Annotated in this window: 53 protein-coding genes, 1 tRNA gene and 2 pseudogenes (1 of these 56 only partly in view); 35 read left to right on the forward strand and 21 right to left on the reverse strand. The window is 70.3% G+C overall.

Features of this window, described 5'->3' with window-relative positions; translation table 11 throughout:
* The 6 genes from ABD811_RS20165 to ABD811_RS20190 form a co-directional block, all read right to left on the reverse strand.
* On the reverse strand, positions 1-623 hold the 5' portion of the coding sequence (locus ABD811_RS20165) for a CU044_5270 family protein (RefSeq protein WP_344949696.1). The gene continues 541 nt to the left of window position 1, outside the view; the window shows 623 of its 1,164 coding nt (coding positions 1-623); the start codon lies at positions 621-623; the stop codon falls past the left edge of the window.
* Positions 620-1,231 carry an RNA polymerase sigma factor gene (locus ABD811_RS20170; RefSeq protein ID WP_344949700.1) on the reverse strand — a complete coding sequence of 204 codons (612 nt, stop codon included), beginning with the start codon at positions 1,229-1,231 and terminating at the stop codon, positions 620-622. The genes ABD811_RS20165 and ABD811_RS20170 overlap by 4 nt, the downstream gene beginning before the upstream one ends.
* An 87-nt stretch (positions 1,232-1,318) precedes the next feature.
* Positions 1,319-1,711: an ATP-binding protein gene (locus tag ABD811_RS20175; protein ID WP_344949703.1), complete on the reverse strand. Its 393-nt coding sequence runs from the start codon at positions 1,709-1,711 to the stop codon at positions 1,319-1,321.
* 263 nt (positions 1,712-1,974) lie between these two features.
* On the reverse strand, positions 1,975-2,490 hold the full coding sequence (locus ABD811_RS20180) for a protein-tyrosine phosphatase family protein (protein WP_344949706.1): 516 nt from the start codon (positions 2,488-2,490) through the stop codon (positions 1,975-1,977).
* A 71-nt stretch (positions 2,491-2,561) separates the two neighbouring features.
* On the reverse strand, positions 2,562-3,041 hold the full coding sequence (locus ABD811_RS20185; RefSeq protein ID WP_344949709.1) for a nucleoside deaminase: 480 nt from the start codon (positions 3,039-3,041) through the stop codon (positions 2,562-2,564).
* A gap of 66 nt (positions 3,042-3,107) precedes the next feature.
* Positions 3,108-3,725 carry a TetR/AcrR family transcriptional regulator gene (locus ABD811_RS20190; protein WP_344949712.1) on the reverse strand — a complete coding sequence of 206 codons (618 nt, stop codon included), beginning with the start codon at positions 3,723-3,725 and terminating at the stop codon, positions 3,108-3,110.
* An 83-nt stretch (positions 3,726-3,808) separates the two neighbouring features.
* On the opposite strand from ABD811_RS20190, the gene ABD811_RS20195 reads away from it, so the two are divergent.
* The 4 genes from ABD811_RS20195 (at position 3,809) to ABD811_RS20210 (ending at position 6,371) form a co-directional block, all read left to right on the forward strand.
* Positions 3,809-4,861 (forward strand): aldo/keto reductase, encoded by a 1,053-nt coding sequence (locus ABD811_RS20195; protein ID WP_344949716.1) that lies wholly within the window; start codon positions 3,809-3,811, stop codon positions 4,859-4,861.
* 95 nt (positions 4,862-4,956) lie between these two features.
* Positions 4,957-5,358: a DUF5959 family protein gene (locus ABD811_RS20200; RefSeq protein ID WP_344949719.1), complete on the forward strand. Its 402-nt coding sequence runs from the start codon at positions 4,957-4,959 to the stop codon at positions 5,356-5,358.
* Positions 5,359-5,446: 88 nt separating this feature from the next.
* A complete protein-coding gene (locus ABD811_RS20205) occupies positions 5,447-5,695 on the forward strand; it encodes a hypothetical protein (RefSeq protein ID WP_344949722.1) in 249 nt (82 codons plus the stop codon).
* Between the two features lie 187 nt (positions 5,696-5,882).
* Positions 5,883-6,371 (forward strand): hypothetical protein, encoded by a 489-nt coding sequence (locus tag ABD811_RS20210; protein ID WP_344949725.1) that lies wholly within the window; start codon positions 5,883-5,885, stop codon positions 6,369-6,371.
* Between the two features lie 108 nt (positions 6,372-6,479).
* On the opposite strand, the gene ABD811_RS20215 is transcribed toward ABD811_RS20210, so the two are convergent.
* The 3 genes from ABD811_RS20215 to ABD811_RS20225 all read right to left on the reverse strand — a co-directional run bounded on the left by ABD811_RS20215 (position 6,480) and on the right by ABD811_RS20225 (position 9,197).
* The gene (locus ABD811_RS20215) at positions 6,480-6,953 is read right to left on the reverse strand and encodes a carboxymuconolactone decarboxylase family protein (protein WP_344949728.1); all 474 of its coding nucleotides are present in this window, start codon (positions 6,951-6,953) and stop codon (positions 6,480-6,482) included.
* Between the two features lie 25 nt (positions 6,954-6,978).
* On the reverse strand, positions 6,979-7,422 hold the full coding sequence (locus ABD811_RS20220) for a helix-turn-helix domain-containing protein (protein WP_344949731.1): 444 nt from the start codon (positions 7,420-7,422) through the stop codon (positions 6,979-6,981).
* 563 nt (positions 7,423-7,985) lie between these two features.
* Positions 7,986-9,197 (reverse strand): hypothetical protein, encoded by a 1,212-nt coding sequence (locus tag ABD811_RS20225; protein WP_344949734.1) that lies wholly within the window; start codon positions 9,195-9,197, stop codon positions 7,986-7,988.
* Positions 9,198-9,914: 717 nt separating this feature from the next.
* Here ABD811_RS20225 and ABD811_RS20230 point away from each other — a divergent pair.
* From ABD811_RS20230 to ABD811_RS20245, 4 genes and pseudogenes are all read left to right on the forward strand, one after another.
* Positions 9,915-10,043, forward strand: coding sequence for a hypothetical protein (locus ABD811_RS20230; protein ID WP_344949737.1), 129 nt, complete (start codon positions 9,915-9,917; stop codon positions 10,041-10,043).
* A gap of 1,429 nt (positions 10,044-11,472) precedes the next feature.
* Entirely contained in the window at positions 11,473-12,060 is a 588-nt protein-coding gene (locus ABD811_RS20235) for a hypothetical protein (RefSeq protein WP_344949740.1), read from the forward strand.
* 104 nt (positions 12,061-12,164) lie between these two features.
* A pseudogene (locus ABD811_RS20240) lies at positions 12,165-13,283 on the forward strand (IS630 family transposase).
* 44 nt (positions 13,284-13,327) lie between these two features.
* Positions 13,328-13,753 carry a hypothetical protein gene (locus tag ABD811_RS20245; RefSeq protein ID WP_344949742.1) on the forward strand — a complete coding sequence of 142 codons (426 nt, stop codon included), beginning with the start codon at positions 13,328-13,330 and terminating at the stop codon, positions 13,751-13,753.
* On the opposite strand, the gene ABD811_RS20250 is transcribed toward ABD811_RS20245, so the two are convergent.
* A complete protein-coding gene (locus tag ABD811_RS20250) occupies positions 13,754-14,089 on the reverse strand; it encodes a GntR family transcriptional regulator (protein WP_344949875.1) in 336 nt (111 codons plus the stop codon).
* Positions 14,090-14,091: 2 nt separating this feature from the next.
* On the opposite strand from ABD811_RS20250, the gene ABD811_RS20255 reads away from it, so the two are divergent.
* From ABD811_RS20255 to ABD811_RS20340, 18 genes are all read left to right on the forward strand, one after another.
* A complete protein-coding gene (locus ABD811_RS20255) occupies positions 14,092-14,460 on the forward strand; it encodes an SCO3933 family regulatory protein (protein ID WP_344949745.1) in 369 nt (122 codons plus the stop codon).
* Positions 14,461-14,492: 32 nt separating this feature from the next.
* Positions 14,493-15,017, forward strand: a complete 525-nt coding sequence (locus ABD811_RS20260) for a hypothetical protein (RefSeq protein WP_344949748.1) — start codon at positions 14,493-14,495, stop codon at positions 15,015-15,017.
* Positions 15,014-15,511 (forward strand): FtsK/SpoIIIE domain-containing protein, encoded by a 498-nt coding sequence (locus tag ABD811_RS20265; protein WP_344949751.1) that lies wholly within the window; start codon positions 15,014-15,016, stop codon positions 15,509-15,511. Before ABD811_RS20260 ends, ABD811_RS20265 begins: the two co-directional genes overlap by 4 nt.
* Before the next feature lie 445 nt (positions 15,512-15,956).
* On the forward strand, positions 15,957-16,871 hold the full coding sequence (locus ABD811_RS20270) for a hypothetical protein (RefSeq protein ID WP_344949754.1): 915 nt from the start codon (positions 15,957-15,959) through the stop codon (positions 16,869-16,871).
* Between the two features lie 1,173 nt (positions 16,872-18,044).
* Positions 18,045-18,701, forward strand: coding sequence for a DUF4145 domain-containing protein (locus tag ABD811_RS20275; RefSeq protein WP_344949757.1), 657 nt, complete (start codon positions 18,045-18,047; stop codon positions 18,699-18,701).
* A gap of 1,056 nt (positions 18,702-19,757) precedes the next feature.
* Complete coding sequence (locus ABD811_RS20280; protein WP_344949760.1) at positions 19,758-20,567, forward strand: Scr1 family TA system antitoxin-like transcriptional regulator; 810 nt, start codon at positions 19,758-19,760, stop codon at positions 20,565-20,567.
* A gap of 75 nt (positions 20,568-20,642) precedes the next feature.
* Positions 20,643-21,053, forward strand: a complete 411-nt coding sequence (locus ABD811_RS20285) for an ATP-binding protein (protein WP_344949763.1) — start codon at positions 20,643-20,645, stop codon at positions 21,051-21,053.
* A gap of 122 nt (positions 21,054-21,175) precedes the next feature.
* Complete coding sequence (locus tag ABD811_RS20290) at positions 21,176-22,018, forward strand: sigma-70 RNA polymerase sigma factor region 4 domain-containing protein (protein ID WP_344949766.1); 843 nt, start codon at positions 21,176-21,178, stop codon at positions 22,016-22,018.
* Positions 22,019-22,029: 11 nt separating this feature from the next.
* A complete protein-coding gene (locus ABD811_RS20295) occupies positions 22,030-22,854 on the forward strand; it encodes a protein phosphatase 2C domain-containing protein (RefSeq protein WP_344949769.1) in 825 nt (274 codons plus the stop codon).
* Between the two features lie 132 nt (positions 22,855-22,986).
* Positions 22,987-23,361, forward strand: a complete 375-nt coding sequence (locus tag ABD811_RS20300; RefSeq protein ID WP_344949772.1) for an SCO3933 family regulatory protein — start codon at positions 22,987-22,989, stop codon at positions 23,359-23,361.
* Positions 23,362-23,390: 29 nt separating this feature from the next.
* The gene (locus tag ABD811_RS20305) at positions 23,391-24,731 is read left to right on the forward strand and encodes an FtsK/SpoIIIE domain-containing protein (RefSeq protein WP_344949877.1); all 1,341 of its coding nucleotides are present in this window, start codon (positions 23,391-23,393) and stop codon (positions 24,729-24,731) included.
* Between the two features lie 98 nt (positions 24,732-24,829).
* Positions 24,830-25,153 carry a hypothetical protein gene (locus ABD811_RS20310; RefSeq protein WP_344949775.1) on the forward strand — a complete coding sequence of 108 codons (324 nt, stop codon included), beginning with the start codon at positions 24,830-24,832 and terminating at the stop codon, positions 25,151-25,153.
* Positions 25,150-26,034, forward strand: a complete 885-nt coding sequence (locus ABD811_RS20315; protein ID WP_344949778.1) for a DUF2637 domain-containing protein — start codon at positions 25,150-25,152, stop codon at positions 26,032-26,034. The genes ABD811_RS20310 and ABD811_RS20315 overlap by 4 nt, the downstream gene beginning before the upstream one ends.
* On the forward strand, positions 26,031-26,213 hold the full coding sequence (locus ABD811_RS20320) for a hypothetical protein (protein ID WP_344949781.1): 183 nt from the start codon (positions 26,031-26,033) through the stop codon (positions 26,211-26,213). Before ABD811_RS20315 ends, ABD811_RS20320 begins: the two co-directional genes overlap by 4 nt.
* Before the next feature lie 14 nt (positions 26,214-26,227).
* Positions 26,228-26,383: a hypothetical protein gene (locus ABD811_RS20325; RefSeq protein ID WP_344949784.1), complete on the forward strand. Its 156-nt coding sequence runs from the start codon at positions 26,228-26,230 to the stop codon at positions 26,381-26,383.
* A 158-nt stretch (positions 26,384-26,541) separates the two neighbouring features.
* Positions 26,542-27,900, forward strand: coding sequence for a replication initiator (locus ABD811_RS20330; protein WP_425549439.1), 1,359 nt, complete (start codon positions 26,542-26,544; stop codon positions 27,898-27,900).
* Positions 27,897-28,154, forward strand: a complete 258-nt coding sequence (locus ABD811_RS20335) for an excisionase family DNA-binding protein (protein WP_344949789.1) — start codon at positions 27,897-27,899, stop codon at positions 28,152-28,154. Before ABD811_RS20330 ends, ABD811_RS20335 begins: the two co-directional genes overlap by 4 nt.
* Entirely contained in the window at positions 28,154-29,512 is a 1,359-nt protein-coding gene (locus ABD811_RS20340) for a tyrosine-type recombinase/integrase (RefSeq protein WP_344949792.1), read from the forward strand. The genes ABD811_RS20335 and ABD811_RS20340 overlap by 1 nt, the downstream gene beginning before the upstream one ends.
* A gap of 88 nt (positions 29,513-29,600) precedes the next feature.
* Here ABD811_RS20340 and ABD811_RS20345 read toward each other — a convergent pair.
* Positions 29,601-29,674: transfer RNA gene (locus tag ABD811_RS20345), tRNA-Gly, on the reverse strand.
* Positions 29,675-29,778: 104 nt separating this feature from the next.
* Between ABD811_RS20345 and dcd the strand changes: the two genes are divergently transcribed.
* Positions 29,779-30,354, forward strand: a complete 576-nt coding sequence (dcd, locus tag ABD811_RS20350) for a dCTP deaminase (RefSeq protein ID WP_344949795.1) — start codon at positions 29,779-29,781, stop codon at positions 30,352-30,354.
* Between the two features lie 10 nt (positions 30,355-30,364).
* Here the strand turns inward: dcd and ABD811_RS20355 are convergent, their stop codons facing one another.
* Positions 30,365-31,333 carry a helix-turn-helix transcriptional regulator gene (locus ABD811_RS20355; protein WP_344949798.1) on the reverse strand — a complete coding sequence of 323 codons (969 nt, stop codon included), beginning with the start codon at positions 31,331-31,333 and terminating at the stop codon, positions 30,365-30,367.
* Between the two features lie 91 nt (positions 31,334-31,424).
* On the opposite strand from ABD811_RS20355, the gene ABD811_RS20360 reads away from it, so the two are divergent.
* From ABD811_RS20360 to ABD811_RS20380, 5 genes and pseudogenes are all read left to right on the forward strand, one after another.
* Entirely contained in the window at positions 31,425-31,955 is a 531-nt protein-coding gene (locus ABD811_RS20360) for a DinB family protein (RefSeq protein ID WP_344949801.1), read from the forward strand.
* Between the two features lie 2,039 nt (positions 31,956-33,994).
* Positions 33,995-35,875 carry a multicopper oxidase family protein gene (locus ABD811_RS20365; protein ID WP_344949804.1) on the forward strand — a complete coding sequence of 627 codons (1,881 nt, stop codon included), beginning with the start codon at positions 33,995-33,997 and terminating at the stop codon, positions 35,873-35,875.
* A gap of 2,326 nt (positions 35,876-38,201) precedes the next feature.
* Positions 38,202-39,476: a quaternary amine ABC transporter ATP-binding protein gene (locus ABD811_RS20370; RefSeq protein WP_344949807.1), complete on the forward strand. Its 1,275-nt coding sequence runs from the start codon at positions 38,202-38,204 to the stop codon at positions 39,474-39,476.
* Between the two features lie 136 nt (positions 39,477-39,612).
* Positions 39,613-40,353 (forward strand): annotated as a pseudogene (locus tag ABD811_RS20375) (ABC transporter permease); the annotation flags it as partial.
* Positions 40,354-40,522: 169 nt separating this feature from the next.
* Positions 40,523-41,404: a glycine betaine ABC transporter substrate-binding protein gene (locus ABD811_RS20380; RefSeq protein ID WP_344949809.1), complete on the forward strand. Its 882-nt coding sequence runs from the start codon at positions 40,523-40,525 to the stop codon at positions 41,402-41,404.
* A 121-nt stretch (positions 41,405-41,525) separates the two neighbouring features.
* Here the strand turns inward: ABD811_RS20380 and ABD811_RS20385 are convergent, their stop codons facing one another.
* From ABD811_RS20385 to ABD811_RS20400, 4 genes are all read right to left on the reverse strand, one after another.
* Positions 41,526-43,676, reverse strand: a complete 2,151-nt coding sequence (locus ABD811_RS20385; protein ID WP_344949812.1) for a (Fe-S)-binding protein — start codon at positions 43,674-43,676, stop codon at positions 41,526-41,528.
* Between the two features lie 241 nt (positions 43,677-43,917).
* Positions 43,918-44,316 (reverse strand): hypothetical protein, encoded by a 399-nt coding sequence (locus ABD811_RS20390; RefSeq protein WP_344949816.1) that lies wholly within the window; start codon positions 44,314-44,316, stop codon positions 43,918-43,920.
* Between the two features lie 372 nt (positions 44,317-44,688).
* Entirely contained in the window at positions 44,689-45,285 is a 597-nt protein-coding gene (locus ABD811_RS20395; protein WP_344949819.1) for a DUF7691 family protein, read from the reverse strand.
* 108 nt (positions 45,286-45,393) lie between these two features.
* Positions 45,394-46,602: an acetyl-CoA C-acetyltransferase gene (locus ABD811_RS20400; RefSeq protein ID WP_344949822.1), complete on the reverse strand. Its 1,209-nt coding sequence runs from the start codon at positions 46,600-46,602 to the stop codon at positions 45,394-45,396.
* Between the two features lie 159 nt (positions 46,603-46,761).
* Between ABD811_RS20400 and ABD811_RS20405 the strand changes: the two genes are divergently transcribed.
* Positions 46,762-48,297 carry a 3-hydroxyacyl-CoA dehydrogenase gene (locus ABD811_RS20405; protein WP_344949825.1) on the forward strand — a complete coding sequence of 512 codons (1,536 nt, stop codon included), beginning with the start codon at positions 46,762-46,764 and terminating at the stop codon, positions 48,295-48,297.
* A 102-nt stretch (positions 48,298-48,399) separates the two neighbouring features.
* Positions 48,400-49,554, forward strand: coding sequence for a S1 family peptidase (locus ABD811_RS20410; protein WP_344949828.1), 1,155 nt, complete (start codon positions 48,400-48,402; stop codon positions 49,552-49,554).
* On the opposite strand, the gene ABD811_RS20415 is transcribed toward ABD811_RS20410, so the two are convergent.
* The gene (locus ABD811_RS20415; RefSeq protein ID WP_344949831.1) at positions 49,496-51,028 is read right to left on the reverse strand and encodes an MFS transporter; all 1,533 of its coding nucleotides are present in this window, start codon (positions 51,026-51,028) and stop codon (positions 49,496-49,498) included. The genes ABD811_RS20410 and ABD811_RS20415 overlap by 59 nt on opposite strands.
* A 102-nt stretch (positions 51,029-51,130) precedes the next feature.
* Between ABD811_RS20415 and ABD811_RS20420 the strand changes: the two genes are divergently transcribed.
* The gene (locus ABD811_RS20420) at positions 51,131-51,877 is read left to right on the forward strand and encodes a TetR/AcrR family transcriptional regulator (RefSeq protein WP_344949834.1); all 747 of its coding nucleotides are present in this window, start codon (positions 51,131-51,133) and stop codon (positions 51,875-51,877) included.
* Here ABD811_RS20420 and ABD811_RS20425 read toward each other — a convergent pair.
* From ABD811_RS20425 to ABD811_RS20440, 4 genes are all read right to left on the reverse strand, one after another.
* Entirely contained in the window at positions 51,850-52,026 is a 177-nt protein-coding gene (locus ABD811_RS20425; RefSeq protein ID WP_344949837.1) for a hypothetical protein, read from the reverse strand. The two genes, ABD811_RS20420 and ABD811_RS20425, sit on opposite strands and share 28 nt — an antisense overlap.
* Complete coding sequence (locus ABD811_RS20430; protein WP_344949840.1) at positions 52,026-53,000, reverse strand: glycoside hydrolase family 5 protein; 975 nt, start codon at positions 52,998-53,000, stop codon at positions 52,026-52,028. The genes ABD811_RS20425 and ABD811_RS20430 overlap by 1 nt, the downstream gene beginning before the upstream one ends.
* Positions 53,001-53,201: 201 nt before the next feature.
* Positions 53,202-54,431, reverse strand: a complete 1,230-nt coding sequence (locus ABD811_RS20435) for a CU044_5270 family protein (RefSeq protein WP_344949843.1) — start codon at positions 54,429-54,431, stop codon at positions 53,202-53,204.
* On the reverse strand, positions 54,424-55,020 hold the full coding sequence (locus tag ABD811_RS20440; RefSeq protein WP_344949846.1) for an RNA polymerase sigma factor: 597 nt from the start codon (positions 55,018-55,020) through the stop codon (positions 54,424-54,426). The genes ABD811_RS20435 and ABD811_RS20440 overlap by 8 nt, the downstream gene beginning before the upstream one ends.
* Between the last annotated feature and the right edge of the window lie 242 nt (positions 55,021-55,262).

Here is a 55,262-nt window from a genome sequence, read left to right on the forward strand (position 1 = left end):
AGTTCCGCGTTCTTGTACCGGGAGGCGGCGCGTCCCTTCGGCGCGACGGGTGTCTTCACCTGGAAGGTCGACGGCGACCCCGCGCGCTGCCAGGCGGCCTGGTCGGCCTTGGTGGCGGGACGAACCCCGAGGGACTGCTGCCGGCCCCACTGCCTGCCGCCGGGGGCGCTGGGCGTCCAGCCCTCGCTGCGCTCCTCGGACACGACCGTGTAGTCCCCCTGGGGCGACGTCGCCCGGAGGTAGTTGCGCGCCACGGTCGCCTGGTACCAGTAGGCGCGGACGTCCTCGGTCTGCTTGTCCGCCTGGTCGGCGGCCGCGAGCAGGACGGTGCGGGCGTCCATCGCGCGGGGGGCGCCCGACGCGCCCGGCCGCACGGTCGTCGGGGAGTCGGTGCCGGTGCCGGTGAGCGTGGTCGCGGCGACCAGGGCGGCCGTGGCGGCGCCGACCAGTCCCAGCCCCCACATGGGACGGACGCGGCGTCGCGGGACGACCCGTTCGGCACGGGAGTGGCCCGTCCTCGCGCGCGCCAGTTCGGCGGCGCGGGTGGCGGGGTCGACCGGCGCGTCCGGGTCCAGCTCGGCGGGACGGGCGGCGGCCAGCGTGCGCAGCACGTCGCGGCTCATGACAACTCCTCACTGATCATCTGCACGGGGGGACGCGCGGCGCGGTCGCGCTGGGGCGGCACCCGCCCCGCCGGCGGCGGGACCGGCACCCGTTCGGGCGGGATCTCCTCCGCGGCGCGCCGCAGCCGGCGACGCGCCCGGTGCAGCCGGACGCGCAGCGTGGCGGACGAGCAGCCGACGACACGGGCGGCGTCGCGCGGCGTCAGTCCCTGCCAGGCCACGAGGATCAGCACCTCGCGGTCGGTCTCGGGCAGGGCGGCCAGGGCGCGCAGCACGGCGTGCCGTTCGGTCACGTCGTCGGCGATGTCGCCCGCGGACGTCACCGTCCAGTGCCGCAGTTCCTGGGCGAACTCCTCGCGTCGCCGTTCCGCGCGGTGGTTGTCGCGCAGCACGTTGCGGGCCACGCCCAGCAGCCACGGCAGCGGCGGGTCGGGCACATCGCGCAGCCGCCGCCAGGCCACCGCGAAGGTCTCGCTCACCACCTCGTCGGCGATCTGCCGTCCGGCGCGCGCGGCCGCGTACGCCCACACCCGTTGTCGGCAGTCGTCGTAGATCGCGGTGAAGCGCCGCTCGTCGTCGGGCGCTTCGCCCGGCGCGTCATGGGGCACCGCCCGCACCTCCGTCCATCCCGGTGTGTTCCGTCACCAGGAAGTGGTCCGGGCGGTGCCATCGTTACCGGACGGACGGAGAAAGTTCTAGGAGACCGTGAGCGACTTCTCGAAGTGCACGACCGACCCGGGAGCGTGCGGGCGGGGCGCGATGCGCAGATCCTCGGTGAAGGCGCGGATGAGCTGCAGCCCGCGGCCGTGCTCGGCGCCGAGCGGGGCGGGACCTCGGTCCCAGCTCGACGGGTCGGCGGCGCGCCGGCCGCCGTCGATCACCTCGATGACGCACACCGTGTCGTCCAGGTGCGCGCGGACCTCGTACTCCTCCCCCGCGTTGGCGTGCCGGATGACGTTGGCGCACGCCTCGCCCAGCGCGAGCGCGATGTCGGCGCGGATCTCGCCGGTGACGCCGAGCCCGCTCAGCGACGCGTCGAGTGTGCGCCGGGCGAGCGGGGCGCTGCGCGCGTTCCTCGGGAGGGTCATTTCTATTACGACCTCCATGCCGGACGCCCTCCATTCCCCTCGTTGCAGGGTGTCTGCCCGGATGGTGATTTCGAAAACGCTCGGCGTCCCGTATGGGCGGATTATCATGATCATTTCACGTCGACGACCCGCCCGTATCCGGGCCAAACGGGCGGCCAAGGTCATCGCACAACCGAGCCGCCCCCGAGGTCAGGAAGATATTCGCGCCCGGCCCTTGGCCACCCGGCTCCGGGCCGCGCGGACCGCCGCGCCGGGCGCCGGGCTCAGCCGGGAAGGCCGTCCGGTTCCAGGCCGGCGAGCAGGCGGGCGACGTCGAGCCCCGTCGTCAGGTAGTCGACGAAAAGCCGGTTGTTGAGCGCCCACGGGGACCGCTGCCGGCGGAGGAGGAAGATCGCGTCCTCGGTCGTGAAACCCAGCGTGACCAGCGCGTGCGCGACGACCAGCCCCGACCGGTTGTAGCCGGAATGGCACCGCACCAGCACCCGGCGGCCCGAGCGCACCGCCGCCGCGGCCAGGTCGGCCAGCAGGCACACGGCCTCCAGCTGGTCGGCGCTCAGCGGCCCGTCGGGCAGGTCGACGTGGTGGTGGTCGATCCACGCGGCGGGCCCGTGCCCCTCCCGCCGGTAGAGGCTGATCACGACGTCGAACTGGGCGTCCACCACCGCGGGCGCGAGCTGCCCGCCCGCGTCGCGGTACTGGTGCCCGCCCATCCACAGGCCCGGAACGATCTCGTTCCACGGGGCGTCGGCATCGGGTGCCCGCCGGCCCTCGGTCCGCATCACGCACTCCCAGTCGCCTCACCGGACATCCGTGGTACGGACGCCGAGCCCCATTCAGTTCGATCTTGCCCCTAGCCGGCCCCGTGGAAACGGCGGTGCAGCGCGCGCACCTGTTCGTCCAGACCGGACACCGGCCCCTCCACGACGACGTCCGGCGCCACCTCGTTCACCCGCAGCGTCCGCACCGGAGGCCGCGGCACGCCCAGCTCGTCCAGCCAGGACGCCAGCTGCTGCGACGACGCCACGTACACGATGCGCCCCAGCCCCACCCATGCGTGCGCGGCCGCGCACATGGGACAGTGCTCGCCGGAGGTGTAGACGGTGGCCCGCGCGCGCTCCTCCGGGGTCATGTTGGCGGCCGCCCACCGGGCCAGCGCGAACTCCGGATGCTGGGTCTGGTCACCCCCGGCGACGCGGTTGCGGTCCTCGCCCCGGACGGTGCCCTCCCCGTCGACCAGCACCGACCCGAACGGCTCGTCCCCCGCCTCCAGCGCCTCTGCCGCCAGCTCGACACAACGGCGCAGGTACCGGAGCTCCCCTTCGTCCACCATGGCGCGCATGGTAGCGGCTCAGGCCGACATTCCACGCGCCGCGGGCACGCCGCGAGGGGCCGCGGCTCACCCCCGCACGACGTAGACGCCGGCCCGTGCCGCCGCGACGACGGCCTCGGCGGCCCGGTCGGCGGCGGCCTCGTCGAGCGGGTCGCCGCTGGCCAGCAGGCGGTAGTAGAGAGGCGCGGACACGGCACGGACGACCTCACGGGCGTCCGTGCCCTCGGGCAGTTCCCCCCGTTCGACGGCCTCCTCCACGCACGGCGCCCACTCCGCGATGCGGGTGTCGTAGAAGCGGTGCAGGGCCTCGGCCGTCCGGGCGTCGCAGACCGCCGCCGCGATCACGGCCTTGAAGAGCGCGCCCTGGCGCGGGTCGGTCAGGGTCCGCTGGACGAGCCGGGCGTTGGCCCTGAGGTCCTCGGCGACCGATCCGGTCCTGGCGCGCGGCAGCGACTGCTCGGCCATGTCGGTCAGCAGGTCGGCCACCAGCCCGGCCACCGACCCCCAGCGGCGGTAGACGGTGGTCTTGCCCACGCCCGCCCGCCGCGCGATCTCGGCCAGGTCGAGGTGGTCGAAGCCCTGCTCGGCCAGGGCGTCCCCGGCCGCCCGCAGCACGGTGGCGCGCACCCGTGCCGTCCGCCCGCCCGGCCGGACCGTCCCCGGCCGTCCCTCATCCGGTTCCAAATGGGCCTCCAGTTCCGTTAGCACCCGGATGCATGCTACCGTCCTCGCTAACGGAACTCCCGTCCCATTAACGGAGGTTGACCATGGAGTACCGACGGCTGGGCGCGTCCGGCCTCAAGGTCCCCGCGCTGAGCTTCGGCGCCGGAACGTTCGGCGGCCGCGGCGAACTGTTCGGCGCGTGGGGCGACACCGACGCGCAGGAGGCGCGCCGTCTGGTAGACATCTGCCTGGACGCCGGCGTCACGATGTTCGACACCGCCGACGTCTACTCCGCGGGCGCGTCCGAAGAGGTGCTCGGCCAGGCCATCAAGGGCCGCCGCGACCGGGTGCTGATCTCCACCAAGGCCGGCCTTCCGATGGGCGACGGCCCCGACGACGCCGGCACGTCACGTTCCCGCCTGATCAAAGCCGCCGAGGACGCCCTGCGCCGCCTCGGCACCGACCACATCGACCTGCTCCAGCTGCACGCCTTCGACGCCGGAACGCCCGTCGAGGAGGTCCTGTCCGCCCTCGACGACCTGGTCCGTGCCGGAAAGGTCCGCTACGTGGGCGTCTCGAACTTCTCCGGCTGGCAGCTGATGAAGTCACTGGCCGCCGCCGACCGCGACCACCGCCCCCGCTACGTCGCCCACCAGGTCTACTACTCGCTCGTCGGCCGCGACTACGAGTGGGACCTGATGCCCCTCGGCCTCGACCAGGGCGTCGGCGCCCTCGTCTGGAGCCCGCTCGGCTGGGGACGCCTCACCGGCAAGATCCGCCGCGACCGGCCGCTGCCGCCCCAGAGCCGCCTGCACCGCACCGCCGACTACGGCCCCCCGGTGGACGACGACCTCCTGTACACCGTGGTCGACGCCCTGGACGAGATCGCCGCCGAGACCGGGAAGTCCATCCCGCAGATCGCCATCAACTGGCTCCTCCAGCGCCCCACCGTCTCGTCGGTCATCATCGGCGCCCGCAACGAACAACAACTCCGCGACAACCTGGGCGCCATCGGCTGGACCCTCACGCCCGACCAGATCGCCAAACTCGACGCCGCCAGCGCCACCACCGCCCCCTACCCCCAGTTCCCCTACCACCGCCAAGAAGGCTTCGCCCGCCTCAACCCGCCTTTGCTCACCTCTCCCGGGAACAGGTAACGAGAACCTGAATCGAAAATGACACTTTCGAACGCCCCTCCCGCCCGTTCTCCCGGCGCCCTTCGGGCCCGGCTCCGGCGGCTAATCTGGGCCGGGTGACACACGCCGATCTGCCTGATCTGATCCACCTGGCCGACGACATCGGCAACAGCCTCGTCCTCCGGGTGACGGAACTGGATCCGGAAGGCCTGACGGGGGAGATCGAACTGGCCAGCCCCTTCGTCAACGGCCGAATCAGAACCCGGGTGTCCCCGGAGGACCTGGCGGAATGGGAAACGGTCCTGGGCGACCTCGAACGAGGCGACAACACGGCCTGGCGCGAGGGCGGACGCGCCATCGAACTCTGGCTCGAATGGGACGACCACGACCGCCTGGTCGTCTCGACGATCGACGACGACTCCCGGGTGACCGTGGAACTGACAATAGACGTGGACGAATCCTGGCTGGACGACCACTACAAACGCCTCGACACCCTCCAGAAACTCCAGTCCGCCTGACTCGCCCCTCGGCCCGTTCGTCACCCCGGAAGATCCGTCCCACGCCACCCTGCAGACAGTGGACGGCCCGACAAGCCAGAATGGCCCCGTGGCCACCCCTCAACTCTCCCCAGAAGAAGTAGCCTCGCTCCTTTACGACCTGTGCGTCGAACTCGGCTTCTGCCTGTCCCCAGAGGATCAGGCCGCACTTCGCACCTCGCCTCCGACGGACGTGGATTCCTTCGCGGAGGCGGTCTTCCAAGCCGAGGGCATGAACCCGTCAGCCAACGAACACCTGTGGCACCAGGTCAGGCACATGGTGGCACGAGCCTTCACAAAAGCCACCCCCAATCCCTGACACCCCACCCCCCTAAAACCACACCCCCACAAAAGCACCTGCCGACACACACCTACGCCCCCAGGACTGCCCCCGCACCGCACTGTGTAGCGACAGACACGCCCCCCCGACACAAGCCTTCGAATCCTGGGGGGTCACCTCCCTTGACCTCCCGGCGTACGCGCGTTCCTCCGCCCCATCTCTGACGGTGCGTCGACTGCAGACCGTCACCTCGCTGGTCGAGACGGGACGCATGAGTGCTGAAATCCGCGTCCCCAGCGCCGGCGGTCCCGTCCTCATCGAGGCCGACCTGCGTACCGGACAGATCGAGACCACCACCGAGATACCCGCCGCCGAACGAGCCCGGCCGCTCACTCGCGTGCAGTGGCTGCTCAGGCAGTTGGTCGAGGCACCTCCGGAACGGCGGATCGAAGCCCTGAGCCCGCGCCGGACGGCGGGGCCGTGTGATCTCCTCAAGAATCTCCAGGCTGAGCCCGGCCTCCTCGTCCCGGAGGACGGAGCGCAGATCACCTCCTTCCGCCTGACGCTGCCCACCGGCATGGGCACCAAGCGAGGCGTCGAGGAGACCGGCTTCGTCCGCAGTGTGGACATCGCCATGGACCGGTTCCACCGTGAGGTGCTTCGGGTGCTCAGGGTGGATGCTTCGCCGTCTCCCGAGGCGTCGCCAAGCCGCTGATCCGATTGGCGGCCCGTGCTCGGGGGGCGTCCGCCCTCGCCGTGGGGTGCTCGGTTTGAGCGGCCCCACGGTGAGGGGGCGGGCTGCTCTTTGGTCGGGGGCTGTCGGTCAGCCCCACTGGCCGGGCTGGTATTCGCCGGCGGGCTGCTGGGTGATGACGTTCATGCGGTTCCAGGTGTTGATGAGGGCGATGAGGGACACCAGGGCGGCCAGTTGCTCCTCGTCGTAGTGCTTGGCGGCGTTCGCCCAGGCCTCGTCGGTGACGCCGCCGGCGGCGTCGGCGATGCGGGTGCCCTGTTCGGTCAGTTCCAGGGCGGCCCGCTCGGCCTCGGTGAAGACCGTGGCCTCCCGCCAGGCGGCGATCATGTTGAGGCGCACCGAGGTCTCCCCCGCGTGCGCGGCGTCTTTGGTGTGCATGTCGAGGCAGACTCCGCAGCCGTTGATCTGGCTGGCGCGAATCTTCACCAGCTCCATCGTCGCCGCCGGCAGCGTCGAGTCCGCCACGACCTTGCCCGCCGACTGGAGGTACTTCATGTACTTGGCCGCGACCGAGGTGCCGTAGTAGTTGAAACGGGCGTCCATGGGGTTCTCCTTGCCGTGTTGGCTGCTACACCTCTTTGACGGAGCAGCCCAGCGAGATGTGACGCCCAGACGGATGTGCTGTGCGTCTCCCCGTCCCCGCCGACCGGGCGGCTCGGGCTTCGAGCCGGTGGCCGCGGCGGGCCGGGACGCGCGCTACCGGGGGCGGTGGCCGGTCGTGCTCGTCGGGTCCGCGGGCAGGTGCGGTTTCAGGTCCGGCAACTGCCTGAGGGAGGTACAGGCCGAGCTTCCGGAAGATGTTGCGCAGGTGCGCGTCCACGGTGCGGGGGCTGAGGAACAGCCGTCCGGCGGCCTCCTTCGACGTGGCGCCCTCGGCGACGAGCAGGGCGATCCGGACCCACTGGGGGGTGAGCCGTTCCAGCGGCGTCGTGCCTGGTTTGGGCGGACGGTCGCCGCAGGCGGCGAGCTCGCGGGCGGCCCGGGTCGCGAGCCCAGCGGCGCCAATCGACACCAGGGTCTCGTAGGCGCGGCGGAGCTGGATGCGCGCGTCGCCGCGCCTGGCCTCGCGTGCGGAACCATTCCCCGTAAAGCATCCGCGTCCGGACGAGCTCCGGCACGGCGCGGGTGCGTTCCCTCTGGCGGATCGCCTCGCGGTGGACGTTCCTCGGCGCCGGGTCCGGTGGTCAGCAGGGCGCACGACCGGAGCCCGATGCCGGCGGGCCCAGTCGGTGTCGCACGTGCGTCGGTGAGCCGCACCATGACGAGTTCGGCCAGCTCGAGGCAGCCGCTGCGGACGGCGGCCTCCACCACCTCAGACGGGACGAACGCGTGCAACCCCAGGTCGCCGTGCCCCGCGGCCCGCTGGCCGGCCCGCAGCGGCCTCCACCACCTCAGACGAACGAACGCGTGCAACCCCGAGGCGTCGTGCGCCGCGGCCCAGCGGCCGACACGCAGCGCGGTCTCGTACCGGCCCGCGCAACGGCGGAGCGGATCGGCGGGCACGCGGCGCCGTCCCCGCCACGGCGCCGTCGACGCCGTCGTGCCGGCGATGTCACCAGCGGCGGCCGGGACCGCTCACCAGATCGGCCCGGCGTCCTCCGGCCAGTCCTCCGGTTCGGCGACCCAGCCGGCGAGCAGGACGAGTCCGGTGGGGCGGTGCCGGGCGAGGAACCCGAACGGGCGGTCGAACTGCGCGTCCAGCACGAGGGTCTGACCCTGCGGCGGCGCGGAGCCGGCGGCGACGCTGAGGGCGGTGACCGCCGCGGCCTTGAACCCTTCCGCGGTGAAGGTGGCGTTGACGTCCTGGACGCCCTGGTCGACCTTCAGCGGCACCCGGCTGATGCGGGGGAAGTGGCCGTGCGGGTCCGCCTGGGAGACCGTGCCCAGCCCGAACAGACCGGGCTGGGCGAGGAGGTCGTGCTGGTCGGTGAGGTCGAACCGCACGGTCATCACGCGCAGGTGGGGCGTGGGATCGTACGACGGGACCGTGATCAACTCGACCCCCGGAGCCCTGCGGGCGAGCGGTTCCGCGAGGAGCGCGGCCCCCGACTGGATCGGGTGGCGGCCGGCGAGCGCCTCCACGGCCCCGGCGAGGACCTCGCCCGGCGCGCACTCCTGCTCGCCCAGGCACAGGTACACGTCGACGTCGTCCTGGCCCAACACCGCGAACATGGTGAGCGGCCCGGCGGGCGTCTCCGCGAGTCCGAGCGGACTGAGATCGGTCCCGCCCCTGCTGAGCCCTGCCGCGGGCCGGGGTCGTCCAGCCCAGGGGCCCCGCTGCGGCCGCAGCGGGACGTCGCGGAACGGCTCCCGCCAGCTCGTGTCAATGCTCAGCGCGGTCGCGAGCACGAGCAGCGTGTCCGGACGCAGCGCCACCGGCATCCGCGTCAGCCGTCCGCGCGTGTGCCGCTCGACCCACCCGTCCAGGCGCGCCCTGTCCACGGCGGGATCACCGGTCAGTTCCCCGCGCGCCCCGCCCGGCGCGGCGTCCCGCCACCAGGGATCCAGAGGAAGCCCGGCCAGGTTCCACAGCCCCAACGCTCCGCCGACCCCGGTGCCGCGCGCCAGGACCTCCAGCAGTTCACGCGCGCCCCGGTCGGCGACGGCGGGGTCGAGCCCCACGGCCGCCTGCAGCTCGCTCCGTCCCGGCCCCTCGGCCGCGGCCTCCAGCAGCGCGAGCAGCGGCCAGACCCCGGCCCCCGACAGCGCCCTGGACCCGCCCGTGCACGCATACCGCACCCACCGCGCCGTCAGCGCGTTGGACACCCCCACCACGTCGTCGATCACGGCGCAGATGCTAGCTCTGGTTGCACAAAAACCAGCTCTCGGCGCTCCCGGACACGATCGGGCAGCTCGGCAGCGCCGTACAGGTGGAGCACCTGGACGGCGCTCGCGCGATGCTCAATCGGATCGACAGGCTCCGAAGCGAGGTCACATCGTACGAGGGGTGATGAGCGCCGTCGAGCCGGGGCGTAGAGGGCGATGGCCCCTTCGCGGCTGGTGTGGCAGGCGTAGGTGAAGATGTGGGACGGGGCCGGTTTCGGCGGCCGTGCAGACGACGAGGTCTCACGGGTCCTGGGTGTGTCCTCCGCAGAGGGGCACTCGGCGCGGCCGCAGTGCCGGTGCCGGTCGCCTAATCGCACGCCACTTGCACGACGGCCCCTGCGGGCGCGCAGAAAAGATCAAGACCCGGATCGAGACGTGCTCCTGACCTGGGCCTTTGGTGTGGAGCGGGTGACGGGAATCGAACCCGCGCTGTCAGCTTGGGAAGTCTCATCCTTGATCAGCGGCACCAGCGGTGCCGCTGACCTGGCCCTACGCGCGAACCGCCCCGCTGACGACCGTAGCCGACCATGATCGTCCGCTCCAACGGGCACGCAACGGGGACGAGTCCTGGATCCCTGTCTTAGTGCACGTTGCCGTCTCCACCGGACAGTCCCATCTAGCGTGTGCACTTCCGCGCGCACCAAGCCCAACAACGAAAAGAAAACGAAAGGGATTGCCATGACGCTGCCCATTTGGAAGAAGGTCGACACGACCGACCAGGGCGACCAGATCCCCACACAGACCGTCCGTTCGGAGGGCGAGCCTGAGACCCCGGAGGACGAGGGGCCGGAACTCCTCGACTCCTAGTAAGCAACTGGCCTCTCAGAGGTGAACATGAGGGTGGTCCCCGCGCGGGGACCACCCTCTCGTCTTTCATTGGAAGACCAAGGTCTCACCCAGCGCTGAGGGCAACAGACGCACATCGCTCCGGAGTGCAGGCTCGCGCGAACGGTGCGTACCTCGTGACAGTCAGAATCGCGCGAATGAGGGCTCCGGCTCCAGGGGGTCTGGGGAACCACGGGGTTCCCCAGTCGCGCACGCTCAATCGGAAGACAGACCCTATGACCATGGGAGCGGGCGGCCTGCAATGCCGTAGGCACCCCGTAGGGGCGAGCTTCGCTCGTTGACCGGCGGCCTGCGGCCCCTGACGTGATCATCGTAGGGGCGACGGCGAGCACGCCGTGACCGGCGGCACCCGGGGGCGGGGCGGTGGTTGTGCGGCGCGCGGCCCGTTCGCCCCGCCGTCCGGAGACCGGCGCCCACGCCGCTTCGGGAGTGGCTGACGAGTTTGCCCCGCCCACCAGACCCAGAACCACCACAGCGCCCCGTCATCCCGGCGCTGGCACCACACCTCTTGCCGCAGGCCGGGACCGAGCTCCCGGCCGCGCGGGTCGTCCTTCTCCGGTTGCCCGGCCGGGTTCTCCGCGCGGACGGCTCCATGCCCGCGACCAGGCGCGGCACGGGAACGCACGACACGACATCCGCGGGTGAACAAGTGCCCGGCAGCGGCTTCTACCTGGGATGATGCTTGGACTGGAAGCTGCCCACGGCGCTGAACGTGCGGCCGGTCGGGAGCCCGGCGTCGGACGGGGGTCTGTGACGACTGGGCGCGCCGTCCGGGCCATGCTGCCCGACGGGGCCGACACGTGGCCGCTGACTGACCACATAGCGCGGGAGCGGCAAGCGGTGGCCGTCTGGTACGGCAAGGCAACCGGCTCGTGGCGGGCGCTGGTGACGCTGCCCGGCCACAGGCTGGGAAGGCGCCGGGAACGGCTGGGAGAGGCGGCGAACCCGGCGGAACTGCGCATGGCGATCGCTCACCCGGAAGGCCGGCCCTGGCCTCGCTGATCTGGGCGGGTCGCGCCGATTTCCGGACCCGCCTTCTCCGGCTGAAGGGAGTGGGGGCTTCCTGCCGTCCAAAGCGGGCCATCCCTGAGAACACTGGTTGGCAGCCCCAGAAACAGGTTCCTGCCGCTCCGGTCTGCCGACGGACGGTCTGGGATGTCTGGACGCCCGCGTCCCCAGACCCAAAACCGCGGACGTCCGGGTAGTACAAGTAGAGAAGAACCGTCAACAACCGCCGAGTTATTTGAAAGATCGCCGTTTCGCCCCCGCACGGAGGCCCGTCATAACACCCATGACCTGGACCAGAATCCTACGACCGTGGCGGTGGTCGCGACGGTGGCGGTGGGTCGTCGCGTTGCCTCTGGCTCCCGTAGTGGTGGCGTCGGTTCTGGTGGCGGTGGTGTACGAGACGGCCGGCGGCTGGTATGGCGTCAACGTGATGCTGCGCCGTGGTGCCAGCGTCTGGTCCGATGTGGCCCCGGACGACTCTCGGCTGTCCCCGGGAATCCGATTGTCACTGGCCGGGCAGCGCACGCCTGATGCGGCCGAACCGGTGCGCTGGTCTCGGGTGACCGCGGGGTTGGACGTCGCCGAGCTGCCCGTCCGGGTGGACGGGCGGCCCATGGACGCCCTGATGCTCAGCCGGATCGACCCCGTCCGCTACCGGTTCCGAGTCCTCAACCGCCCAGCGGGTGACCGGGACGTCGGTGGCTGGATGGCGGCGACCGGGGCGGCGTTGGTCGTCAATGGCAGCTATTACGCCCATGACGGGACCCCGGACACCCCCGTCGTCAGTGACAGCCACCGGCTCGGCCCCTCGTCCTACCAGGCCACGCACGGAGCGTTCGTGGTCGGCGGGTCCGGTGGCCCGGACAACGCCCGACTTGTGGACCTCGCTGGCATGGACTGGCGGCGCGCCACCAATGGTGCGAGCCAGGCGATGGTGTCCTACCCGCTCCTGCTAGTGCGGCGTCCATGAACGTTCGCCGGGTTCAGGACACGCCGGAGCGGGTCCGGGATGGGCGGCTTGATCGGTCTCACCCTCGATAGCGACAGATTGCCGTCGAAGGGTGAGGAGCGCTGGTGGCTGAGCCGGCCAGGGCACGGCGGTTGACCGAGGACGAAGGGCGCCGGTTGGAGCAGATCGTGCGGCGGGGCAAGCACGACTCGCTCCGGGTCCGCCGGGCGATGATCATCATGGCGTCGGCGTCCGGATCTCTGGCCCCGGCGATCGCCCGGCTGGTCGCCGCGGACCCCGACACCGTCCGCGAGGTGATCCACGCCTTCAACGAGCGGGGGCTGGCCTGCCTGGACCCTAACCGGGCGGGAGGCCGTCCCCGCCGCATCAACGACGATGACATCGCGTTCATTATCAAGACGGCCACCACCCGTCCAGCCGAGCTCGGACGCCCGTTCACCCGCTGGAGCCTGCGCAAACTCGCCGACCACCTCGTCACCTGCAGTGACCGCAAGATCCAGATCGGGCGCGAGCGGCTGCGGCAACTGCTGCACGAGCACGGGATCACCTTCCAGCGCACACGCACCTGGAAGGCCTCCAACGATCCCGACTTCGACGCCAAGCTGGACCGGATCGAGGAGGTGACCCGCCGGTTTGCGGACCGGTGCTTCGCCTTCGACCAGTTCGGGCCGTTGTCGATCCGGCCCTGCCACGGCGCCGGCTGGAGCCGGCAGGGTCGGCCGGACCGGCTGCCGGCGACCTACACCCGCACCCACGGCGTCCGCTACTTCCACGGCTGCTACAGCCTGGGCGATGACACCCCTTGGGGCGTCACTCGCCGCCGCAAGAGCGGCGCCAACACCCTGGCCGCGCTCAAGAGCATCCGCGCCGCCCGCCCGGACGGCGCCCCCATTTACGTGATCCTGGACAACCTGTCGGCCAACAAGACACCGGCCGTCCGGGCCTGGGCGGACCGCAACAACGTCGAGTTGTGCCCCACCCCGACCTACGCCTCGTGGGCCAACCCGATCGAGCCCCAGTTCGGGCCGCTGCGCACCTTCGGGATCGGCAACTCCAACCATCCCAACCACACCGTCCTGGCCTGGGAACTTCAGGCCTACCTGCGCTGACGCAACGCCAACGCCCGCCACCCCGACGTGCTGGCCGCCCAACGCCGCGAACGCGCCCGCATCCGCAGCGAACGCCAGCAACGCTGGGGCCGCCCACGCCCCAAAGCCGCTTGATCAGACCCGGCGAACATTCGTGGTCACCGCACTAGGCTGGGCCGATGCCCAGACTGGCTTCCGTTCTCGCCCTGGCATTCGCCGCTCTCCTGCCACTCACCGGGTGCCGACTTGCGGACGTGCAGCCGGAGGTCGAAAGGTCGGAGCTGATCGGGGTCTGGAAGTCCGATCGGGGCGGCGTCATCGACTTCCGGACCGACGGTACTTTCACCGCCCAGAACATCACCTTGCCCGACCAGTGCAAGGTGACCGGCGGTGAATACGCAGACCGTTACCGCGTGTCCGGCACCGGTACCTGGGTGGTGGGCAATCACAGTGACGAGCCCTACGGCGCGGTGATGGAATTCCACCCGAAGGGCGACCGCCCGCTGACGGGCAGCTGCACGGTTTGGGCGCCCCTGGTCCCCCAGGACCACTCGACCATGCACCTGATGTACGACAACGCCGACGAACCTTATCGCCGCGGTTAATTAGAGGTTCCTCGTCCGCTCGTCTATCTCGTCGAGCCTGGCGCTCTGGCGCCGTAGGTGCTCGCGGATCTCTTGGAGCTGGGCCCATAGGAGCGCGAACTCTTCGCTTGGCCCCTCGGCCTCGTCCTCGGTCTGCTCGCCGGGTTCAACGTGTTCCGGGCGCTCCGTGACGATGCTCGGGGTGCCTTGCCTGCTCATAATGAGGCCCTCTTCGCGCAGGACGGATAGCGCGCGCTCGACCGTGGCGCCGGCCGCGCCGAACCGCTTCCCCAACTTCGCTATGGAGGGCAGGGGCTCCCCTACCGCGAACCGCCCTGCGGCGATGTCCTCACGCAGACGTGCGAAACATCCCGGTGGATCTGTCGGCGCTCACGTTCGTGTGCGTGTCCGCGCCGCGTCCCAAGCTGGTCAACCAAGAAACGGGGGAGTTGAAGGTGGACCGGGACGGCAAGACAGTGTTCACGGTCGGGCTGTCGGCGGCCGACTCGATGGGGCGGGTCGAGCTGGTGAACGTGTCGGTGCCCGGCGACCAGGACGTGACGATCGGGCAGATCGTGACGCCGGTCGGGCTGGTGGCGTTCCCCTGGGAGCAGGTCATCGGCGGTCAGAAGCGGTGGGGGGTCGCCTACCGGGCGTCGCGCATCGCGCTCGCCGGTCCCGTGGCCGTTCCGAACGCTCCGGCCGCTGCTGCGGCGGACGTGGCCTGAACGGCGGCCCGGTCGTGAACGACTTTTACACGGTGCTCGGGGTCTTGGCCGCTGCGGCGGCCGGGCTCTGGGCCTGGCGCCGATTCCACCCGGTGTCGTTCTGGTACTGCATCGGCTTCCCGGCCCGCGCGGTGCTGGTGTACCTGACATGGCATCACGTCGCCTCGGGCTGCAAGCTGACCCGCAACCGGCGCCGGTTCCGCCTCACCTTCGACGCCGTCCCGCTCGGCCGCAAACATGGTCCGGCAGAAGCGGCGGTGCGGCGGGTCGACGTCGAACGCGCTCCCCGCCTGGGGATCCTGCGGCCGACCCGGCTCGGGTGGCGTATGCGGCTCCGCCTGCACGATGGGCAGGTTCCGGCGGACTACGAGAAGGCGGCCGAAGGGATCGCGCACGCCTGGCGCGTGCATTCGGTGCGGGTGGTCGATGTCCGGCCGGGGTTCGTGACGCTGTGGGCGACCATGCGTGACCCGCTGGTGGACGTGGTCGCCGAGCCGAAACCGGCGAGCTTCTCAAGATTCGTCCCGGCAAGCTGGAGAACGGCCGAGACTGGGTGATCGACCTGCGCACCGTGCCGCACTGGCTCAACGCGGGTGCGACGCAGTCCGGTAAATCGAACTGGGCAAACGCCGTCATCAAGAGCCTGGCTCCCCAACCGGTCGCCCTGGTGGGCTTCGACCTCAAGGGTGGGGTCGAGTTCACCCCCTACGCGCCTCGCCTGTCGGCGCTGGCCACCAACCGCAAAGAGTCCGTCGACCTGCTGTCAGACCTCGTCGGCGAGGTAGAGAACCGCATGGCTCTGTGCCGCGCGCACGGCGCCCGCAACGTCTGGACGCTCCCTGAGGCGCTGCGGCCCGTCCCGGTGGTGGTCCTGGTGGACGCTGACCGCGCCATCTCGGACGTGCTCAACGCGCTCGTCCAAGCCGACCAGAAGCCGGACGGCGACGATGACGACGGGCCGGCCGGATCGCTGGTGCCGGTGGCGAAATTGCACGGCGGCTCTCTGAGGCCCCTACAAAGATCAAGGCCCGGGTCGGGATTCATATCCTGACCTGGGCCTTCGTTGTGGAGCGGGTGACGGGAATCGAACCCGCGCTGTCAGCTTGGGAATCAAACCGATCTTGCCCCGTAGGGCCACTGACCTGCCCTCCAGCCCTCCCACGAGTGACCGTGAGTACCCCTAGATCACCCTGGCAAATTGCCCGCTAATTGCCCGCCGCCTCCTCGCCGACCTGACCTGCCGCGCCTGCTCGTCGCCCATCGCGCGGCCCTTCGCCCCTGACTGTGCTCAGACCCGCGAGGCTTGAGCTGACGGAGTCCACGAACCACGTCGCCGCCACTGCGTGGGTGATAGATACTCATGAGGTGACGGAAGGGGGAACATGAGGTTCAGGCGCAGGAACTTGGAAGCTCTCGGCGACCTGATCTGCGGAAACCTAGGCTCGGACGAGCCCGGTGCCAGCGGCGAGCCTCGCTACTTTCCATACCGTTCAAGCATGTACATCACCGAGTTCTTCCAGGAGCTGGATACCGAGTGGGCGCATGACGGCTCTACTCGACACCGATGGGTTGCCGATGTTCTTGAGTCCATGCTGTCCGAACCACACGATGGGCCAACTCGTCCCCCGGAGATCTTCTGCCGCGTAGTCGATCACCTGATGAGCCCGAGCGAAGCGATGAACGAGGGACCAGATCGTCCGAACGCACTCCGGCAGCTCAACGAGGTGCTTGCCCGTGAAGGCTTTGAGGCCTTCTACGGGGAAGACAGGCACTGCTATCTGAGGCACGTTGGCACCAACACGGTGAGTGTGCTTCAAGCGAATCCACATCGACCACTAACCGCAGCTGAGGTGAAGCGACGCAACCAACTAGCTTCGTTCCTCGATAGATGCAGCGAAGACCAATTGATCGAAGAGGTTCTGCTGCCACTCTTTCGGCAACTCGGCTTCCATCGAGTCACCGCTGCCGGACACAAAGATAAAGCACTCGAATACGGCAAAGATGTCTGGATGCGGTACACGCTGCCGACCCAGCACTACCTGTACTTTGGGATTCAGGTCAAGAAAGGGAAGCTAGATGCCTCCGGTGTGACGAAGGCAGGAAACGCCAACGTCGCAGAGATCCACAACCAAGCACTCATGATGCTTGCCCATGAGATCTTCGACCCAGAGACCAATAAACGTGTCCTCGTAGATCACGCCTTTATTGTCGCAGGGGGTGAGATCACCAAGGCGGCACGCAACTGGATCGGCAATGCGCTCGATGCTTCGAAGCGAAGTCAGATCATGTTCATCGATCGCGAAGACATCCTGAACCTCTATGTGGTTACGAACCTACCGCTCCCGACTGGGGCCCTCCCGCCGCCCCCTCCGGACCCCTGGAGCAGGGCAAGTGACACGCCACCGTTTTGAGTACACCCAAGCTCAACCAGGCTCATGGACTAGCGGCCGATGGCTGGACCTGGTCCCCTGACCTCTTCGTCCCGAACTGCTGGCGATCATGGGCCTTGCGCCGCTCTGCCGAGGTCGTGACGTGTGCCGTTGGCAGATCACGTGAGCCGCTGTGTGACGCCGTTGCTGTACTTCTCTGCTGTACAGCAGTCCCGCTTGACCTGAGACAGCACCCGAGCAATCCGAGGACAAGCCGACCCGGAGCGCAGGGCCGGCCACGGCCCGAGCACCGGAAGCGGCGCGTCAGCCGATCGCCCCAGCCGCAAACGGCGCCCAGCCACGTACAGCGATCGTAGCGGCCGAGGTTGTGACCATCTAATCCGTAGCAAGATCAGCGGTGTACAGGATCGTCCACAGCCATCCCCCGACCTGGCCGCGCCCCGCTCGAACGTCCACCGCTGTCCAGGGTGATCCAGCGCCGTTGTTAGCACTCGCGTTAGCACGCTCACCGCCCCGGAGGGTACGCCCGCGCGAACGGCGAGACGGCGTGACAGACAGCTTCACGCGGGCGTGCCCTCCGGCCCGCGGGGGCTAGGGGCGCGAGACCCCGCTTCACGCTTGCTCAGCCCTTTGAGCCCAACACACGGCATGATCCCCTCGATGCGAACTACCTGCACCTCTGCCCTGTCACGGCTTCTTCAAGCTCGTGACATGTGCCGCCGTAAGCTCGCGTGAGCCGTTGTGAGCGGCTGTTGCTGTACTTCCGTGCTGTACAGCAGTCCGGTTGACCTGCGACAATACACGCACAATTTGGGGCAAACGGACCTGGAGCGCAGGGCCGATCACGGCCCAAGTACCGGAAGCCGCGCGGCAGCGATTGACCCCAAACCACACGCTACCTTAAGACACGCAGAGGCGACCGTACCGGCGGAGCCGGGCAGTCGGCGCGGCGGCGCGAGCGCCGTCGCCACTTGATCTCTGGTGGCCGAAGTCGGCAAATCACTCGCGCACCAGCCACTTCGCTGTAACTGCCATCGATCAGCATGAGATACTGCGGCAATGCGCCACGGGTCCACGTTTCACGAGTTGCGGAAGCTGGCCAGCTGGTTCCGTCAAGACAGTTGGCCAGCCGCGGTATGCCCTCGATGCCGCAGGGCTGAACTGATCGTAGACAAGCTTGATTCGTTCGAAACGATGGAATCGAAACGCGCCCACGACCACGAGAATTGGGATCCAGATTGGATTCAAGGTTCCTACTATGCAATACTCTCATGTCCGCGCCAGGAATGCCTGGAGCGGGTCATATCAGTCGGAGAAATGCAAGTCGCCCCAGTTGTTACCGAGAGTGGAAGCTGGTACGGTGAATATGATGACCATCTTCTGCCAAAATACTTTCAACCTCCCCTTAATATCATCGACCTACCAGACAAATGTCCAGCCGATATTGGCGCTCAAATAGAGGATGCATCCCGCATCCTCTTCATGGACCCCGATTCCGCAGCCAATCGCATTCGAGTAGCTATCGAGACTTTGCTAACTGCCAATAAAGTTCCCAGATCTGCCACTGGCAAAAAGGGACGATACAGGCTGACTACTGATGCGCGAATTAAACGCTTTGCCGAAAAGAAGCCGGAAGTGGCCGACTTCCTGAAAGCCGTCAAGTGGATTGGAAATGCTGGCAGCCATGAAAAATCTCTGACGACAAGCGACGTCCTTGATGGCATAGAACTATTTCACCACGCCATCGATTTGCTCTACAATAACCGCAGGCAAGAGCTTGCACGCTTGGCGACGAAAATAAATCAGAACAAGGGTATCAAGAAGTCTCGCCCAAAGAAGCCCCCATTCTAGGAATTGACCCGAAAAGCGACCGAAATTATACGAACCTCAACCTTCTGATCCGCAGCAACATCAGTAATTTCCAGGACCGTCCACAGACATCCCGCGGCCTGGCCGCGCCCCGCTCGAACGTCCACCGCTCTCCAGGGTGATCCAGCACCGTTGTTATGTAGCACTGGTGTTGGCACGTCGGCCGTCCCGGAGGGTACGTCCGCGCGAACGGCGAGACGGTGTGACAGACAGCTTCGCGCGGGCGTGCCCTCCGGCCCGCGGGGGGCTGGGGGCCGCGAGGCCCCGCTTCGGGCTCGCTCAACCGGTAAGTTGCGATATAGGCCATTCGCTGTCCACGCTACCGATGCCAATACAGCTGAGGCGGTTGCGATTAGATCAGCTGGCTAGGATCCTCCTCTTGCTAGGGCCTTTCTGGAGTCTTCCCGAGATAGAGGAAAGATCTTGAATGCACGAAACCTACAGGAGATGGCAGACGAGTTTGCCGATAAGGCACGGGAACTGACGCAGAGAGCAGAGGAGCTCTCGGAGGAGGCTGCGGCTTACAGAAAGAGCGCTGATGACCTCACCGAGAGAGCGCGGGGTCTGCGCGAGCTCGCTCGCCGACTTCAAGCCGAAGAGACACTTAATGCTCAGCTCGTCTACGTTCCGCATGCTGGCATGGCCTACCACGATGCGGACGATCCCTGTGGCCCTGGAAGGGTTCCGGGACGACTGATGACACGAGGAGAGGCAAGGAAGCTGAAGAGGCACCCGTGTGGCAATTGTAGGCGCCATGAGTAAGCCCCTCCCGTCTCTCTGAGTGGCTTGCGTCTAGGCGGACGCACGACGCGGCGCGGCGGGACCGGACGGGACAGGCCGCACGCCCGGCGCGCCGGGGCGGGCGGCCGCTGGCGACGCGGAGCGGCGCCCTTGAAGACGTAGAGAAACTTCTCATCCGGCTACGTATGGCCTGGTTGGCGGCCTGGCGCCGTGTCTCGGGACTTGGTGCGCACTCCGGCAACGGTTGGCGCTGGAGCTTGCACGGTGGTGTGGGCCTCGGTGGTAGAACGCTCGGTTATGGGTGAGGAGCGGTTGCGGGAGATCGGCCGGGAGTTGCGGCGGCTGCGGACGGCTGCGGGGCTGTCGGGGGTTGGGCTGGCTTCGCGGGCTGGTGTTCCTCAGCCGACGGTGTCTCGTGTGGAGACGGGGCGGCGAGTCTCTGACCCTGAGGTGGTGCTGCGGCTGTTCGCGGCGTTGGAGCTGGAGGGTGCGGAGGCTGAGCGGCTGGCCGCGTTGGTGCGGGATGCGTATGCGGAGACGGCGGCGCGGCGGGTGGATGCGGGGGTGTCCTTCCGGCCTGGGGCTGCGGTGGAGCTGGCGCGGGATGTGACGGCGGTGCGGGCGTTTGGGGCGTTGGTCATGCCGGGGCCGTTGCGGACGGCGGAGTATGTGGCCGAGTGCGAGTTGCCTGCTGGGGGTGCGGTCACGGACTGGGCGGCGGTGCTGGGTGATGAGGGGCGGCGGTTCACGTTTGTGCTGGGTGAGGCGGTGTTGCGGACATGGCCGGGAGCGGGGGCGTGTATGGCCGGCCAGTTCGCGCATGTGCTGGCGGTGGCCGGGTGGCCGAACGTGAGGTTGGGGGTTGTGCCGGGCTCGGCGGGTGGGTGGCCGCGGATGCCGTTGCATGGCTTCACGGTGTTCGGGGAGGCGGCGGTGACGGTGGAGACGTTCACGCGTGAGCTGACCTTGACCGATGCGGCCGAGGTGCGCCGGTATTCGGAGATCTTCGAGCGGTACGAGCGGGTTGCGGTGTTCGGGGATGAGGCGCGCGGTTTGGTGGAGCGGGCCGCGCGTGAGGTTGCGGAGATCATCGAATCTATTCAGTGAACTCGTTGAATAGACCATGGCGTCTGGCATACGCTGCGTGTTCGCGTGCCGTATAGCCCCCTAGACGCATGGGCGGTGGTCGATGTGAGGCGTCTGTCTCGCCTGTTCGAGGGCCGACCGGAATCAATCAGCGAGGCTCGGGCATTCGCCTGGGCGTTCATGGTCGGCCGGGTCCCTGACGAGTTGGCCGACCAGGTGGCGCTGGTCGTGAGCGAACTGTGCACCAACGCTGTGGAGCACACGGCCAGCGGAGAGGTGGGCGGCAAGTTCGTCCTGGAATTGGAGGTGTTCCCCGAACACGTGCGAGTGAGCGTCGTCGACATGGGAGCGCCTTCGCTGCCGAAGCTGTCCTGCGAAGGTGCGGACCTGGAGGCGGTGAACGGCCGTGGCCTGTTCATCGTCGACGCCGTCTCGAAGGCATGGGGTTCTCAGGTGGTGAGAGTCGGGCGTCGGGTGTGGGCGGACGTCGCCGGGGCGTCGGTGTGAGCGGGCCGCCGATTCCGCGTCGTCGGCGGCGCCTGCGTACTGTGAGCTCCTCGACTGGTCGTGAGCTTTTCGGCACGGTGTCTAGGGTCCTAGACTCGCTCGGAGGCACCGGAGGAGGCGTCATGCCAGGCGAGTTGGAGCGAATCGCGCAGATCAAGGACCCCTACGAGCTGCTGCGTGCCGCGACTGAGCGCCTGGCGGAGGCTCAGCAGGAGGTCACCGAGCTTGCCCGGCTGCGGCGGCGGCTGATCCAGGATCTGCATGCACAGGGCATGTCGTACGCGCAGATCGCACAGGCCGCCGGACTGAGCCGGGGGCGTATCCATCAGATCCGGCACACGGGGCCGGCGCCTGAGGGAGCGTTCCTCGGTTCGGGTGAGGTCATCGTGGTCACCCCGTTGCGCCCGGACCCGGCGAGTGACCGGACGTATGTCGCGCTGGACGACCTGACGACGGGCAAGCGGCTGGAAGAACTGGCCCGGACGTTCGATCTGTCGGTCAGCTATGACCATGTGACGCTTGACGGTGAGATCGACCTGAACCGGCCGGGGATGCTGGTGATCTGCGGTCCTCGGATGTCGCCTGCGATGCGGGACGCCTACGGCAAGGACCCTGTGATCGCTTGGGACCGCGACGAGCAAGGTTGGCTGCTGCGCGACACCCGCAGCGGGGCCGAGTACCGGTCGGGTCAGGAGGAGGATCCGCGGCGTCCGTACGACGTTGGGTATCTGGGCCGTCTGCCTCGGCCGGATGGCAAGGGCAGCTTTCTGGCGATCGCGGGTATTCACCCGGAGGGCTCGCTAGGCGTGGTCCATCTGCTGACGACCGATATCGGCAGCCTGTGGGGACAGGTGGCCGCTGACCGGTTCTCGGTCGTGATCGGTACCGAGTACGACCCGGACACCCATGAGCCCGTGCGGACGGAGTTGCTGACGCCGATCTATCGGCATGACGAGGACAGCTGACAGGAGGCCGTATGCGTGTGCTGCTCGCCAGCGAGCCAGGAAACCCGGAGCGGGACAACGAAGACTTCGCGGCGGCGGCACCGGGCCTTGTGATCGTCGTGGACGGTGCGGGCGCCCCGGCCGGGATCACCTCGGGGTGTTCGCACTCGGTGTCGTGGTACGCGCACAACCTCGGCGGCCTGCTGGTGGGCACGGCCGTAGATCCGAGCATCACCCTGGCTGAGGCGTTGGCGGTGAGCATCGAACGCGTCAACGCGCTGCACGGGGACGCGTGCGACCTTCGGCATCCCGGCTCGCCCTCGGCGACCGTGGCCCTGGCTCGGGCGCACGCCGACCGCCTTGAGTACCTGGTGCTGTCGGACTCGGTCCTCGTCCTCGACCAGGCCGACGGGGAGCCGGTGGTCATCTCTGATGATCGGTTGGCTGAGGTCTACCGCAAGGTGAACGATGCCGGGGAGCGGCCGCCGCTGGGGACGCAGGAACACGCGGCCGACATGCGCAACCGGGTGGAGCGGCTGGCCGCGTACCGGAACCAACCCGGCGGCTTCTGGGTCGCCAGCACTAAGCCTGAGGCGGCCGACGAGGCGCTTGTGGGGACGGTGCCGCTGGATGACCTGGACGCGGTCGCCGTGCTCAGTGACGGCGCCACTCGGCTTGTCGACCGCTTCGGCCTGATGAGCTGGCGTGACCTGCTGGCCGTTCTCCGCAAGGAGGGGCCGGCTGAGCTCATCGCCCGGACCCGTGAGGCGGAAACCTCCGACCCGGACGGCGCACGCTGGCCGCGAGGCAAGGCGTCCGACGACGCCAGTGCCGTCTACTGGGCGGTTCGGGGATAGCACCGCGAATCTGTAGACCCCCCTAGACAGTCAGAGTGACGCCGGTTACCTTTGACTGTGCACCCCCCTAGACAGTCGGTCTGCAGGGCGATTGACGGCATTGTCTAGGGGGATCGACAGTCGGAGGACTTCATGCGGAACATCCCGGTAGACGTGTCGGCACTGACGTTCGTGTGCGTCTCCCCGCCGCGTCCCAAGCTGGTCAGCCAGGACACGGGGGAGGTGAAGGTGGACCGTAACGGCGTCACCGTGTTCACGGTGGGCCTGTCGGCAGCCGACGAGTCCGGGCGGGTCGAGTTGCTGAACGTGGCGGTGTCCGGTGACCCGGAGATCGCGGTGGGTCAGGTGGTCCGGCCGGTCGGGCTCGTGGGGTTCCCGTGGGAGCAGCAGATCAACGGGCGGCTTCGGTGGGGCATCGCCTACCGGGCCGCACAGATCGTCCCGGCGGTTCCGGTGGCTGTCCCCGCGACCGACGAGGCGGGCAATGCCCCGGCTGCGGTGGCCTGAGGTAGGCCGCGGTGAACGACACGCTGTTCATGGTGCTCGGGGCCTTGGCCGCTGCGGCGGCCGGGCTCTGGGCCTGGCGTCGCTGGCATCCCGCCTCGTTCTGGTACGGCATCGGCTTCCCGATGCGCGCGGCGCTGGTGTACCTGACGTGGCGTCACGTCGCGTCGGGGTGCGGGCTGACCCGGCATCGGCGGCGCTGGCGCTGGTCCCTGGACGCCGTCCCCGTCGTCGGCTCGGCCGCCCGTAACGCCGCGACCGTGGTCGAGCACAAGCGGCGCATGCGTCGCGTCGACGTGGAGCGGGCGCCTCGGCTCGGGGTGCTGCGGCCGACCCGGCTGGGGTGGCGGATGCGGGTCCGTCTGCATGACGGTCAGGTGCCGGCGGACTATGAACGTGCGGCGGAGGGGATCGCGCACGCCTGGCGGGTGCACTCCGTGCGCGTGGTGGACGTGGGGCCGGGTGTGGTGACGCTGTGGGCCACCATGCGTGATCCTCTGACCGAGGTCACTGTCACCCCCGAGACCGGAGAGTTGTTGACGGTGCGGCCGGGCAAGCTGGAGAACGGCGCCGACTGGGTGATCGACTTCCGCACCGTCCCGCACTGGCTCATCGCGGGCGCCACGCAGTCGGGCAAGTCCAACCTGGCGAACGTGATCATCAAGGGCCTCGCGCCGCAACCGTTGGCCCTGGTCGGCTTCGATCTCAAGGGCGGGGTGGAGTTCACGCCGTACAGGCCGCGGCTGTCGGCGCTGGCGACCACCCGCGCCGAATGTGTCGCGCTGTTGGGTGACCTGGTGGCCGAACTGGAGCGACGCATGGCGGTGTGCCGCGAGCACGGGGCGCGCAACGTGTGGGGGCTCCCGGCAGACCTGCGGCCGGTGCCGGTCGTGCTGCTGGTGGACGAGGTGGCCGAACTGTTCCTGATGGCCGACAAGAGCGAAAAGGACGAGGTCGCCAAGACCGCGACGGCGTTGCTGCGGGTGGCGCAGCTCGGCCGGGCCTTCGCCGTCTATCTGATCGTGTGCGGGCAGCGCATCGGCTCCGACCTGGGCCCTGGTGTGACAGCGCTGCGCGCGCAGTTGTCCGGGCGGGTGTGCCATCGGGTGAACGATCCGGAGACGGCGACCATGACGCTGGGGGACATGGACCCGGCGGCGTTGGACGCGGCCCGAGCGATCCCGGCCGAGACTCCCGGCGTGTGCGTGACGGCCGGTCAGGACGGCTCATGGCACCGCGCCCGGTCGGTGTACGTGGGCGAGGCAGGAGCCGAACAGGCCGCACGTGATCACGCTCATCTGACTCCGGCGTGGGCCGAGGTGACCGGTTCCTCGGTCGCGGTGCTCCGGCCGGACGTGCCGGACGCGGCCTAACCGCTCGGCTCGCTTTCTCCTTCCCTGTGGTTCGGCGTGAGCCCTGATCGCGCCAGGTCCCTACCCGATCCATGCCCGAAACCTGTGGAGTGTGCCCGATGACCACTCGTCTGGACGTCCGTCCCCGGTCCGTCCTGTCGTCCCGTCCCCGTCCGGCCGTCCGTCCCGTCCCGTCGTCCTCCCGGCCGTCCTCATCCCGGCCGTCCTCGCCCCGGTCGTCCGTGCCGTCGTCCGGGTCGTCCTGGGCGCCGGTGGTGGAGTGGGACGCGGTGCGGGGTCTGCACGTCGCGCGGTGCGTCCGGTGCGTCGAATTCTTCACCTCGTCCCGCCTCGACCTGGTGGAGGACTGGGCCACCACGCATCGGTGTGACGCGGAACTGGCGGCCCTGCTGGCCCACATCGCTGGTGGGCGGGCGGCGTGAGTCGGCTGCTGGGTGCGGTGGCGGACTCGGGGCCGGTGGTGGTGCTCGCCGGGATCGCGGCAGCCGGGTCGTTCACGCACATCCGTGACACGGCCGTTGAGCACGGGCAAGGCGGCTGGATGGCCTGGGCGGTGGCGGTGTGCATCGACCTGACCTGCGTCATGGCCGCAAGGGAACGCCAGCGGGACAAGCGCACCGGCCGCCGCCCGGGGCGGCTGTCGTGGCCGACGCTGGTCCTGGTCGGCGGGATCCTGCTGAGCCTGGCGGCGAACCTGGCGCAGGCCGAACCGTCCGCCTGGGGCTGGATCACGGCTGCCACTCCGGCCAGCGCCTTCCTGGTGGCGGTGTCCATGCTGGAACGCCGCGCGGCCGGGGCCGGCGCGGGGTCTCGGTCGGCGGTTCCGGCCGTCCTGTCCGCCCCGCCGTCCTTCGGCCGTCCGTCCTCCTCCGCGCCGTCCTCGTCCGGCGCGTCCTCGGAGCCGTCCGTGCCGTCGTCCTCGGCGTCGCCGGTGGCGTCCCCGCCGTCCTTGGACTCGACGGGGGACGACGCGGCTCGTCCTGGGCTGACGGTCGTCGGCGAGCCTCATCCCGCTCACGACCAGGACGACAGCCAGGGCGACCAGGACGGCAACGAGGACAGCGACGAGGACGACGACCACAGCGGCGAGCAGACGGCGCTTCCTGTGCCCTCCGCTGACCGTCGTGGCGGGTCGTCGGCTCCGGCGGGGCCGCTGCTGGAGTTCGCCCGGCGGGTGGCGGCAGAACACCAGGCCACACATGGGCGCCCGATCACCCGTGACGCTCTGCGCGCCCGGCTGGGTGTGTCCAACCAACTCGCCTCGGACCTGCTCCGCCAGGTCCGCAACCAGGACGCCGCGTGACACGCGTGGAGGACATCGTCATGCCGCACTCGACCGATCGGCCACCCGCAGACTCCGAGATCGACCGTGCGCCCCTGGTTCCGCCGGTGCGGCGGTGGCAGTGCTGCCACTGCGGCGGGACCGGCCTGACCGGCGACGGCGACACCTGCCCCCACGGCGACGGCTCCGGCCACTGCTGACAGGAGAACCCGCCGTGTTCCTTCGCCGCTGCGCCTTCGTCGCCTGCTGGCTGGTCCTGGTGCTGTTCGTGATCCGCCACCCGCGCCAGGCCGCCGACGCTACCGGCGCCATCGCGCACGCCCTGGCCGTGCTCGCCGACGCGGTCGCCGGGGTCGTCTCGGCGCTCTGAACCCCCCGGCCGCCCCCGGCGTGGCCGCACAGCCGCCAAGCACACGCACGCCACGTCGGGGGCCATCCCCTCACCCGATCTACAACCGATAGGAGACGCGCTCCATCGTGCCCGACACTCCCGGTTCCGCGTGGCTGACTCCGCTGGCCGTCCGCGACATGGCGGCCAAGCTGGCCCGGCCCGACTTCCGCCAGTGGGCCGCTCGCGCCCGAGCAACCGGCGGATGTGCACAGCCGATCCACCTGCGAGGCTCCGTCGAGTACCGCGACGGCCTGACCGGTGCGATCCTGCATCGCTACAGCACCGCCCGTGAGCCGGGCGGGGTGCTGCGGGTGGCCTGCAAGACCCGCCGCGTCTCCCGCTGCCCGGCCTGCGCCGAGATCTACCGGGCCGACACCTACCAACTCGTGCGCGCGGGCCTGGCCGGCGGCAAGGGCGTCCCCGATTCGGTGGCGCAGCATCCGGCCGCGTTCGTCACCCTCACCGCACCCTCCTTCGGACCCGTGCACGCGCGACGAGAGACGCCCGGCGGGACGGTGGCGCCGTGCCACCCTCGACGCGACGCCGGGCAATGCCCGCACGGACGGTCGCTGTCGTGCACTGTCCGGCATGCGGCCGATGACCCGCGCCTCGGCGAACCGCTCTGCCCTGACTGCTACGACTACACGGGCTCGGTGCTGTTCAACGCGCTGGCACCGGAACTGTGGCGGCGGTTCACCATGGCGCTGCGGCGTAGGATCGCCAAAGCCGCGGGCCTCACCCTGCGCGAACTCGGCGACACGCTCACTATCTCCTTCGCCAAGGTGGCCGAATACCAGCGGCGCGGCGTGGTGCACTTCCACGCCGTCATCCGCCTCGACGGTGCCCAGGGGCCGGCGACGCCTCCCCCCGCCTGGGCCTCCTACGAGGTGCTGGCCGACGCCGTCGACCAGGCCGCCCGCGCCGTCACCGTGACCACTCCTGCCGCGCCGGGCCTCCCGTCCCGGTCCCTGACCTGGGGTGCACAACTCGACGTCCGCCCCATCACGAGCACGGGGGACCTGACCGATGGCGCGGTGGCGGGCTACATCGCCAAGTACGCCACCAAGGCCGCCGAATGCACCGGCACCCTTGACCGTCGCGTCCGCGCCACCGATGACCTGGACGCGCTACCGGTCTCCGCGCACGCCCGGCGGCTGATCGCCGAGTGCCTGCGGCTGGGGCGCATGGAAGAGATGGCAGAGCTTCGGCTTGCCGAGTGGGCGCACATGCTCGGCTTTCGCGGCCACTTCTCCACCAAATCCCGCCGCTACTCCACCACCCTCGGCGCACTGCGACAAGCACGCATCGACCACAACCAGCACCAACACGACATCACCACCGGACGCCTGCCACTCACCGACGAGGACCAGGTCCTCGTCGTCTCCCACTGGCGCTACCTCGGCCAGGGACTCACACCCGGCGAAGCACTGCTCACCGCTGCCCTGACCGGCAAGCCGCTACCGCCCATCGCCCCCTACGAAGGGAGTACTGCATGACCAAAAAGCGCACGGAAGCGATCCCCTTCGCCGCTGGTGAGCGGCTGCTGACCGTCGCTGAGGCTGCCAAGGTGCTCGCCACCTCCGAGCGATTCCCGCGACGCCTCATCGCTGAGCGACGCATCCGCTTCGTCCGGCTGGGGGAGCCGGGCAAGCGTGGTCACGTCCGCATCCCCGAATCCGCACTCCGGGAGTTCATCGCGGCCGGACTCGTCGAGCCTCTGACCACCTCGGACGTCTGGAGGGCTGCCTGATGGCCAAGGGCAACAAGCCCGGTCACCGCCGGTTCGGCAACGTCCGTAAGCGTGACTCCGGCCGATACCAAGCCAGTTACATCGGGCCGACGGGACGGCGCCACTTCGCGCCCAAGACATTCGAGCGCAAGAGCGACGCTGAGCGGTGGCTGTCGCTAGTGGAAGCGCAGATCTTCAACGGGGACTGGACCGACCCGGACCGCGCCAAGGTCAGGCTCGGCGACTACGCCGCGAAGTGGATCGACCAGCGTCCGGGCCTGCGCCCCCGCACGGTCGAGCTGTACCGGTGGCTACTCAAGAAGCACATCGCCCCACACCTGGGCGCCGTGGAACTCGGCAAGCTCAGTACGGCGATCATTCGAGAGTGGCGCTCCAAGCTCCTGGCCGCTGGCGTCTCGGGGAGCATGACGGCCAAGGCGTACCGGCTGCTGCGGGCGGTGCTCATGACGGCCGTCGTGGAAGACAAGATCCTCACCCGCAACCCGTGCCAGGTGCGCGGAGCCGGCACCGAGGACGCCCCCGAACGCCCCACCCTCACCATTGCCCAAGTCTTCGAACTGGCCGAACGGGTCGGCGTACGGCCGGTCGGCAACATCCGCAAACTCGACTCGGGCGAGTACCGGCTTCGCTACCGGGTCAAGGGCGGCACCGTGCGACGCTTTCCGCAGACCTTCGCCACCCGCGTAGAGGCCGAACGTGTGCTGTGGAAGCTGGCCGAGGACGGACACGCGGACGTGACCCGAGACGACCGGTTGCGGGCGTTCATCTTGCTCGCCGCGTTCGCGAGCCTGCGATGGGGCGAGATCACGGCGCTTCGGCGGTGTGACATCGACCTCATCAACCGAACGGTTCGCGTCCGGGCCGCGTTCGTTGAGCAGGCCAACGGCCGGATGCTCCTCGGACCGCCCAAGTCCAGGGCCGGGGTGCGTACGGTCTCCATCCCGGCGGCGATCGTCCCGCACCTGGTCGCACACTTGAACCGGTACGTCCGGCCCGGCGATGACGCCCTGGTCTTCACGGGGATCAAAGGCGGGCCAATGCGTCGGAGCGGCTTCAACAAGATCACCCGATGGAAGTACGTCGTGGAAGCGCTCGGCGTGCCCAACCTGCACTTCCATGATCTGCGGCACACGGGCAACACACTGGCCGCCGACATGGGCGTCTCGACCAAGAACCTCATGGCGCGCATGGGGCACGACAACGAGCGGGCCGCGCTGCGTTACCAGCATCGGTCCAACAGCGCTGACCGTGCGATCGCTGACGGTCTGGATGCCCTCGTGCGGGCCGAACAGCGGCGGGACGGCGACGACGAGGACGGGGCAGCCGGGGCGGCGGGAGCGCTGGTGCCCGTGGCCTAATTGCCCGCTAATTGCCCGTCGGTGATCTGACGGCTAAACGATCAAGGCCCAGGTTCGGGGATCATGTCCCTGGCCTGGGCCTTTGGTGTGGAGCGGGTGACGGGAATCGAACCCGCGCTGTCAGCTTGGGAAGCTGAAGTTCTACCATTGAACTACACCCGCGTGGCGGTGGTGGCCGCCTCGCACATCGTACCGGAAACCAGGGGGTTGGTGAGAACGGTGTGCGGAGGCCGCGGGGGTGTCGCGGACCCGGTAGCGTGCTTGACGTGCTGCTCTCCGATCGTGACATCAGGGCCGAACTCGAATCCGGGCGGGTGAAGATCGACCCGTACGAGCCGAGCATGATCCAGCCGTCCAGCGTGGACGTGCGGTTGGACCGGTACTTCCGGGTGTTCGAGAACCACCGGTATCCGCATATCGATCCGGCCGTGGAGCAGAGCGACCTGACGCGGCTGGTGGAGGTGGACGCCGAGGAGGCGTTCGTGCTGCATCCCGGGGAGTTCGTGCTGGCCTCCACCTACGAGGTGTTCGGGCTGCCGGACGACCTGGCGGCGCGGCTGGAGGGCAAGAGCTCGCTCGGACGGCTGGGGTTGCTGACGCACTCGACGGCGGGGTGGATCGACCCCGGGTTCAGCGGGCACGTGACGTTGGAGCTGTCCAACGTCGCGACGTTGCCGATCAAGCTGTGGCCGGGGATGAAGATCGGGCAGATGTGCCTGTTCCGGACGAGTTCGCCAGCCGAGCATCCGTACGGGTCGGCGCGGTATGGGTCGCGCTACCAGGACCAGCGGGGGCCGACGCCGTCGCGGTCGTACCTGAACTTCCACCGCACCAAGGTCTGAGGCCCAGCGTTCACCGCCCTTTGGCGTAGGCGCGGTTGAAGCGGGTCGCCCAGTTGTGGAGTTGGTCGAGCAGTTCGGGCGGGTTGAGGACGCGGAAGTCGGCGTCGAGGGCGCCCAGCGCCATGGTCGGCCAGTCCAGGGAGTCGGTGGTCATGTGCACCCGGCAGTGCTCGGCGTCGATCTCCTCGACGGTGCTCCAGCGGCCCATGCGTTCGCGGACGGTCGCGGCAGGGGCGTCGACGAGCACCTCCACCTGGTAGGGGCGGGGCAGGTTCTCCAGGCCGGCGCGGACGAACTCGGCGGCGTCGGCGGCGGGCAGGTCGCGAGGACGGAACCGGGCGCCGGTGCCGTCCGGTGCCGAGAGCCGGTCGACTCGGAAACTGCGCCAGTCGTGCCGGGCGAGGTCGTAGGCGACCAGGTACCAGCGCCGCCCGAAAGGGACCAGCCGATGCGGTTCGACGTGCCGGTCGGTGTGGCGGCCGTCGGCTGCGGTGTAGGAGAAGCGGAGTTGTTCGCTGTCGCGGCAGGCCAGCGCGAGTGTGGTGAGGACGCCGGGGTCGACGCCCGCCCTGCCCGGACCGCCCCAGCCGGCGGGCACGGTCATCGCGCGAAGCGCCTCGACCCGCCGGCGTAGCCGGGGCGGCATCACCTGGACCACCTTGGCCAGCACGCGTACCGAGGACTCGGCGATGCCCTCGACCGCGCCCTGTGCGGCGGTCTGCAGCCCCACCGCCAGGGCGACCGCCTCCTCGTCGTCGATCATCAGCGGCGGCAGGGCCGCGCCGGCGGCCAGCTGGTAGCCGCCGTCCACGCCGCGCTGCGCCTCCACCGGATAGCCCAGCTCACGCAGCCGGTCGATGTCCCGGCGCAGGGTGCGGACGGAGACGCCCAGCCGTTCCGCCAGTTCGGTACCCGGCCAGTACCGGTGGGTCTGGAGCAGGGACAGCAGTCGCAGCGTCCGGGTGCTGGTGTTCGCCACGTTCTCCATCCTCGCGCAATTGAGGTCAGAAAGTGACCGCTGTGGCTCCTAGCGTGGGTTCTGCACGCGACGACCACGGAGGGCCGAGAACATGACCGTCAACGAGCTGACCATCACCCGCGAGCGCGCCGACCTGCTGGAGATGCTGGCCAAGCAGCGGCACTTTCTGCGCTTCACCACCCGGGACCTCACCGACGAGCAGGCCGGGCTGCGGACGACCGCCAGCGAGCTGTGCCTGGGCGGGCTGATCAAGCACGTCACCTCGGTCGAGCGGAACTGGGCGGACTTCATCGTGAACGGCCCGTCGGCGATGGGCGACTTCACCACCATGACCGAGGCGGACTGGGCCAAGCGGGCCGACGAGTTCCGGATGCTGCCCGGGGAGACGCTCGCCGGGGTGCTGGCCGCCTACGAGGAGGCGGCCAGCCGGACGGACGAGCTGGTCGTCTCCCTGCCCGACCTGGACGCCGACCAGCCGCTGCCGAAGGCCCCCTGGTTCGACGGCGACGTGCGGTGGTCGGCCCGCCGGGTGTTCATGCACATCGTCGCCGAGACCGCCCAGCACGCCGGGCACGCCGACATCATCCGCGAGTCCCTGGATGGCGCCAAGAGCATGGGCTGACCAGCGCCACGGCCGGCTGGTCTGCGGTGCTGCCCAGCCGGCCGGCGCCCCAAATGCCCAGCTGGCCGGCGCCCCAAATGCCCAGCCGGCCGGCGGCCCGGATGTCCGGCCAGCTCTCCGTGAAGGCGGGCGGACGTCAGGCCGCGGCCAGCAACGCAGTGCAGGTCGTCTGGAAGTTTCCGAATGGACGTGCAGGGCGGCCGCGGCCTCCTCGGCGCTGCGATCGCGTTCCATCCGGACGCGGACGGAGCTGAGCGGGTGTAAGCGGTGGGCGGCGTCGCAGGCGATCCCCTTGCCGAGGACCTGCTCAGCAAGAGCCCGCAGGGCGCTGCGGTCATCGGGGAGCCGATGGCTGAGCGCCGTCCGTCGTCGCCGTAGCGGACGAAGAAACGACGACCGAAATCGATCGCATGCCTGGATCGCCTCGTGCCGAGCAGCCCGTGCCGGGTCGTCAGGGAAAGACGGCACCTCTGCGCAGCCTCCCAGGGACCGACGCGACAGCGGCTCCGGCGACAGCGGCCAGGTGCTGGACGAACACGAGCTCCGGCAGGGTGGACGCCCGGGCATCCGGACGGAACGAGGTGCCCGGTAGGCCACCGGACGCGGGAGCTACAGAACGAATCCGCTTAGGTTCTCGGCGAGGTGTCCGGATTGAGGCGCAGGACGACGAGAGTTGGCGGGACGAGGACGTCCAGCGTCGGGCGACACAAGTCCACAAGACGAACTGGTAACCGGACAGGCGTTCCGGGACGTCGAGGAGGACACCGAACGCCGGAGCTGCGCCGCCGACCCGTTGTCGAGCGTCCTCGCTGATCGCCACCGCGACCAGGCAAACGCTCAGGGTGCTCGGCGGGCCGCCCAAGTCGGAGGCAGGACGACGAAAGTCGGCGAGACAAAGACGTCCAGCGGCGGGCGCCCCAAAACCACAAGACGAACTGGTAACCGGACAGGCATTCGGGGACGTCGAGGAGGGCCCCGCAGCCCGGACTGCACGCCGACCCATCATCCGGCATCCTCACTGATCACCGCCACGAACAGGACAAACGCCCGGGGGTACTCGGCGGGGCGCCCAAGTCGAGGGCAGGACGACGAGAGCCAGTGGACGTGGACGTCCGGCAGCCGCGGGCGGCCCAAATTCGCAGGAAGGGCTGGTAACCGGACAGGCGTTCCGGGACGTCGAGGAGGGCCGCGAACACATCGGACTGCGCGCCGACCCACCATCCGGCATCCTCACTGATCGCCGCCGCGACGTTGAGGAACGGGACGTTCGGCGGGCCCTGGCCGGGTGCCACCCGATCCTCGGCCGCCGCCGAAGGAGGTGTCGTGCAGCTGAGTACTGATGGCAAGGGGCACGCCCGCGTTGTTCGAGGCGTTAGAGGCGGCGGCACCGGGACGGCGTCGCGCGGCATCGCCCGACGTCCCGCAGCACCGCCCGACGTCCCGCGGCATCACCCGACGTCCCGCGGCATCACCCGACGTCCCGCGGCATCGGCCCGCGGTGCGGTGGTAGGCGTCCGGCGTCGGCGGGGCACAACGGGTGGCTGGTCCGAAGCGGCCGCGACCATTTCTCTGATCATCTGTCATGGGCCGCAATTGCACATTCGGCCGTGCGGGCGCCCAGGGCCAGCAGCCTGACGTTTCGCCGAATCTAGGACGACATCCCGGTACAGGCCCCACAACCCTCCGGATCGCCTCAGACGGCCGCACGTCCCACCGTACGCCCGATGAGCAGCCCAAACAGCATGATTCGGCAGTCTGCGAACATGCACATCCGCCGCCTTATCCTCTTACCTTTCCGGCGTTTCTGTCAGCACGACTATCGGGCGACTTCGCGGCGGTTAGTTTACCGTCGGCCGGTTTAGGCGCGCCATTTCCCGGGGCAGTCTCCAGGCGATTTCGCAGGCTGATCGCCGGGTTCGGAGGAGCTCATGTTCACGCGCAGGCAAGTTCTCAGGGTGGGCGCTGCCGCAGGTGCCGCGGCCGGCGGTGGGCTGACGCTCTTTCCCGCACGCGCCCTCGGAGCGGCACGGCTGCGGCCCATGGATCCGGCGAGAATCCCCAAGTACGTCGAGGAGCTCCTGATTCCGCTCGCGATGCCGCCGGTGGGCCGTCGCGGCGACATCACCGAGTACCGCATCGGGGTGCGGCAGTTCCGCCAGCAGGTCCTGCCGCGGTCCATGCCGCGGACCACCGTCTGGGGCTACGGCTCGACGGCGCATCCCGGGACGTTCAGCTATCCGGCTCACACCATCAACGCCAGGGTCGGCCGTCCAGTACGCGTGACCTGGATCAACCAGCTGATGGATTCCCGCGGCGATTTCCTGCCGTCTCTGGAGGCCGTGGACCCGACCCTGCACTGGGCCAACCCGCCGGGCGGCGCCGCCCGCCGAGACTCCACACCGGTGTTCAGCTCGACACCCGGCCCATATCGCGGGCCGGTGCCGATCGTGACGCATCTGCACGGCGGTCACACCCTGCAGGACAGCGACGGTTACCCGGAGGCGTGGTATCTCCCGGCGGCGAGGAACATACCGCGTGAATACGCCAGGGTGGGGTCCTTCTACGACCGGTTCCGGGCCGAATCCGAGCAACGGTTCGGTGTCCGGTGGCGGCCGGGCAGCGCCACCTTCCACTACGGAAACGACCAGCGCGCCACCACCCTGTGGTACCACGACCACGCGCTCGGCATGACGCGGACGAACGTCTACTCGGGGCTGGCCGGCTTCTACCTGCTGAGGGGCGGTCCGTCGGACCTGCCGGACGGCGTGCTGCCCGGTCCGACTCCCGGTGTCGGCGACCCCAGGGGCAAGCGCTGCTTCGACATCCCGATCGTGATCCAGGACCGGTCGTTCTACGCCGACGGCTCGCTGTTCTATCCGAACAGCAGATCGTTCGCCGGCTATCCCGGCCCGTACATCCCGGCCACGGACGTGCCGCCGATCTGGAATCCGGAGTTCTTCGGCAACGCGATGGTCGCCAACGGGAGGACATGGCCGGTGCTGCCGGTGGAACAGCGCCGATACCGGCTGCGGTTCCTCAACGGCTGCAACTCGCGGTTCCTGATCCTCAAGATCGCGGCCGACCCGGTCGCCCGGCCGGCTCGGGCGGCGCTGTCCATCTGGCAGATCGGCAGCGACGGCGGGTTCCTGCCCAAGCCCGTGCGGTTCGAACAGCTGCGGATCGCGCCCGGCAACCGGTGCGACACCGTCATCGACTTCAGCAAGGTCCCCGTGGGCACCGAACTGTGGCTCATCAACGAAGGCCCGGACACCACCATCGGCCGTGGCGCTCCCGGCGTGGACTTTCCACCGGCGAACCCGCAGACCACGGGCCAGGTACTGAAGTTCGTGGTCCGCCCGCGCAGCGGCCCCGACCGCAGCGTTCCGCCCGACCAGCTCCGGCTTCCCCCGTTCCCGTCGCTGGGCGCGGCGGCCAACACCCGCCGTCTCGTGCTCACCGAGGAGATGTCGACCGTCTCCAATCCCACCGCCAGCCCGATCCGGACGCTGCTCGGCACGATCAGCGCATCCGATACGGCGGTACCGCGCATGTGGGGAGACCCGGTCACCGAGTCCCCCATCCTCGGCGCCACCGAGATCTGGGCATTGCGCAATGACACCGTGGAAGCGCACCCGATCCATCTGCACCAGGTCCAGTTCCAGGTGGTCGGACGCGGTCCGGACGGCACGGCGCCACCGGGCCCGGGTGACACCGGCTACCTCGACACGGTGACCGCGCTGCCCCGGCAGACGACCCGTATCAAGGCCCGCTTCGACATCCCCGGACGCTTCGTCTGGCACTGCCACATGCTGGAGCACGAGGACAACGAGATGATGCGCCCCTACGAGGTCGTCCGCCGCCGCAAGCCCACCAAGGGCGACAGCCGCCCCAAAGACCGAGGCCATGGGGCGAAGCACTAACCCGGAGCCCCGCTGGTCACGCAGGCACACACTCGACTCCGAACACCGCAGGGCCGCCTCCCACACCGGAGGCGGCCCGCCTTCTACGCCACGCCTCAACGCTCAGGCCCCCACCTCCCCTGTTGCCACGCTGGTACCTCGCATGGAACGGGCCTCCTCCTTCACAACACCGCTCGCAAACAACCCTTCACCCGCCCCCCACTCACACTTCGTCAGTTCCACGCATGCAACATCGCGATGGCCACGCGACTCTGCGCCCTGTGGCGCCGACGCGCGCGCCCCGGCCGGCGGCAGGCAGGTAGCCGCTCAGGGCGCTCAGCCATCCTCAGCACTCAAGGCCACACTTCACCGTTTGCATGCATGTGCTTCGCATCGAACAGCTCCCCCTTTCCACACACCACTCACAACGCCGGGTCGTCGAGCGTGGGCCGACGTGCCGCAGGAAGGCGGGGAAGTGCCTGCCGGGGTAGTCGAGAGCGCGTGGGGACAGCACGAGCAGCCGGTCGACGCGGTCGAACGTGTCGATCACCGAGTCCAGCGGGTGCAGGCCGACCGCGTCGCGGGCGGCGTTGAGCGCCGACAGTCCCTCCCCACGGTTTGAGAGTGGACCCGATCGCGCAGGCGTCCCAGCACGTCAACCCTCTGCCCGCATTCACCCCGCGCACCTCGTCAATTCCATGCATGCGCCTCGCGATGGCCACGCGGCCCTACACCACGTGGCGCCGCCACACGACACGACGGGCGCGACAGGCAGGTAGTCGCTCAGGAGCGCACAGCCGTCCTCAGCGCTCAAGGCCCACAGTCACCTATTTGCGCGCATGTACCTCATATCGAACCGCTTCCCCCACACCACCACTCACATCAACCCCGCCCCGCTTCCACTCCCGGACCTCGTCAGTTCCATGCATGCGCCTCGCGATGGCCACGTGGCCCTGCGCCGCGTGGCGCCGACGCACGCGCCCCGGCCGGCGGCAAGCAGGGGTCGCTCTGGGGCGCTCAGCCCTCCTCAACACTCAAGGCCCACTGTCATCGGTTTGCACACGGATATGTCTTGCATCGAGCAGCACCCTTTTTCACTGACACCGTTCACACAACGCTGCGCCCGCTTCATCCGGCACCTCGTCAGTTCCATGCATGCGCCTCGCGATGGCCACGTGGCCCTGCGCCGCGTGGCGCCGACGCATGCGACCGGGTCGGCGACAGGCCGGGGGCCGCTCGGAGGCTCGTCAGCACTCAAGGCACACCGTCACCTGTTTCCACGCGTGTGCCTCAGCTCGAACGCCTCCCTTTGCAGCAACGTCGCTCACAAAAACCCTCGGCCCCCACCACCAACACGTCGTCAGTTCCATGCATGTGTGCCTCGCGCCGAACATTCCCTCCACCGCCACGGTGCGCGCTCAGCCCGGCACGCTCTCCACGCACGCGCTCACCTGCTCACACGCATGCGCCTCGCGCCAGGCCTCTCCACCGCCACGGTGTGCGCTCAGCCCCGCACGCTCTCCACGCACGCGCTCGCCTGCTCACACGCATGCGCCCCCGCGCCGAGCACCCCGTCCACCGCCACGGTGCGCACTCAGCCCCGCGTGCTCTCCGCGCACGCGGTCACCTGCTCACACGCATGTGCCTCGGGCCGAGCAGCACCGCCACGGTGTGCGCTCGGCTCCGCGTGCTCTCCGCGCGCGCCTGCTTAGGCAGGCGTCTCGCGACGGGGCCTCCTCCAGCGCCGCGGCGCGTGTGGAGCTTTTGCGCGCTCTTCGTGCACGTGCTCGGCTGGTTACGCGTAGGGGCCTTGTGCTGGGAGGCTCGCCCTTCCTGTGCTTGCGGCTTGCGCTTAGCAGTTCGTGGGACGTCGCGTAGCGCGGGATGTGTTGGGTTTGTGGCTTGGGTGATTGGTGGGGTTTTTGGTTTTCGTGAGGGAGTTCACGGGGTGTACGGGTGTTGGTGTGGGGAGAGGTGGGGAGGGGTAGCGCAGGGGCTTGTGCGTGGTTGCTGGGGGGTAGGTACTGGAACGTGACATCGCGGTGGGGTGTGAGCGGAGGGCCCCACCGTGGGGGGAGTGTGCGCGGACCGCCGCGGAGTGTGACTCAGATCACCAAAAGATGAAACATCTACCCAGGGAGGGTAGTTTCAGTCGACGCACAGCGTTGACGTCCGGTTGACCTTCACTTTGTGTGAACCACATCACGCCGGACGACAAGGCCGTGGAAAGGAAACCTCGGAGCGCCGCAAGGACGCGCTCATGGAGATGTTTCCGCGCGCCCCTGGCAGCCCCCGGGGGTGGCACCCGGCTCGTACCGGGTGTCCGTGGAAACCCGGAAAGGAGACCGTGTCCATACTCCGCGCGGAAAGCGTTACCAAGCTGTTCGGCCGCAAGACCGGCGAAGCTCTGCGAAAACTTGACGCCGGTGCGGATCTGGCGGAGATCCGCGCCCTGGGCGTGACTCCCGCCGTGGTCGACGCCACGTTCGAGGTGGAGCGCGGCGAGACCTTCGTGGTGATGGGCCTGTCGGGCTCCGGCAAGTCCACGCTGATCCGGATGCTGAACGGGCTGCTGGAGCCGACCTCGGGACGCGTCGAGGTCGACGGGCAGGACATCGCCCGCATGCCCGCCAAGCCGCTGCGCGAACTGCGGCAGAAGAAGATCAGTATGGTCTTCCAGCACTTCGCGCTGTTCCCCCACCGCAGCGTCCTCGCCAACGCCGCGTACGGGCTGGAGGTCCAGGGGGTGCCCAGGGAGCAGCGGGAGAAGACCGCCCGCGAGTTCCTCGAGGTGGTGGGCCTGGACGGTTGGGAGGACCACCTGCCCGGCCAGCTGTCGGGCGGGATGCGGCAGCGTGTGGGTCTGGCCCGCGCGCTGGCGTCCGGCACCGACATCGTGCTGATGGACGAGGCGTTCAGCGCGCTCGACCCGCTGATCCGGCGGGAGATGCAGGACCTGCTGCTGGACCTGCAGGGCCGGCTGGGCAAGACGATCGTGTTCATCACCCACGACCTCAACGAGGCCATGCGCATCGGTGACCGCATCGCGGTGATGCGCGAGGGCCGGATCGTGCAGATCGGCACGGCCGAGGAGATCCTCACCGACCCCGCCAACGACTACGTGGCGCAGTTCGTGCAGGACGTGGACCGTACCAGGGTCCTGACCGCCGCGTCCGTCATGGAGAAGCCGCTGGTCACCGTGCCCGCCAACACCGGCCCGCGGACGGCGCTGCGCACGATGCGCGAGCACCAGACCGGTGCGGCGTTCGTGGTGGGCCGCGACCGCAGGCTGGTCGGCCGGGTGAGCGCCGCCAAGATCGCCGACGCGGTGCAGGACGGGCGGCAGAACCTGGACGGGCTGCTCGACCCGGGCGACCTGGACCCCGTCTCCCCCGACACCCCGGTGGCCGACCTGTTCGCCCGCTGCGCCGAGAGCGACCTGCCGGTACCGGTCACCGACGGCAGGGGCACGCTGCTCGGCGTGATCCCGCGGGTGACGCTGCTGGCCGCGCTCGGCGCGATCAGCACGCATCTGCACGAGGTCACCGACTCGGCCGCGCCCCCGGCGGAGCCCAGGGAGAACGTGCCCGCGGCGACGCGGGAGGTGAGCAATGCCGGCTGACGCCGTGGTGGCGGCCGTGGAGCTGCCGCGCGCCCCGGTCGGCGAGTGGTTCGCCGACGTCGTGGACTGGCTGACCGACAACCTGGGCTGGCTGTTCGACGCGATCGGCTCGGCCGTGGAGGGCGCGGTCGAGGGGCTGACCAGCCTGCTGACGGCACCGCCCCCGCTGGTGCTGGTCGGCGTCTTCACGCTGCTGGCGCTGTTCCTGAGCGGCTGGAAGCTGGGCGTGTTCTCGCTGGTGGGCTTCGCGCTGATCGACAGCATGGAGCTGTGGGAGCCGGCCATGGACACCCTCGCGCTGGTGCTGGTGTCGACGGTGGTGGCGCTGATACTGGCGCTCCCGCTGGGCGTCGCGGCGGCGCGCAACGACATGACCAGCCGGGTGCTGCGTCCCGTGCTGGACTTCATGCAGACGATGCCGGCGTTCGTCTACCTGATCCCGGCGATCTTCTTCTTCAGCATCGGTGTGGTGCCCGGCGTGGTGGCGACGGTGATCTTCGCGCTGCCGCCCGGGGTGCGCCTGACCGAGCTGGGCATCCGCGGCGTCGACGCGGAGATGGTGGAGGCCGGCGAGGCGTTCGGCACCGCGCCGGGACGCATCCTGACGCGTATCCAGATCCCGCTGGCCATGCCGTCCATCATGGCGGGGGTCAACCAGCTGATCATGCTGGCGCTGTCGATGGTCGTCATCGCGGGGATGGTCGGCGCCGGCGGCCTCGGCGACGAGGTGCTGCAGGGCATCCAGCGGGTCGACATCGCCAAGGGCTTCGAGGGCGGGCTCGCCGTCGTGGTGCTGGCCATCTTCCTGGACCGCGTCACCTCGGCGCTGGGCGACCGCTCGGCCGTGTCCCGCGCCACCGCCAAGATGACCGCCTGATCGACCTGCGGCGGACGGACGGCCGCCCCCGCGCGCACACGGGCACGAGCCGTGGTGCGCACCCGTGACGCACGCGGGCGGCCGTCCAGGCGTGGCGCCGGACGACCGTGCCCGGAAACCCCCGGTACGCCCGCCTGAACTCCTGTAACCGACGGAAGGACATGACAGCATGCGCTTGAAGTTCAAGGGTCTGACCATCGCCACCGCGGCGCTGGCCGTGGCGCTGACCGCGGCCGGATGCGGCGGCGGATCGGGCTCGGGGGACGACAAGGAGATCACCATCGGCGTGGTGGCGGGCTGGGCCGAGGGTGAGGCCGCCACGGCGCTGTGGAAGCGGATGCTCACCGACAAGGGCTACACCGTCGAGGTGAAGACGCTCGACACCGGTCCGCTCTACACCGGCATGGCGCGCGGCGACGTGGACGTGTTCGTGGACGCCTGGCTGCCGGGCACCCACGAGGACTACTGGAAGCGGTACGGCGACAAGCTGGAGAAGATCGGCGTCTGGTACGACAAGGCGCCGCTGACGATCGCGGTCCCGAACTACTCGCCGCTGAAGTCGCTGGAGGACCTCAAGGGCAAGGGCGGCCAGTACGGCGGCAAGATCATCGGCATCGAGAAGAGCTCGGGCCTGTACCGGGTGGCGCAGGAGAAGATGCTGCCCGCCTACGGGCTGAAGGACGAGTACGAGGTGACGACCTCGTCCACGGCGGCCATGCTCAGCGAGCTGAAGAAGGCCACCGACGCCAAGAAGGACATCATCGTCACGCTGTGGCGGCCGCACTGGGCGTACAGCAAGTACCCGGTCCGCGACCTGGCCGACCCCAAGGGCGCGATGGGCCAGCCCGACGGCATCAACACCGTCGCCCGCGAGGACTTCAGCAAGGACCAGCCCGAGGTCACCGGCTGGCTGAAGAAGTTCAAGATGAACGACCAGCAGCTGGGGTCCCTGGAGGACCTCATGGAGAACAAGTACAAGGGCAAGCCCGACCAGGCGGTCGACGAGTGGCTGAAGGCCAACCCGACCTTCGCCACGTCGATCACCGGCTGATCGCGCCGCCGGCGTCACCGAGAACGTCGCCGCGCAAGGAAAAGGGCCGTCCGGTCACCGGACGGCCCTTTCCCTTTGCTCGCGGTCGGTCAGCTCACTCCGCGGGGCTCACTCCGCGGGCTCACTCCGCGGTGGCGGGCTCCTTCTCCCCCTGGGGGCTGCCCTCGCCCTTGACGGAGCGGATGAGCAGCTGGGAGACGTCCACGACCTCCAGCGACTCCTTGGCCTCGCCCGCGTTCTTCTTCTCGTTGATGGCGTCGCCCAGCATCACCAGGCAGAACGGGCAGGCGGTGGAGACGGTGTCGGGGTTGGTGCCCAGGGCCTCGTCCACGCGCTCGGTGTTGATGCGCTTGCCGATGCGCTCCTCCATCCACATGCGCGCGCCGCCGGCGCCGCAGCAGAAGCCGCGGTCCTTGTGCCGGTGCATCTCCTGGGTCTTGACGCCCGGGACCTTGGCCATGATGTCGCGGGGCTGCTTGTAGACCTTGTTGTGGCGGCCCAGGAAGCACGGGTCGTGGTAGGTGATGTTCTCCTCGATCGGGGTGATCGGGGTGAGCTTGCCCTCCTCGACCAGGTGCGCCAGCAGCTGGGTGTGGTGGACGACGTCGTAGTTGCCGCCGAGCTGCGGGTACTCGTTGGCCAGGGTGTTGAAGCAGTGCGGGCAGGTCGCCACGATCTTCTTGGCGCCGGCCTCGTTGAGCGTCTCCACGTTCTGCTGGGCCAGCATCTGGAAGACGAACTCCATGCCCAGGCGGCGGGCCGGGTCACCGGTGCAGGCCTCCATCGGGCCGAGCACGGCGAACTTGACGCCCGCGATGTGCAGCAGCTCGGCGACGGCCTTGGTGGTCTTCTTGGCGCGGTCCTCCAGGGCGCCCGCGCAGCCCACCCAGAACAGGTACTCGGCGTCCTCGGGGACCTTCTCCTCGACGACGGGGACCTCGAAGTCCAGCTCCTCGATCCATTCGAGGCGCTTCATCTCCGACATGCCCCACGGGTTGCCCTTGTTCTCCAGGTTCTTGAGCATCACGCCCGCCTCGGACGGGAAGCTCGACTCGATCATCACCTGGAAGCGGCGCATGTCCAGGATGTGGTCGATGTGCTCGATGTCGACCGGGCACTGCTCGACGCAGGCGCCGCAGTTGGTGCACGACCACAGCACGTCGGGGTGGATGACGCCGTCCTCGCCGACGAGCGGCTTGTCCACCTGCATGGCGGTCTTCTGCTCGTCGGTGAACTTCTCCCGCTCCTCCTCGGAGGCGAGCATGTAGGGGGCCTTGGCGAACGCGTGGTCGCGCAGGTCCAGGACGACCATCTTCGGCGACAGCGGCTTGCCGGTGTTCCAGGCCGGGCACTGCGACTGGCACCGCCCGCACTCGGTGCAGGTGGCCATGTCGAGGAAGCCCTTCCAGGTGAAGTCCTCGATCTTGCCGCGGCCGAAGACGTCCTCGTCGGGGTCGGCCTCCTCGAAGTCCAGCGGCTTGCCGTTGCTCATCATCGGCTGGGCGGCGCCCAGGCCGTCCGGGCGGCGCTTGAACATGACGTTCAGCGGCGCCAGGAAGATGTGCAGGTGCTTGGAGTTGACGACGATGACCAGGAAGATCAGCGCGACGTAGATGTGGGCCAGCAGGCCGATCGACTCCAGCACCTCGAGGGTGTCGTGGCCGAGCCCCTCGAACAGCTGCCCGGTCAGGTAGGAGAAGTACGCGCCCTTGCCGAAGGCGAGGTTGCCGCTGGCCTCGGCCACGCCCCGGAAGAAGAACATCGTCCAGATCACGTTGAAGATCATGAACAGGATCAGCCAGGCGCCGCCGGTGTGCGAGCCCTTGAACCGGGACTTGCGGTCCAGCTTCTTCGGCGAGTTCTTCCACCGGATGATCGAGAACACGACGAGCCCGGCCAGGCACAGCAGCGCGATGGTGTCCTGGACGAACCCGATCGGGCCCCACGTCTGCAGGCCGGGGATGTGCGCGTCCAGCCCGAACAGCAGCGCGACGGCCGCCTCCAGGTAGACGGTGATCAGCAGGATGAACGCCCACATGACGAAGAAGTGCGCCAGGCCGGAGGCGGTCCACTTGAGCAGCTTGCGCTGACCCATGACCTCCACGACCTGGCCCTCCAGGTCGGCCTTGGGATCACGCTTGACCTGCAGGACGCGCTCGGGGTCGGGTTGCCCGCTGGTGAACAGCTTCCACAGGAACAGGACCCGCCGCCCGGCGAGCGCCACCGCGACCGCCGTTCCGGCGAGCCCGAGTATCAATGTGAGCCAGAACACTGTTCCGTCCTCCCGAGGTACGGCGTCGGCTGCCAGCGTAGGGCTCGCGACAGTCCGTGATTCATCCGGGCCCCGAATACTACTCGGCGGTAGCTTATGCTCCTTCCACCGCATGCGTCGTCCCACCCGGCCACAGGACGCCGCCCCCGCGAGGGCCGGTCCCGGCCACGCGAGATCGCCTATATATATGCACCGCGAATCGGCCGGACAAGCCCGGCGGCGCATGGGTTTCCGGCGCGGGTCAGTCGTCGATCGTCTGTTGGTGGCCGCGGGGGCAGTGGCCCACGGTGCAGTCGTAGAAGCCTTCGTCGAAGCGGACCTGGGGGTGCCAGTCGGCGCGGCAGTAGTTCAGCTCGCAGTGGCGGCAGTAGAACGGCGCGAGCTGCCAGTCCTTGGCGCGCAGCCAGGCGGCGTCCGGCCGTTCCTGTGCCACGAACCAGGCCATCTCGTCATAGGTCAGGCGCTCAATCGCGTGCCATACCGTGCCCAGGAAGCCGTCCAGGACGGCGCCGTCCCGGGGCTGCCGCTGATATCCGAGCGGTGGCCCCATGTTCACGGGGCCCTCGCGGGGCTGGAGCCGCACGGTGGCCGCCACCTCGCCGCACTCGGCGCAGCGGAACGCCACCCCCCGCTCGCTCATGGGTTCGCCGAACCTTGTGATCCCTTCCGCCACCATGGCCCCAGCCTTCCCTACCTGGACACGGAGTGGCCAGTCGTGGGCGGTCAGACGCGTTCGAAGACGGCGGCCAGGCCCTCACCGCCCTCGAAGCGCTCTCCTCCTCATCGGACGGGCCCGCCGGGTACCGCGCCGGACGGCTTCGGTACCCGGCGGGCTCGCCACCCGCTCTGCCGGCCCTCGACCCGCCGCCCGATCACCTCGTCCCCAGCGAGCCGGCGGACGGGCGGCCGGCGCCACTGGCGCACGGGACGGGGATGCGTCCGCCACCGTCGCGGCTGCTCCTGCCGGTAGCGCGGTATGGCGCTTTCCGCGCTCGGGGCTCGGCGACGCCGGTCAGTGGTAGAAGCAGACCAGGTCGCGTTCGGCCGCCACGCATTGGCGGAGCCAGTCGCGGATCTGCAGGATCGCCTCCAGCGCCTCCCGATCGGTGACGGCGTCCTCGTTCAGGCCGTCGAAGCGGGCGAGCAGCGGGATCATCTCGGCGCGCTTCAGATGGCCGATGTTGGGGAAGTCCCCGATGAAGGGCAGCGAGATCGGCGCCCCGCCGAAGATGAGGTCGGTGGGGTCGAAGTCCACACCGGCGTTCTTGAGCTCGCCGGCCACGGTCTCGAACCACGAGAACCGCATGCCCCACCAGCCCTCGTTGGGCAGGCTCCACCCCGCGTACCCGCAGAGGATCTTGAGGCAGTAGCCGTAGAGGAAGCCGATGCGGTCGTCGTACGGCTCTCCCATGATCATCTGCTCCAGGGCCCGCTCGGCGGACGGCACGTCGTCGCCGTCCAGGCCGGTGTCCTCGCGCAGTTCGTCCAGGGACGCCAGGTGGCTCGACCACTGCGAGCGCAGCCGGTCCAGCAGCGCGGTGTCGCGCGAGCCGATCATCGCCTGGAGCTCGTTCAGGGGCACGGCGTAAGGCATGATCGCGTAGCTCATCGAGGGTCTCTCCTCCGTGATCGACGTGTTGATCAACGAAGGGACGCCTCCGCGCCCGGGTCCGGTTCCATCGGGCCGCGGGCGCGGGCGTGACGGGGCCGGGGCCCGTCAGACGCGTTCGAAGACGGCGGCCAGGCCCTGGCCGCCGCCGATGCACATGGTCTCCAGGCCGTACCGGGCGTCGCGGCGGTGCATCTCGCGGGCGAGGGTGGCCAGGATGCGGGCGCCGGTGGCGCCGACCGGGTGGCCGAGGGAGATGCCCGAGCCGTTGACGTTGAGACGGTCGAAGTCGGCGTCCTTGAACTCCCACTCGCGGGTGACGGCGAGGACCTGCGCGGCGAACGCCTCGTTCAGCTCGATGAGGTCCATGTCGGCGAGGGTGAGCCCGGCGGCGTCCAGGGCCTTGGCCGAGGCGGGGACGGGGCCGATGCCCATGGTGCGCGGCGGCACCCCGGCGCGGGCCCACGACACCAGCCGGACGAGCGGCCGCAGCCCCAGTTCGGCGGCCCGTTCGGGGGTGGTCACCACGCACACGGCGGCGGCGTCGTTCTGGCCGCTGGCGTTCCCGGCGGTGACGGTGGCCTCGTCGTCGGTCCTGCCGAGGACGGGACGCAGCTTGGCCAGGCTCTCCATGGACGTGTCGGGCCGGGGGTGCTCGTCGGTGTCGACCACCGTGTCGCCCTTGCGCGACCGGATGGTCACGGGGACGATCTCGTCGTCGAACCGGCCTTCGCGCTGGGCGGCGACGGCCCGCTGGTGCGAGCGCACGGCCAGCTCGTCCTGCTCCTCGCGCGGGATGCCGTACTCGCGGCGCAGGTTCTCGGCGGTCTCCAGCATGCCGCCGGGGACGGGGTGGTTGCGGCCGCCGGCGGTGACGCGGCCGCGCGCCAGCGAGTCGTGCAGCTCCAGGGAGGCGCCGCGCAGGCCCCAGCGCGCCTCGGTGGTGTAGAACGGCGCGTTGCTCATGCTCTCCGCGCCGCCCGCGATGATCAGGTCGCTGACGCCGGTCTGGATCTGCATGGCCGCGTCGAGCACGGCCTGCAGCCCCGAGCCGCAGCGCCGGTCGATCTGGACGCCGCCGACGCCGACGGGCAGCCCGGCGTCGAGCGCGGCGACCCGGCCGATGGCGGGCGCGTCGGAGGTCGGGTAGCAGTGGCCGAGGATCACCTCGTCCACCGCGTCGCCGGGCAGGCCGGTGCGCTCCAGCAGCGCCCGGATCACGGTGGCGGCCAGCTCGACGGGCGGTACGGGCTTGAGCACCCCGCCGAACCGGCCGATCGGGGTACGCAGCGGCTCGCAGATCACCACATCGCGCATCGTTTCGCTCCTCACCGTGAAACCGGCCCAACCAGGCCACTGCGCGACGAACAGCGGCCACTGCGAGGCTACGCCGTCCGCCGATCACCCCGGCCTCCGGCCTTCCGCTCAGTGAAGGTTGAATGCGGTCAGGAATCCGCGCGCGAACAGGAGGCGGCGATGGACGGCTGGGCGGAACGGGTCGGCACGGTGCGGGTGGTCGGCACGGGCGTGATGGGCCGCGGAATCGCACAGCTGGCGGCGGCGGGCGGGCTGACGGTCGAGCTCGCCGACGTCCGTCCCGAGGCGGTGACGGCCGCCGTCGACCACGTGTCGGGCATGTTCGGCAGGCTGGCGGCCAAGGGCCGGATGACGGACGAGGACGCGGCGGCGGCGACGGCGCGGCTGCGTCCGGTGGCCGGGCCGCTCGCCCCGGCGGACGGGTGCGACCTGGTGATCGAGGCCGTCCGCGAGGACGTGGCGACCAAGCGGGAGCTGTTCGCCGCGCTGGAGAAGATCTGCCCCGGGCACACGGTGCTGGCGACCAACACCAGTTCGCTGTCGGTGACGGCGATCGGGGCGGGGCTGGCCGATCCGAGCCGCCTGGCCGGGCTGCACTTCTTCAACCCGGTGCCGCTGATGCGGCTGGTCGAGGTGATCGCCGGGGCGCGGACCGCCGCGTGGATCCCGGGGGCGCTGACCGATCTCGTCCGGCGGCTCGGCCACGAACCGGTGCTGGCGCCCGACACCCCCGGGTTCCTGGTCAACCACGCCGGGCGCGGCCTGGTGACCGAGGCGCTGCAGATCCTGGGCGAGGCCGTGGCCGAGCCGGTGGACGTCGACCGGATCGCCCGCGACGTGCTCGGCCTGCGCATGGGCCCGTTCGAGCTGCTGGACCTGACCGGGCTGGACGTGTCGCATCCGGTGCTGGAGAGCATCTGGACGGGCTTCTACGACGAGCCGCGGCTGCGTCCGTCCCGGATCACGCGGGCGCGGATGGAGGCGGGGCTGCTCGGCCGCAAGTCCGGCGAGGGCTTCTACCGGTACGTGGACGGCGCCAAGCAGGAGCCGCCGGAGGCCGCCGTCCCGGCCGCCGAGGCGCGTCCGGTCTGGGTGCACGACACCGAGCCGGGCGTGCGGGACGCCCTCGGCTCCCTGCTCGGCCAGAACGTCGAGCGGGGTGAGCGCCCGTCGGCCGACGCGGTGGTGCTCGTCGCCCCGTACGGGCGCAGCGCGCTGGACGTGGCGCGCGAGCACGGCCTGCCCGCCGAGCGGGTGCTCGGCGTCGACCCGCTCGGCGGTTTCGCATCGCGGCTCACCCTCGGCGTGCATCCCGGCGTGGACCCGGCCGCCGGGCGTGCCGCGCTGGCCGCGCTCGCCGCGACCGGACGGCCCGTCACCGTGGTCCGGGACGCGCCCGCGCCGGTGGCGCAGCGGCTGCTCGCCTCCATCGTGAACGTCGGCTGCGCCATCGCCGAGCAGCGGCTGGCCCGCGCGGACGACATCGACACGGCGGTGCGGCTCGGCCTCGGCTACCCGCGCGGCCCGCTGGAGTGGGGCGACCACGCGGGCGCCGCCACCGTGCTGCGCGTCCTGCGCGGGCTGCACGCCGCGACCGGCGACCCGCGCTACCGCCCCAGCCTGTGGCTGGCCGAACGCGCCGAACTCGGCCTCCCGCTCACCGCGGCCGGCACCACGCCGGGCGACCTGCTCTGACGGGCCCCTCCCGGCTCCGTTTCGTTCCGGTTTGAACTTCGTCGCGGCCAGGCGCCGTATCTCCCCGACGTAGATCCCGGGATGTGGGAGCTGGGAGGGCTCATGGGGCGTCCGAACACCGCCAGGAAACGCCGTCTGCGCGCGATGGTCACCGGTACCTCGGTGGTCCTCGGGGCCGCGGGGCTGGTGGCCGGTTCGCTGTACGCGGTGAACACCGACGCGAAGACGGACCCGCCACGCGAGGCCGCGCTGGCCGGGGGTGCCCGCGGCGGGCAGAACGCCGCGCAGGCCGGGCGGCGGAAGGCGGGCGGCGGCGCGGGCGCGCTCCTCGGCCCGCTCGCCGGCCGGCTCGGCGCCCGCACCAACGGCGGCTACGTCGACTCGGCGGGCCGCGCGGTGGTCACCGTCACCAACGACGGCGACGCGGCCATGGTGCGCGCGGCCGGTGCCGTGCCGAAGACGGCGCGGCGCGCCCCGGCCACGCTGAACCGCGTCACCGCGACGCTGCGCGACTCGATGGCGGACGTGCCGGGCACCGGCTGGGCCGTGGACCCCGTCACGTCCCAGGTGGTGCTGTGGACGGACGCGTCGGTCACCGGCGCCCGCATGGCCCGCGTCCAGCGGACGGCGCGGCAGATGGGCTCGTCCGTGCGGATGGTGCGGTTCGCGGGGCGGCTGCGCACCTTCGCCGACGGCGGGGACGCGATCTTCGGCGGAGGGTCGCGCTGCTCGCTGGGCTTCAACGTCCGCCGCGGCGGCGAGGACTTCTTCCTCACCGCCGGGCACTGCGGCAACGCCGTGCCGGAGTGGACGGCCGACCAGCGGGGCGCCCGGCCGCTCGGCGCCACGGTCGCCAGCAGCTTCCCCGGCGACGACTTCGCGCTCGTGCGGTCCGCGCAGGCGGGCCAGGCCGGGCAGGGCGGCGTCAACCTCTACAACGGGCAGACCCGCGACATCACCGAGGCCGGGGAGGCGGTCGTGGGGCAGCGGGTCGCGCGCAGCGGAAGCACCACCGGGGTCTCCACCGGCCGGGTCACCGCCGTCGGCGCGACCGTCAACTTCCCCGAGGGCACGGTCAGCGGCATGATCCAGACGACGGTGTGCGCCGAGCCGGGCGACAGCGGCGGGCCCCTGTTCGCCGGGACGACCGCGCTGGGGCTGACCTCCGGCGGCTCGGGCGACTGCCGGGTCGGCGGTGTCACGTTCTTCCAGCCGGTGACCGAGGCGCTGCAGCGGTTCGGGGCCGAGGTGTTCTAGCCGGGGGCCGGGCCCGGCCGCCGCGGAAGGCCAGCGCGGCGAGGACCGCGACGGCCAGGGTCGCGGCGGCGGCCGCCAGGGCGCCCGTCGACAGGGCGTGCACGAACGCGTCGCGGGCGGCCTGCGCCAGGCCGGGGTCGCCCAGCGACAGGGCCTCGCCGAGCGAGTGCCGCGCCGCGTCCGGGGCGGTGCCGGGCAGCCCGCGCGCGTACGCGGCGGAGATGACGCTCCCGAGCACCGCCACGCCCATCGCGTTGCCGACCTCCTGGCCCGCGTCGTTCACCGCGGAGCCCACGCCCGCCTGCTCCCGGGGGACGGCGGCCATCAGCCTGCTGTAGGCGGGCGGTGAGCCGAGCCCGGCGCCGAAGCCGAGCACGACCAGCCCGGTCAGGATCGCCGGGTAGCCGTCGCCCGGGTCCACCAGGCCGATCGCGCCGAGCCCGGCGGAGATGGCCAGGAACCCGGCGACCAGGGCGGGGGCGTTGCCGAGCCGGCCCTCCAGGGCGGCGCCCACGCCGTTGCCGACGGCGCCGGCGGCCGCGACCGGCAGCAGCGCCAGGCCCGCCCGCAGCGGCCCGTACCCGAGCACCAGCTGCAGGAACTGGGTGAGCGCGAACAGGGTCCCGGCCAGCGCGAACGAGAACACGGCGATCATGACCGCGGCGCCGGAGAAGTCGCGCCGCCCCAGCAGGCGCAGGTCCAGCATGGGTTCGGGGTTGCGGTGCTGCCACAGCGCGAACGCGGCCAGCGCCGCCACGGCCGTAGCCAGCCCGCCGAGCGTGCGCGCGCCCGTCCAGCCGTGCCCGGGACCGGAGATGACCGCCCAGACCAGGGCCGCCATGCCGATCGTGGACAGCACGGCGCCCGCGACGTCGGCGCGGCGCTCGGGCCCGCGCGACTCGGGCACCAGCGCGACCAGCCCGACCACCGCGACGGCGGCGACCGGCACGTTCACCAGGAACACCGAGCCCCACCAGAAGTGCTCCAGCAGCAGGCCGCCCAGGGTGGGGCCGAGCGCCACGCCGACGACCGAGGTGGAGCCCCAGATCGCGAACGCCTTGGCGCGCTCGTCCGGGGCGAAGACCTCCGCCATGATCGCCAGCGTGCCCGGCATGATCAGCGCGCCGCCCACGCCCATCAGCGCCCGCATGGCGATCACCCAGCCGGGGCCGGCGGCGAACGCGGCCAGCAGCGACCCGCCGCCGAACAGCGCGAACCCGGCGACCATCGCCCGCCGGCGGCCGTACCGGTCGCCGAGGCCGCCCGCGGTCAGGAGCAGCCCGGCGAACACCAGCGAGTAGGCGTCGATCGTCCACTGCACGTCGGAGGTGGTGGCGTCCAGGTCCCGCAGCAGCGCCGGGACGGCCACGTTGAGGATCGTGTTGTCCACCACGACCGCGAACAGGCTCAGGCACAGCACACCGAGGATCCGCCAGCGGCGCGGGTGCGGTTCGGGGGGTCGGTACGGGTTCATCGCCCACTCCTCGTACAGTGTTCGAGTTGACTCGCACACTGTACGAGGCGCCTCGCACAGTGTTCAAGTGCGGCTACCCTGGACCGGTCAGGAGGTGTGCGGATGGCGAAGGCACAGGCACCCGTGTCGGTGTGGACGCGGCCGGCGCGGTCCAGGCGCGAGCAGCAGCCCACCCTGCACCGCGAGCAGATCGTCGACGCGGCCCTGGAACTGCTCGACGCCGACGGCCTGGGCAGGCTCAGCATGCGGCGGCTCGGCGCCAGGCTGAACGCCGGCGCGACCTCCGTCTACTGGCACGTGGCCAACAAGGAGGAGCTCCTGGAACTGGCCATGGACCGGGTCATGGCCGAGGTGACGGTCCCTCCGGCGACCGCCGAGGGCGGCTGGCGCGCCGCCATGACCGGTTACGCCCGCTCGCTGCGCACGATGATCCACCGGCACCCGTGGACGGTCACGCTGTTCGGCAGCCGCCCCATGATCGGCCCGAACGCCACCCGGGTCATGGACGAGGTCCTGGCCGCGCTGGGGCACGCCGGGTTCACCGGCTACGACCTGGAGTACGCCTGGGCGGTGATCGTCGACTACGTGATCGGCGCGGCGGGCAGCGAGGCCAGCTGGCTGGTCCACCAGCGGGGCACCACCACCGACGAGTGGCTGGCCGCCATGGGCGCCTACCTGGAGCGCGTCAACGCCGAACGCCCGCGCCTGGCCGAGCACATCACCCAGGTCTGGGCCCAGGACGACGCCGACGTCCTGGAGGGCCGCTTCACCTTCGGCCTCGACTGCGTCCTGGACGGCCTCGCCGCCCGCGTCGGCGCCGGTCAGCCCCCCGGCCGCCGCGGCGCCTGATCGGGGGCCCGCAGCCGGGCCCGGATCCACACGCCCGCGGGACGCAGGGACGCGGTGCCCGCGAACGGGCCGTGCGGGCAGGTCCCGGCGCGGAACACCGAGACGTCGCTGTAGTTCCAGTTCACCCAGCTGATCTTCTTGCGGGCCATCAGGTCGAGATACCGCCCGGCCGGCCGAAGTCGTCGCCCACGCCCTGGGGGTCCGTGGTGCCGAACTCGCTGACGAACACCGGGATCCGGTCGGCCGCGCGTGACAGCGCGTCCAGATACCGGCGTCCATGGGCGCCCGCGTAGAAGTGGAACGTGTACATGACGTTGCCCGCGCGCACCGGGGCGTTGACGATCTCCCGTTCGTCGGAGTTCTCCGACACGCCGAGCGAGGACCAGCCGCGCGTCCCGACCAGGACCGGCGCGCGGGGGTCGTACCGCCGGATCAGCGGCACCAGCCGTTCGGCGTAGTCGCGGACGCGCGCCCAGGGCACCAGGTACGGCTCGTTGACGATCTCGTACAGCACGTTCCCCCGCGCCGCGTGCCGTCGCGCGATCTCGGTGAAGAACGTCGCGGCCCGCCCGAGGTCGCGGTGCGGATCCCCCGGGCCGAGCACGTGCCAGTCGACGATCACGTACATGCCGAGGGCGGCGGCCTGCGCGACGAGGCCGTGGACCCGGTCGGTGGTCCGGCGGGGGCCGCTTTCGTAGCCGCCCTCCCGCACGTACACCGGCAGCCGGAGAACGTCCGCCTTCCAGTCGCGGGCCAGCGCCTCCAGCGAGCCGCGGGTGAGGCAGTCCTGGTACCACTGCAGGCCGTGCGCGCTCATGCCGCGCAGTTGGACGGGGCTGCCGTGCTCGTTGCACAGCCGCGTGCCGCAGACCCGGAGCCTCCCGTTGACCGCGAGCGGACTGCCGGCGGGCGGCCCGCGCTCCGGCGGCCCGCCGGAACGCGGAGCACCGGGCGGCGGGACGAAGCCCGGGGAGACGCCGCCGGCACCGGATCGCGGGCACACCCCGGGCCCGGACGCCGAGACCGGCAGCAGCACGGCGAGGACGGCACCCAGCGCGCCCAACCCGCGCCGGGTGTGCCTGGCGACGCCGCGAGGGGGACGGCGGCCCGTGGGATCACCCAAGCCGACTCCGCCTTGACCTTGATCGCTTCGCCGTGCGTACTCCCTGGTCACCATTAAAACCCGGCCTCCGCCGGCTGCCCCGACGTCCCCGTCCGGCGGGGTGGCGACTCGCGCGGCACGCCACCCCCCGCCGAGATGGCGCGAGCCCTCGGACCGGGGCGCCGACCGGTCCGAGGGCGTTGGGAACTCGCGCGTCCGCGCCTACCGGACCGCGGCAGGCGGCTTGGGCATGGTGTCCGTCCAGCCCGAGGCGACGATCGCCCAGTAGTGCGTCGTCCGGCCGGGCGTCTGCCAGCGTTCGTCGTTCCGTCCCGGCTTGACGAGCACGCTCCGGGCACCGAGCAGCTGCCCGGTGCCGGGGGCGAAGAGGACCTCCTCGCGCGTCACCTCTCCGGTCGGGTCGGCCGAGAGGTCGGCCGCCAGGCCCACGGCGGTGCGGCCGAGCGGATCGGTGGCCCGGGGAAGCCTGGTGACACCCGGAAGGTCGGTCGCCAGCCGCATGAGCGCGGCGCGCACCTTCGGCGGCACGGGGGTGTCCCTCAGCACGCTGAAGACCAGCCCGAGAGCCTGGGCCGGGGTGGCGCAGCCCCCCTTCTTGGGGGACCTCGTCACCCCGCGCTCCTTCAACTGCTCGGCGACGCCCGGCTCGTGCTTGATGGTCCCTTCGCACAGCTCCTTGCGCAGCGCCCGCGGGTCGGTCGGCAGGTTCTGCAGTTCCTCGTAGGTGTACCAGCCGATTCCGCCGATGTTGAACGTGCCGCCCTTGCCGTCGTCGTCCTTGACCCATCGCTCGTTCGACGAGGTCAGCGTCCGGGTCACGCCGCTCGACTCCACCTTCCACGACGAGGGGGAACCGGCCGCCCGCCAGGCCGCCTCGTCCGCCCGGGTCTGCGGCCGGGCGGCGATGTCCCGCCCGTAGAAGGTGTGGCCGTCACCCTTCGTGCGGCCGATGACCTCGAAGGTCTCGTTCCTCTCCTCGACGACGTAACCGCCGTCGCGGCCGAGCGCGCGCAGCGGCAGGCTCACCCGCTGGTGGTTGTACCAGTAGCGCCCCTGCGGCTGCCGTTCCACGCGGTCGGCGGCGGCCATCAGGGTCATGCGGGCCGACTCCTCCGCGCTCGGCGCGTCACCGGGGCCGCCCGGATCGCCCTGACCGACCGTCGCGACGGCGACGGCGGCCGCTGCGGCGGCCGCGACCAGGCCGAGCCCGAGGCCGAGCGGGCGGCGCCCCCGAAGCCACCCGTTCCGCCGCCCGGCCCGGCGCCCGGCCCGGCGCTCGTGCTGGTGCTCGTCCTGGTGCGCGGGCGTCCGGCCCGCCGTGCGCGTCAGCTCCAGCAGGCCCTGCCGGCCCGCGGCGGTGACCCGCGGCGAGGGGCCGCCTTCGTCGAGCAGGGCGGCGACCAACAACGTGTCGTCGCGCATGTCATCCATGGGAGTCCTCCTCCGCGTGTGTGGGGTCGGTCCCGCCCAGTGCCTCCCGCAGCTTCCGTCGAGCCCGGTTCATCCGTGATCCGACGGTCCCCGGGGGGATCTCCAGCGCCTGCGCGACCTCCTCGTAGCGCAGCCCGCCGACGGCGACGAGCAGCAGCACGTCGCGGTCGCCCTCGGGCAGCCCGGCGAGCGCCCCGGCCAGTTGCGGCCGGACGCCCTCGGCGGCCACCCGCGCGGCGACCCGGGCCTCGTGCCCGTCGGCGCGCGACTCCGGCGCGACGCGGGCCAGCGCCGCGTAGCGGCGGCCCTCGTCGCGCCGGTGCCGGCCGACCAGGTTGGTGGCCATCCCGTACAGCCAGGGCCGTACGGCCCCGCGCGCCGGGTCGAAGCGGTCGCGCTTGCGGAACGCGGCGTAGAACGTCTCGGCGGCGATGTCGTCGGCGACGTCCCTGCCGAGCCGGGCCGCGACGTAGCGGTAGATCTCCGGGAAGTACCTGTCGTAGATCACGGCGAATCGATCGGGCTCATGCCAGGACTGCTCGATCACCGCGGCGTCGTCGTCGGTCGCGACGTCCGGTGGAGCGGTCATCCGTGGCTCCATTCCATATCCGGCCTTTCGAGGCGAACGGCGGTCACCCGTTACTCAGCCGAACCCGGATTTCTTCTTCACGGGCGCCGCCCGCGCGCCCGCCGGGACGTCCGCCGGATCAGCCGAGGTGCGGCGACTCGTTCGTCCAGCCGGAGTCGAGCACCGCATGGCGTTCGACGACCGTTCCGGGCCGCACGCCCGGGAACCCCTACTCCGCCGCGCCCCGGGTCGCTTTCGCTCGC

This window comes from Actinomadura miaoliensis, from assembly GCF_039536785.1.
GTDB lineage: Bacteria > Actinomycetota > Actinomycetes > Streptosporangiales > Streptosporangiaceae > Spirillospora > Spirillospora miaoliensis.

Bases quoted from the DNA above. Each gene is read 5' to 3' on its own strand.
- ABD811_RS20405 (WP_344949825.1), top strand. From the start codon at position 46,762: ATGGACGGCTGGGCGGAACGGGTCGGCACGGTGCGGGTGGTCGGCACG.
- ABD811_RS20420 (WP_344949834.1), top strand. From the start codon at position 51,131: ATGGCGAAGGCACAGGCACCCGTGTCGGTGTGGACGCGGCCGGCGCGG.
- ABD811_RS20365 (WP_344949804.1), top strand. From the start codon at position 33,995: ATGGATCCGGCGAGAATCCCCAAGTACGTCGAGGAGCTCCTGATTCCG.
- ABD811_RS20195 (WP_344949716.1), top strand. From the start codon at position 3,809: ATGGAGTACCGACGGCTGGGCGCGTCCGGCCTCAAGGTCCCCGCGCTG.
- ABD811_RS20390 (WP_344949816.1), bottom strand. From the start codon at position 44,316: ATGAGCGAGCGGGGGGTGGCGTTCCGCTGCGCCGAGTGCGGCGAGGTG.
- ABD811_RS20185 (WP_344949709.1), bottom strand. From the start codon at position 3,041: ATGGTGGACGAAGGGGAGCTCCGGTACCTGCGCCGTTGTGTCGAGCTG.
- ABD811_RS20435 (WP_344949843.1), bottom strand. From the start codon at position 54,431: ATGGATGACATGCGCGACGACACGTTGTTGGTCGCCGCCCTGCTCGAC.
- ABD811_RS20270 (WP_344949754.1), top strand. From the start codon at position 15,957: ATGTACATCACCGAGTTCTTCCAGGAGCTGGATACCGAGTGGGCGCAT.
- ABD811_RS20340 (WP_344949792.1), top strand. From the start codon at position 28,154: ATGGCCAAGGGCAACAAGCCCGGTCACCGCCGGTTCGGCAACGTCCGT.
- ABD811_RS20175 (WP_344949703.1), bottom strand. From the start codon at position 1,711: ATGACCCTCCCGAGGAACGCGCGCAGCGCCCCGCTCGCCCGGCGCACA.
- ABD811_RS20360 (WP_344949801.1), top strand. From the start codon at position 31,425: ATGACCGTCAACGAGCTGACCATCACCCGCGAGCGCGCCGACCTGCTG.
- ABD811_RS20230 (WP_344949737.1), top strand. From the start codon at position 9,915: ATGACGCTGCCCATTTGGAAGAAGGTCGACACGACCGACCAGGGCGAC.
- ABD811_RS20290 (WP_344949766.1), top strand. From the start codon at position 21,176: ATGCCAGGCGAGTTGGAGCGAATCGCGCAGATCAAGGACCCCTACGAG.
- ABD811_RS20295 (WP_344949769.1), top strand. From the start codon at position 22,030: ATGCGTGTGCTGCTCGCCAGCGAGCCAGGAAACCCGGAGCGGGACAAC.
- ABD811_RS20215 (WP_344949728.1), bottom strand. From the start codon at position 6,953: ATGGACGCCCGTTTCAACTACTACGGCACCTCGGTCGCGGCCAAGTAC.
- ABD811_RS20425 (WP_344949837.1), bottom strand. From the start codon at position 52,026: ATGGCCCGCAAGAAGATCAGCTGGGTGAACTGGAACTACAGCGACGTC.
- ABD811_RS20440 (WP_344949846.1), bottom strand. From the start codon at position 55,020: ATGACCGCTCCACCGGACGTCGCGACCGACGACGACGCCGCGGTGATC.
- ABD811_RS20180 (WP_344949706.1), bottom strand. From the start codon at position 2,490: ATGCGGACCGAGGGCCGGCGGGCACCCGATGCCGACGCCCCGTGGAAC.
- ABD811_RS20380 (WP_344949809.1), top strand. From the start codon at position 40,523: ATGCGCTTGAAGTTCAAGGGTCTGACCATCGCCACCGCGGCGCTGGCC.
- ABD811_RS20280 (WP_344949760.1), top strand. From the start codon at position 19,758: ATGGGTGAGGAGCGGTTGCGGGAGATCGGCCGGGAGTTGCGGCGGCTG.
- ABD811_RS20335 (WP_344949789.1), top strand. From the start codon at position 27,897: ATGACCAAAAAGCGCACGGAAGCGATCCCCTTCGCCGCTGGTGAGCGG.
- ABD811_RS20310 (WP_344949775.1), top strand. From the start codon at position 24,830: ATGACCACTCGTCTGGACGTCCGTCCCCGGTCCGTCCTGTCGTCCCGT.
- ABD811_RS20330 (WP_425549439.1), top strand. From the start codon at position 26,542: ATGGCGGCCAAGCTGGCCCGGCCCGACTTCCGCCAGTGGGCCGCTCGC.
- ABD811_RS20305 (WP_344949877.1), top strand. From the start codon at position 23,391: ATGGTGCTCGGGGCCTTGGCCGCTGCGGCGGCCGGGCTCTGGGCCTGG.
- ABD811_RS20415 (WP_344949831.1), bottom strand. From the start codon at position 51,028: ATGAACCCGTACCGACCCCCCGAACCGCACCCGCGCCGCTGGCGGATC.
- ABD811_RS20300 (WP_344949772.1), top strand. From the start codon at position 22,987: ATGCGGAACATCCCGGTAGACGTGTCGGCACTGACGTTCGTGTGCGTC.
- ABD811_RS20400 (WP_344949822.1), bottom strand. From the start codon at position 46,602: ATGCGCGATGTGGTGATCTGCGAGCCGCTGCGTACCCCGATCGGCCGG.
- ABD811_RS20245 (WP_344949742.1), top strand. From the start codon at position 13,328: ATGCCCAGACTGGCTTCCGTTCTCGCCCTGGCATTCGCCGCTCTCCTG.
- ABD811_RS20275 (WP_344949757.1), top strand. From the start codon at position 18,045: ATGGAATCGAAACGCGCCCACGACCACGAGAATTGGGATCCAGATTGG.
- ABD811_RS20395 (WP_344949819.1), bottom strand. From the start codon at position 45,285: ATGAGCTACGCGATCATGCCTTACGCCGTGCCCCTGAACGAGCTCCAG.
- ABD811_RS20410 (WP_344949828.1), top strand. From the start codon at position 48,400: ATGGGGCGTCCGAACACCGCCAGGAAACGCCGTCTGCGCGCGATGGTC.